Annotated in this window: 52 protein-coding genes (1 of these 52 running past the window's edge); 23 read left to right on the top strand and 29 right to left on the bottom strand. The window is 69.2% G+C overall.

Features of this window, described 5'->3' with window-relative positions; translation table 11 throughout:
- Positions 1-301: 301 nt before the first annotated feature.
- Entirely contained in the window at positions 302-1489 is a 1188-nt protein-coding gene (locus KOI35_RS28055) for an MFS transporter (RefSeq protein ID WP_246613907.1), read from the bottom strand.
- 84 nt (positions 1490-1573) lie between these two features.
- On the opposite strand from KOI35_RS28055, the gene KOI35_RS28060 reads away from it, so the two are divergent.
- Complete coding sequence (locus KOI35_RS28060) at positions 1574-3472, top strand: NHL repeat-containing protein (protein WP_215791646.1); 1899 nt, start codon at positions 1574-1576, stop codon at positions 3470-3472.
- Here the strand turns inward: KOI35_RS28060 and KOI35_RS28065 are convergent.
- Complete coding sequence (locus tag KOI35_RS28065) at positions 3462-4133, bottom strand: TetR/AcrR family transcriptional regulator (RefSeq protein ID WP_308121177.1); 672 nt, start codon at positions 4131-4133, stop codon at positions 3462-3464. The genes KOI35_RS28060 and KOI35_RS28065 overlap by 11 nt on opposite strands.
- Before the next feature lie 77 nt (positions 4134-4210).
- On the opposite strand from KOI35_RS28065, the gene KOI35_RS28070 reads away from it, so the two are divergent.
- Positions 4211-5632, top strand: a complete 1422-nt coding sequence (locus KOI35_RS28070) for an MFS transporter (RefSeq protein WP_215791648.1) — start codon at positions 4211-4213, stop codon at positions 5630-5632.
- Between the two features lie 50 nt (positions 5633-5682).
- On the opposite strand, the gene KOI35_RS28075 is transcribed toward KOI35_RS28070, so the two are convergent.
- Both KOI35_RS28075 and KOI35_RS28080 read right to left on the bottom strand, forming a co-directional pair.
- Positions 5683-5889 carry a DUF397 domain-containing protein gene (locus tag KOI35_RS28075; protein ID WP_215791649.1) on the bottom strand — a complete coding sequence of 69 codons (207 nt, stop codon included), beginning with the start codon at positions 5887-5889 and terminating at the stop codon, positions 5683-5685.
- Positions 5886-6725, bottom strand: coding sequence for a helix-turn-helix domain-containing protein (locus tag KOI35_RS28080; protein WP_215792009.1), 840 nt, complete (start codon positions 6723-6725; stop codon positions 5886-5888). Before KOI35_RS28080 ends, KOI35_RS28075 begins: the two co-directional genes overlap by 4 nt.
- A 269-nt stretch (positions 6726-6994) precedes the next feature.
- On the opposite strand from KOI35_RS28080, the gene KOI35_RS28085 reads away from it, so the two are divergent.
- Positions 6995-7225 carry a hypothetical protein gene (locus KOI35_RS28085; protein WP_215791650.1) on the top strand — a complete coding sequence of 77 codons (231 nt, stop codon included), beginning with the start codon at positions 6995-6997 and terminating at the stop codon, positions 7223-7225.
- A 16-nt stretch (positions 7226-7241) separates the two neighbouring features.
- The gene (locus KOI35_RS28090; RefSeq protein ID WP_308121179.1) at positions 7242-7547 is read left to right on the top strand and encodes an Rdx family protein; all 306 of its coding nucleotides are present in this window, start codon (positions 7242-7244) and stop codon (positions 7545-7547) included.
- A gap of 20 nt (positions 7548-7567) precedes the next feature.
- On the opposite strand, the gene KOI35_RS28095 is transcribed toward KOI35_RS28090, so the two are convergent.
- From KOI35_RS28095 to KOI35_RS28140, 10 genes are all read right to left on the bottom strand, one after another.
- Positions 7568-8305, bottom strand: coding sequence for a DinB family protein (locus KOI35_RS28095; protein WP_246613909.1), 738 nt, complete (start codon positions 8303-8305; stop codon positions 7568-7570).
- Positions 8306-8333: 28 nt separating this feature from the next.
- Complete coding sequence (locus tag KOI35_RS28100) at positions 8334-9140, bottom strand: ABC transporter ATP-binding protein (RefSeq protein ID WP_438870626.1); 807 nt, start codon at positions 9138-9140, stop codon at positions 8334-8336.
- Between the two features lies 1 nt (position 9141).
- Positions 9142-10173 carry a FecCD family ABC transporter permease gene (locus KOI35_RS28105; RefSeq protein ID WP_215791652.1) on the bottom strand — a complete coding sequence of 344 codons (1032 nt, stop codon included), beginning with the start codon at positions 10171-10173 and terminating at the stop codon, positions 9142-9144.
- The gene (locus KOI35_RS28110) at positions 10170-11189 is read right to left on the bottom strand and encodes a FecCD family ABC transporter permease (protein ID WP_308121180.1); all 1020 of its coding nucleotides are present in this window, start codon (positions 11187-11189) and stop codon (positions 10170-10172) included. Before KOI35_RS28110 ends, KOI35_RS28105 begins: the two co-directional genes overlap by 4 nt.
- Positions 11190-11195: 6 nt before the next feature.
- Positions 11196-12206, bottom strand: coding sequence for an iron-siderophore ABC transporter substrate-binding protein (locus KOI35_RS28115; protein WP_215791653.1), 1011 nt, complete (start codon positions 12204-12206; stop codon positions 11196-11198).
- Positions 12207-12289: 83 nt separating this feature from the next.
- The gene (locus tag KOI35_RS28120) at positions 12290-14416 is read right to left on the bottom strand and encodes an FtsX-like permease family protein (RefSeq protein ID WP_215791654.1); all 2127 of its coding nucleotides are present in this window, start codon (positions 14414-14416) and stop codon (positions 12290-12292) included.
- A complete protein-coding gene (locus KOI35_RS28125; protein ID WP_215792013.1) occupies positions 14413-15129 on the bottom strand; it encodes an ABC transporter ATP-binding protein in 717 nt (238 codons plus the stop codon). The genes KOI35_RS28120 and KOI35_RS28125 overlap by 4 nt, the downstream gene beginning before the upstream one ends.
- 107 nt (positions 15130-15236) lie before the next feature.
- Positions 15237-15881: a response regulator transcription factor gene (locus KOI35_RS28130; protein WP_215791655.1), complete on the bottom strand. Its 645-nt coding sequence runs from the start codon at positions 15879-15881 to the stop codon at positions 15237-15239.
- Positions 15869-17053 carry a sensor histidine kinase gene (locus KOI35_RS28135; protein WP_215791656.1) on the bottom strand — a complete coding sequence of 395 codons (1185 nt, stop codon included), beginning with the start codon at positions 17051-17053 and terminating at the stop codon, positions 15869-15871. Before KOI35_RS28135 ends, KOI35_RS28130 begins: the two co-directional genes overlap by 13 nt.
- Positions 17054-17058: 5 nt before the next feature.
- Complete coding sequence (locus KOI35_RS28140; protein ID WP_215791657.1) at positions 17059-18336, bottom strand: DedA family protein; 1278 nt, start codon at positions 18334-18336, stop codon at positions 17059-17061.
- Between the two features lie 139 nt (positions 18337-18475).
- Between KOI35_RS28140 and KOI35_RS28145 the strand changes: the two genes are divergently transcribed.
- Positions 18476-19078 carry a copper resistance CopC family protein gene (locus KOI35_RS28145; protein WP_215791658.1) on the top strand — a complete coding sequence of 201 codons (603 nt, stop codon included), beginning with the start codon at positions 18476-18478 and terminating at the stop codon, positions 19076-19078.
- 25 nt (positions 19079-19103) lie between these two features.
- The gene (locus KOI35_RS28150) at positions 19104-20237 is read left to right on the top strand and encodes a Gfo/Idh/MocA family protein (RefSeq protein ID WP_215791659.1); all 1134 of its coding nucleotides are present in this window, start codon (positions 19104-19106) and stop codon (positions 20235-20237) included.
- Here the strand turns inward: KOI35_RS28150 and KOI35_RS28155 are convergent.
- On the bottom strand, positions 20221-21345 hold the full coding sequence (locus KOI35_RS28155) for a 3-oxoacyl-[acyl-carrier-protein] synthase III C-terminal domain-containing protein (protein WP_215791660.1): 1125 nt from the start codon (positions 21343-21345) through the stop codon (positions 20221-20223). The genes KOI35_RS28150 and KOI35_RS28155 overlap by 17 nt on opposite strands.
- Before the next feature lie 69 nt (positions 21346-21414).
- On the opposite strand from KOI35_RS28155, the gene KOI35_RS49045 reads away from it, so the two are divergent.
- Complete coding sequence (locus KOI35_RS49045; protein WP_215791661.1) at positions 21415-22728, top strand: helix-turn-helix transcriptional regulator; 1314 nt, start codon at positions 21415-21417, stop codon at positions 22726-22728.
- Here KOI35_RS49045 and KOI35_RS28165 read toward each other — a convergent pair.
- Both KOI35_RS28165 and KOI35_RS28170 read right to left on the bottom strand, forming a co-directional pair.
- Entirely contained in the window at positions 22725-23492 is a 768-nt protein-coding gene (locus tag KOI35_RS28165) for a hypothetical protein (protein ID WP_215791662.1), read from the bottom strand. The two genes, KOI35_RS49045 and KOI35_RS28165, sit on opposite strands and share 4 nt — an antisense overlap.
- A 152-nt stretch (positions 23493-23644) precedes the next feature.
- Positions 23645-24091: an SRPBCC family protein gene (locus KOI35_RS28170; protein WP_215791663.1), complete on the bottom strand. Its 447-nt coding sequence runs from the start codon at positions 24089-24091 to the stop codon at positions 23645-23647.
- Positions 24092-24355: 264 nt separating this feature from the next.
- On the opposite strand from KOI35_RS28170, the gene KOI35_RS28175 reads away from it, so the two are divergent.
- Positions 24356-25138 (top strand): polysaccharide lyase family 7 protein, encoded by a 783-nt coding sequence (locus KOI35_RS28175; RefSeq protein ID WP_215791664.1) that lies wholly within the window; start codon positions 24356-24358, stop codon positions 25136-25138.
- On the opposite strand, the gene KOI35_RS28180 is transcribed toward KOI35_RS28175, so the two are convergent.
- Positions 25070-25714 carry a uridine kinase family protein gene (locus tag KOI35_RS28180; protein ID WP_215791665.1) on the bottom strand — a complete coding sequence of 215 codons (645 nt, stop codon included), beginning with the start codon at positions 25712-25714 and terminating at the stop codon, positions 25070-25072. The genes KOI35_RS28175 and KOI35_RS28180 overlap by 69 nt on opposite strands.
- Positions 25715-25803: 89 nt before the next feature.
- Between KOI35_RS28180 and KOI35_RS28185 the strand changes: the two genes are divergently transcribed.
- From KOI35_RS28185 to KOI35_RS28195, 3 genes are all read left to right on the top strand, one after another.
- Positions 25804-26391: a hypothetical protein gene (locus KOI35_RS28185; protein WP_215791666.1), complete on the top strand. Its 588-nt coding sequence runs from the start codon at positions 25804-25806 to the stop codon at positions 26389-26391.
- A gap of 388 nt (positions 26392-26779) precedes the next feature.
- Positions 26780-27013, top strand: coding sequence for a hypothetical protein (locus KOI35_RS28190; protein ID WP_215791667.1), 234 nt, complete (start codon positions 26780-26782; stop codon positions 27011-27013).
- A 2-nt stretch (positions 27014-27015) separates the two neighbouring features.
- Positions 27016-27375 carry a hypothetical protein gene (locus KOI35_RS28195; RefSeq protein ID WP_215791668.1) on the top strand — a complete coding sequence of 120 codons (360 nt, stop codon included), beginning with the start codon at positions 27016-27018 and terminating at the stop codon, positions 27373-27375.
- A gap of 340 nt (positions 27376-27715) precedes the next feature.
- Here KOI35_RS28195 and KOI35_RS28200 read toward each other — a convergent pair whose 3' ends face one another.
- From KOI35_RS28200 to KOI35_RS28210, 3 genes are read right to left on the bottom strand one after another with little or no spacing between them, the layout of a single operon-like run.
- Positions 27716-28876 carry an ABC transporter permease gene (locus KOI35_RS28200; RefSeq protein WP_308121181.1) on the bottom strand — a complete coding sequence of 387 codons (1161 nt, stop codon included), beginning with the start codon at positions 28874-28876 and terminating at the stop codon, positions 27716-27718.
- Positions 28873-29505 (bottom strand): ABC transporter ATP-binding protein, encoded by a 633-nt coding sequence (locus KOI35_RS28205; RefSeq protein ID WP_215792014.1) that lies wholly within the window; start codon positions 29503-29505, stop codon positions 28873-28875. The genes KOI35_RS28200 and KOI35_RS28205 overlap by 4 nt, the downstream gene beginning before the upstream one ends.
- A 26-nt stretch (positions 29506-29531) precedes the next feature.
- Positions 29532-30557, bottom strand: a complete 1026-nt coding sequence (locus KOI35_RS28210) for a peptidoglycan-binding protein (RefSeq protein ID WP_215791669.1) — start codon at positions 30555-30557, stop codon at positions 29532-29534.
- A 91-nt stretch (positions 30558-30648) separates the two neighbouring features.
- On the opposite strand from KOI35_RS28210, the gene KOI35_RS28215 reads away from it, so the two are divergent.
- Positions 30649-31323 (top strand): response regulator transcription factor, encoded by a 675-nt coding sequence (locus tag KOI35_RS28215; protein WP_215792016.1) that lies wholly within the window; start codon positions 30649-30651, stop codon positions 31321-31323.
- Entirely contained in the window at positions 31320-33086 is a 1767-nt protein-coding gene (locus KOI35_RS28220; RefSeq protein ID WP_215791670.1) for a sensor histidine kinase, read from the top strand. The genes KOI35_RS28215 and KOI35_RS28220 overlap by 4 nt, the downstream gene beginning before the upstream one ends.
- On the opposite strand, the gene KOI35_RS28225 is transcribed toward KOI35_RS28220, so the two are convergent.
- The 3 genes from KOI35_RS28225 to KOI35_RS28235 are packed head-to-tail and all read right to left on the bottom strand — an operon-like array spanning position 33064 to position 34985.
- Positions 33064-33978 carry a Kelch repeat-containing protein gene (locus tag KOI35_RS28225; RefSeq protein ID WP_215791671.1) on the bottom strand — a complete coding sequence of 305 codons (915 nt, stop codon included), beginning with the start codon at positions 33976-33978 and terminating at the stop codon, positions 33064-33066. The genes KOI35_RS28220 and KOI35_RS28225 overlap by 23 nt on opposite strands.
- Before the next feature lie 53 nt (positions 33979-34031).
- Positions 34032-34373 carry a hypothetical protein gene (locus KOI35_RS28230; RefSeq protein WP_215791672.1) on the bottom strand — a complete coding sequence of 114 codons (342 nt, stop codon included), beginning with the start codon at positions 34371-34373 and terminating at the stop codon, positions 34032-34034.
- Between the two features lie 21 nt (positions 34374-34394).
- A complete protein-coding gene (locus tag KOI35_RS28235) occupies positions 34395-34985 on the bottom strand; it encodes a TetR/AcrR family transcriptional regulator (protein ID WP_308121182.1) in 591 nt (196 codons plus the stop codon).
- 61 nt (positions 34986-35046) lie between these two features.
- Between KOI35_RS28235 and KOI35_RS28240 the strand changes: the two genes are divergently transcribed.
- The 5 genes from KOI35_RS28240 to KOI35_RS28260 all read left to right on the top strand — a co-directional run bounded on the left by KOI35_RS28240 (position 35047) and on the right by KOI35_RS28260 (position 45730).
- A complete protein-coding gene (locus tag KOI35_RS28240) occupies positions 35047-36756 on the top strand; it encodes an ABC transporter ATP-binding protein (protein WP_215791674.1) in 1710 nt (569 codons plus the stop codon).
- Between the two features lie 70 nt (positions 36757-36826).
- Positions 36827-39583, top strand: a complete 2757-nt coding sequence (locus KOI35_RS28245) for an ABC transporter permease family protein (protein WP_215791675.1) — start codon at positions 36827-36829, stop codon at positions 39581-39583.
- Entirely contained in the window at positions 39573-40382 is an 810-nt protein-coding gene (locus tag KOI35_RS28250) for an ABC transporter ATP-binding protein (RefSeq protein WP_215791676.1), read from the top strand. Before KOI35_RS28245 ends, KOI35_RS28250 begins: the two co-directional genes overlap by 11 nt.
- Before the next feature lie 168 nt (positions 40383-40550).
- Entirely contained in the window at positions 40551-43889 is a 3339-nt protein-coding gene (locus tag KOI35_RS28255) for a DEAD/DEAH box helicase (protein ID WP_215791677.1), read from the top strand.
- Positions 43886-45730 carry an AAA family ATPase gene (locus KOI35_RS28260; RefSeq protein ID WP_215791678.1) on the top strand — a complete coding sequence of 615 codons (1845 nt, stop codon included), beginning with the start codon at positions 43886-43888 and terminating at the stop codon, positions 45728-45730. Before KOI35_RS28255 ends, KOI35_RS28260 begins: the two co-directional genes overlap by 4 nt.
- On the opposite strand, the gene KOI35_RS28265 is transcribed toward KOI35_RS28260, so the two are convergent.
- Positions 45723-46322 (bottom strand): mycothiol-dependent nitroreductase Rv2466c family protein, encoded by a 600-nt coding sequence (locus KOI35_RS28265; RefSeq protein WP_215791679.1) that lies wholly within the window; start codon positions 46320-46322, stop codon positions 45723-45725. The genes KOI35_RS28260 and KOI35_RS28265 overlap by 8 nt on opposite strands.
- A gap of 15 nt (positions 46323-46337) precedes the next feature.
- Positions 46338-47942, bottom strand: coding sequence for a glycosyl hydrolase family 18 protein (locus tag KOI35_RS28270; protein WP_215791680.1), 1605 nt, complete (start codon positions 47940-47942; stop codon positions 46338-46340).
- Positions 47943-48262: 320 nt separating this feature from the next.
- On the opposite strand from KOI35_RS28270, the gene KOI35_RS28275 reads away from it, so the two are divergent.
- The gene (locus tag KOI35_RS28275) at positions 48263-51139 is read left to right on the top strand and encodes a glycosyltransferase family 2 protein (protein WP_308121183.1); all 2877 of its coding nucleotides are present in this window, start codon (positions 48263-48265) and stop codon (positions 51137-51139) included.
- Here the strand turns inward: KOI35_RS28275 and KOI35_RS28280 are convergent.
- Positions 51082-51387 carry a CYTH domain-containing protein gene (locus KOI35_RS28280; RefSeq protein WP_215791682.1) on the bottom strand — a complete coding sequence of 102 codons (306 nt, stop codon included), beginning with the start codon at positions 51385-51387 and terminating at the stop codon, positions 51082-51084. The genes KOI35_RS28275 and KOI35_RS28280 overlap by 58 nt on opposite strands.
- 58 nt (positions 51388-51445) lie before the next feature.
- On the opposite strand from KOI35_RS28280, the gene KOI35_RS28285 reads away from it, so the two are divergent.
- The 4 genes from KOI35_RS28285 (at position 51446) to KOI35_RS28300 (ending at position 55528) form a co-directional block, all read left to right on the top strand.
- Positions 51446-51907, top strand: a complete 462-nt coding sequence (locus KOI35_RS28285; protein WP_215791683.1) for a SitI3 family protein — start codon at positions 51446-51448, stop codon at positions 51905-51907.
- A gap of 110 nt (positions 51908-52017) precedes the next feature.
- Positions 52018-52344, top strand: a complete 327-nt coding sequence (locus tag KOI35_RS28290; protein WP_215791684.1) for a hypothetical protein — start codon at positions 52018-52020, stop codon at positions 52342-52344.
- Positions 52345-52422: 78 nt separating this feature from the next.
- Positions 52423-55131: an ATP-binding protein gene (locus KOI35_RS28295; RefSeq protein ID WP_246613942.1), complete on the top strand. Its 2709-nt coding sequence runs from the start codon at positions 52423-52425 to the stop codon at positions 55129-55131.
- A gap of 37 nt (positions 55132-55168) precedes the next feature.
- Positions 55169-55528: a nucleotide pyrophosphohydrolase gene (locus tag KOI35_RS28300; RefSeq protein ID WP_308121217.1), complete on the top strand. Its 360-nt coding sequence runs from the start codon at positions 55169-55171 to the stop codon at positions 55526-55528.
- A 147-nt stretch (positions 55529-55675) separates the two neighbouring features.
- On the opposite strand, the gene KOI35_RS28305 is transcribed toward KOI35_RS28300, so the two are convergent.
- Positions 55676-55921: a hypothetical protein gene (locus tag KOI35_RS28305; protein WP_215791686.1), complete on the bottom strand. Its 246-nt coding sequence runs from the start codon at positions 55919-55921 to the stop codon at positions 55676-55678.
- An 827-nt stretch (positions 55922-56748) separates the two neighbouring features.
- Positions 56749-57005, bottom strand: the 3' portion of a protein-coding gene (locus KOI35_RS28310; RefSeq protein ID WP_215791687.1) for a hypothetical protein. The gene runs 199 nt beyond the window's last position; only the last 257 of its 456 coding nucleotides appear in the window; the start codon falls outside the window, past its right edge; its stop codon occupies positions 56749-56751.

Below are 57005 nucleotides of genomic sequence, written 5' to 3' on the forward strand. Positions count from 1 at the left end.
CGGGCTGAGCCGGCAGCAAAGGTGCCAGCGCAGCCCACTCATCATTGCTCAGATCACCACGTGCCATACCGATTCAACGACCGTCATCCATGATCGCCACTCATGATCCGCGAGACAGAACCTAGGCCCGGCCCCGCTGGCATGATTCGTCCAGCGAGGGGGCGACTGTGGGCCGAGCCAGATCTCGACGACGCCGACGTTTTCGTCGAGGTGAAGACGGCCCGTTTCCTCGGTGCACTGGGCCTGCCGCCGATCGTGGACCTCCCGCGCTAGCCGGCTCCGGCGACCAGCGGGACGAGGCCTAGGCGGCCGGGGCGGAAGCGGGACGGGAGCGGGAAGCGGTGGAGAGGCGAGGCTCGGCCAGGACTGCGGCGACGGCCAGGACGGTCAACGCCGCCCCCGCCAACGCCGGGGCTCGGGCGCCCGCGCCGGCCAGTAAGGCGCTGCCCAGCAGCGCGCCGCCGGTGATGCCGACGTTGAAAGCCGTGGACGTGCCCGCGGAGGCCATGTCGGTGCTGCCGGGGGCTACCTCGAGGACTCGGGCGCCGAGGATGGCCGCCATGCTGGACAGGGCGAAGCCGGCCACCGCCGTAGTGACCACGGCCGTGATCTGCTCGGTGCCGAAGGCGAACTGGGCGCCCAGCGCCACGACCTGCAGCGCCGTGGCGGCGAGCAGGCTCTGCCAGCCCCACCGGCCGACGACCAGGCCGGCCACCACCACGCCGGCCAACCCGGCCAGCCCGCGCAGCAGCAGGATCGGCCCGAGCGCGGACGGATCGAACCCGCTGACCCGGGTGAGGAACGGGTCGATGTAGGTGAACGCGGCGAACGCCCCGGCGACGGCGAGCGCGCTGGCCACCACCAGCATGCGATAGCGACCCGCGTCGGGCGCCGTGCCACGGTCGGCGTCGCTCTCGCCGCGCGGCGTCTCGGGCACCAGCAGCATCACGACGAGCAGGACGGCCACACCGAGCAGGGCCAGCGCCAGGAACGGCACCCGCCAGTTGGACTGCTGGCCCACCCAGGTGCCGAGAGGGACCCCGACCAGCGGCGCGGTCGAGCTGCCGGCGAACACCATGGACAGAGCCCGGCCGCGCAGATGTCGCGGGAACAGCCCGGCCGCGGCCGGCGTGACCACGGCCCAGAACACCGACTGGCTCACCGCGATGGCGATGCGCGCGGCCAGCAGCGACGGATAGCCGGCGGCCAGGGCGGACAGCGCGGTCGACACGACGAAGACGGCGAGCAGCACGACCAGCAGGCGGCGGCGCGGCCACGACGCGGTCAGCCGGGTCAGCGGCAAGGTCGCCACCACGACCACGAAGCCGTACGCCGTCACCAGCAGGCCGACCGAGGACTCGCTGACACCGAGATCGCCGGCCATCGAGGCGAGCAGACCGATCGGCAGCGTCTCGACCGTGACGAAGAGGAAGGCGCCGAGCGACAGCGCCGCCAAGGCGACCGATGCACGCACGCGACTCAATTCCATGGGTACGACGCTATCGATGAGGTACGACAGAAATCCCCGTTCGTATGATCAGCATCGAGTGTGATCGCCCTTACGATGCCCGTCGTGTCGAATAGGTTCGTTCGCGCCACGCTGTCGGCCGCCCTCGTCGCGGGGTCGACCGCGTTCGCCCTGAGCGCCGCCGCACCGGCCCACGCCGTCGACCTCTCGATCGCCCTGCCACTCACATCGTTCGGCGACATCGTCGTCAACGACAGCGACCAGCGCATCTACGTCAGCGACCCGACGGCCGGCAAGCTCTACACCCTCGATTTCGCCGGCGTCGTCAAGAACACCAGCACGAACCTCCCCGGCATCAACGCGCTGCTCGTCAACGACGATCTCGTCTACGCCGCCGTGCCGGACAAGAAGTCGGTCGACGTCTTCAATGCGCTCGGCAACCGGATCAACAGCTTCACCGCCACGGCCGACGTCCGCCCCACCTCGGTGGCCGTGGCGGGCGGCCGGGTCTGGTTCGGCGAGGCGGACGGCGGGATCGGCCGGGTCGACCCCAACAGCGAAGACGCCGACGACCTGATCCCCGACGTCGTCACCGTCGGCGCGGCCCCGCTGCTCACCGGCGCGGGAACCCTGCTGGCGGCCTCCGCGGCGGGCTCGGTCACCGTCGTCGACGCCGCGACCACCACCCCGGTTCCGGTCGCGGCGGCCGAGGTCGGCCCGGGCACGGTGCAGGATCTGGCGTTCACCGGAAGCGGCGGCAACCTGCTGGCCGCGGGCACCGGGGGCCTGGCCCGAGCGGTCAAGCCACAGGATCTCAGCACGATCCGGGACTACACCGCTGCGGCTGAGAACAATGCGGTTTCCGTACGTACGGACGGGGTCCTCGCTGTTGGATCGGACCGCTCCGTCGCCGTCTTCTCGGCCGGAGCGAGCGCCGCGACCAAGCAGTTCACCCTCAAGGGCACAGGCGCTCTGCAGCCGGGCGGCCTGGCGTGGCAGTCCGGCGGTCCTCGCCTCTTCGGCGTCTCCCACAATGACGACGGCTACGCCCTGCAGATCTTCGGTGACCCCTCCTCGCTCGTCACCGGCATCACGCTGACCGCCCCGGCCAAGCTCGAACTCGGCGGGACAGCCACGATCGCCGGCACGTTCGCCTCGCCCATTCCCGAGGGCCAGCAGCTGGTCATCACCCGCAAGGACGCCACCGGCAGCCGGCGCGTCGGCCCGACCACCGTGCCGGTCGGCGGCAAGTTCTCGATCGCCGACAAGCCCACCCGCAGCGGATCAGTCACCTACACCGTCACGTTCGCCGGCGGCAACGACTTCGCCCCGGCCTCGGCCACCAGGACGTTCGCGGTCGGCACCACCCGCGCGACGACCCTCACCCTCGACCGCAACGGCAGTTCTTTCCCGTACGGGTCCACAGTCACCCTGACCGCAAAGCTCGGGTCCACCTACACCAACAAGGTGGTGGAGATCTGGGCCGACCCGTTCGGTGGTGACCAGGCGAATCGGCTGGTCCGTAAGGCGACGGTGAACAGCAAGGGCCTGATGACGGCGTCCTTCAAGGTCACCCGGAACACCACGTTCTCGGCGATCTTCCGGGGTGACACGTTCACCACCGCCCGTACGGTGAAGTCGACTGTCTCGACGAAGGCCAGCGTCTCGACCACCATCGGCAAGCACTACAAGATCGCCAAGATCGGGTCGGTGTCGTACTACCACGTGCGGCGCACGGTACATCCGGAGTTCACCACCCGGATCCCGAGCTATCCGGGCCGGCTGGCCTATCTCACGCTCGAGGTCTACAACGGCCGGGAGTGGAAGCTGTGGCAGGCCGGCTACTTCGCGCTGACCAGCGGCCGGGTGGTCACCAAGCTGCAGGGCACGCACACGGCCGGCGTGAAATACCGGATCCGGGCGGCCTACCAGTACGGCAAGTCGGGCGACACGCTCAACGCCAGCAACTGGGGCACCTACCAGCACTTCACCTTCACGAAGTAGCCGCCCGGCTCCGGGCCATCGACTCGACCCCGTTCATCAGCAGCTCGACCCCGAACGCGTAGTAGCGCTCGAGGTCGGGCTCCTGCGCGTACGCGGCCCCGATCTGCACCGTCATCGGGAACTGGCTGACCGGCAGGCACTCGAGCTCGATCCGCTTCTGGCGCCGCCACTCGGCGATCTCGCCCTCGCCCATCTGGCTGGGTGACTCGAGCTGGGCGTGGACCAGGCCGATCACGCCGTGCAGCAGATAGCTGCCGACCCAGTAGCCCTCGAGCGGGCTGAATCCGGCCTGGCTGAGCAGGACCAGTGCGTCTTCCGTGGCGCGGGCGAAGCTGCTGGCGCGCGCTTTGTCCGACTGGTGGAGCAGGTCGGGCAGGATCGGATGCCGCCGCATGACGTCGACCAGCGTCACGACCATCGCGCGCAGCTGCACCTGCCACGAATCGGTGGCGTCGCGATCGGCCCGCACCTCGGTCAGCGCGTGGTCGACCACGCCCATGAACAGCTCTTCCTTGTTCTTGAAGTGCCAGTACAGCGCCATCGGGGTGACCCCGAGCTCGGTCGCGAGCCGCCGGATCGTCACCGCCTCGAGGCCGTGCTCGTCACCCAGGCGCAACGCCGTCTCGGCCACCGTCGCCTTGCTCAGTCTTTCCGCCGCCACTTGACAACCATACAACGTACAGGTCTCATGTACGAGGTACATGTACGTTGTACAAGGACGTTGTATAGGAGTTCTCGATGGGTCAAAACCGCAGGTGGTGGGCGCTCGTAGCGGTAGCGCTGGGCACGTTCATGACCTACCTCGACAACAACGTGGTCAACGTGGCCCTCCCCTCGATCCAGCGCGATCTGCAGCTGAGCATCGAGGGCCTGGAGTGGATCGCCAGCTCGTACATCCTGGTGTTCGCGGGCCTGCTGCTGGCCGGCGGCCGCATCGCCGACGTGCTCGGCCAGCGCGGCGCCTTCTTCGGTGGGCTCGCCGTCTTCACCCTGGCCTCGGTGGCGGCCGGCCTGGCCCAGAACCAGGAGATGCTGATCGGCGCCCGAGCCGTCCAGGGTGTGGGCGCGGCCCTGCTCACTCCCGCGTCGCTGGCCCTGCTGACGACGCTGTTCCCGGTCGCCCGCGAACGCGCCACCGCCATCGGCATCTGGGGCGGAGTCGGCGCTCTGGCGCTGGCCTTCGGTCCGCTGACCGGCGGCTGGCTCAGCGAACACGCCTCGTGGGGCTGGATCTTCCTGATCAACGCGCCGATCGGCGTCGCCACCGCGGTCATCGGGGCGCTGAGCATCCCGGCCAGCGCGCGCGGCACCAGCCGGGGCCTCGACCTGCCCGGTCTCGCCGCGTCGTCGATCGCGCTCTTCGCGCTGACCTACTCGCTGATCGAGGGCGAATCACAGGGCTGGACGAGCGGCAGCATCCTGGCCGGTTTCGCCGTCGCGGCGGCCGGGGCGATCGCCTTCGTGCTGATCGAGCGCCGGTCGGCCAACCCGATGATGGACCTGGGCTTCTTCCGGATGCGCGTCTTCAGCGGCGGCCTGCTGGCGATGGGCCTGTGGGCGTTCGGCGTGTTCGGCATCTACTTCTACACGGCCATCTACATGCAGAACGTGCTGGGCTTCACCCCGACCGGGGCGGGCGCCGCGTTCGTGCCGATGGCCCTGGTGATGGCCGTGATGGCGACCCTCGCACCGCGTCTCGAGGCCCGTTTCGGAGCCGGCCGTACGGTGGCGGCCGCGCTCGCACTGATGGCGGTGTCGGTCGCAGGCATCTCGTCGTTCGGCGAGGGAACGACCTATCTGGACCTGCTGCCCTGGTTCCTGGTGTACGGCGTCGGCGGCGGCCTGCTCGTACCACTGAACAACGTGGTGGTCGGAGCCCTGCCGGCCGAGCGCGCCGGGATCGCCTCGGGCATGCTCAACGTCTCGCGCGAGGTGTTCGGCCTGCTCGGCATCACCATCCTGGGTGCGATCCTGACCAACCGCTCCAACGCGGCCACCGGCTCCGAACTGCACAAATACCTGGAGGGCTACCAGTTCTCGCTGGTCGTGGCGGCCATCCTGGTCGGCGTCGGCGTGCCGGTCAGCTTGTGGGCGTTGCGCTCGGTGCGCCCAGCCGAGCCCGCCACCCAGGACGAGAAGCCCGTCCTCGAGCCGGCCTGATCACCGACCGGCCGGAGCTCGACCCGCTGTCCGGGTCGGGCTCCGCTGTTTCAGAGGTCGAACTCGCCGGCCTTGACCGCTTCGACGAAGGCGGTCCACTCGGCGGGCGTAAAGGTCAGCGTGCCGCCGTCCCGGTCCTTAGTGTCACGGACGGGCACGACGCCGGGCAAATTGGTGGCGACTTCGACGCAGTTACCGCCGTTGCCGCCGGATCGAGTGCTCTTGCGCCAGATGGCGCCGTCAAGGTCGCGAGTCATCGTGACCACTCCTCCACTCTCTGTTCGATGAGCCGCCTGGACTCGGCCTCATCGAGAGCAACCCTATCGGCCAGGTCGAGCCATATAGCCTCGTAGGCCGCCACCTCGGACGCCTTGTCCAAGTAGAGCGCACCGGTGGGTAGTTCGACGTAGACCGTGGTCGGTTCCGGATCTCGAGCCGGACTCTCCCGGGGGAAATCCAGGATCACGAACGGTCCGGCATAGGCCTTGTGCGACCCCGCCGACAGGGGCGCAATCCGAATCGCAACGTTGGGCCGCTCGGCCAGCGTCAGCAGCGCCGTCAACTGATCCACCATCGTCACCCGGTCGAATCCGCGAAGGAGCGCGGCCTCGGAAAGAATGACGTCCAGCATGGGCGACCTCGGCGCTGACCGGGTCAGGATTCGCTGCCGCTGCATCCTGACTCTCGATTGCTGTTCGATCTGATCGCCGGTGGGGGTCGTGACACTCTGCCCGAGAATCGCCCGAGCATAGGGCAAGGATTGCAGAAGTCCCGGAATGATTTCCGCCTCGTATTGCCGCACTCGATGAGCCGCGGCCTCCATTCCGAGGAATAGCTGGAACCACTCCGGGATCTCCGAGTAGGCGTGCCACCAGCCGCGACTCCTCGTCTCGCGGGACAACGCCTTCAGCGATTCCGTCAGTTCAGCATCCGCGCCGTAGATCCGGCACATCACGTCGACATCGTTCGGGTGGATCGGCACCTGGCCGGTCTCATAACGCCACAGGCGAGGCTTGCTCCATTCCAGAGCCGCAATCGCCTGCACCACGGTCAAGGGAACAGCCTCACGCAGCTCCCGAAGTTTCCGGCCCAGCTGCCTCCTGGGCACAGTGGATCCGCCGTTGTCGGCATTCACCGCGTAACCCCCTTTCGGCCCGCCGCGTAACCACGTGGCGCCTCGGCGCGTAACCCATGTCGGCCGAACGTATCTAGTTGACCCCGTTCTACCGCGCAACCGTTGCGCTGGGAAGGCGCCCGCAGCAGCATTCGTCGTAGCGGGCTGTCCGCTTCCCGATACTCCGCGTCCCGTCAGGTCGCCTGGATCGACCGGGCGGGGCGCGGGTCATCCGTCAGGAGCCACCGATGGCGATCATCGAGAGCACCGAACTCCCGGCCGGCGTGACCCTCGTGCGTAGCGCGCTCGGCGGATACGCCGTGTACGTGCGGGGCGACTTCGCCGGGTGGATCCACCAGAACGGGCCGGAGCGATGGAACACCTACCGGCGGGCCGAGCCGCCGCGGCCGGGTGAGTTTCTTGGAGTGTTCCGCCGGGCCGATGCCGTCGAGCGGATCGCCCGGGCTACCGCCGGCTGAGGAATACGATCTAGGCGTGACGCGAACGCCGCGGTTGGAGATTGAGTACTGCACGCAGTGCCGGTGGCTGCTGCGGGCCGCGTGGACGGCTCAGGAACTGCTCACCACGTTTCAGAAAGAGCTCGGCGAAGTGGCTCTCGCCCCGGGCACGGGTGGGGTGTTCGAGATCAGGCTCGACGGCGAGTTGCTCTGGTCGCGCAAGGAGCAGGGTGGCTTTCCCGAGCTGCCGGAACTGAAGCGCCTGGTCCGCGACCGCATCGCGCCCGGCCGCTCGCTGGGCCACACCGACCGGGCCGGCTCAGCAAGCGAACAGAGCGAATAGCGCCATCCGATCGCGCCGGCTCAGCGAGCGAAGAGAACAGCCAGGTCGCGCTCGGCGAACAACCTGTGGTTCCATTCCTCGTTCAGGACGATCGACAGGCATCTCCGTACGGGGAAAGCCTTCGCCGGCGGCCACCCCGGCCCCTCGACCGGCGTGGTGTCAGCGGCCAGCGACTCGTCGGTCAGCGAGTCGACGACCTGACGCACCGTGGCCATCCGGCCGTGACGCAGCGCGAGCACCTCGTCGAGTGATGGCCGAGCGTTACGGTCGCGCGGTACTCCGGGGGTGTCCGGCATCCCGTCCCAGGGCAGGCTCAGCGCGTCCCACGGGGACGGGTCGCCCAGGATCGCCCGCCGCACCCAGCAGTCGGTCACGAACACCATGTGCCGCAGCGTCTCGATGAACGACCACTCGTCGGCGACCGATTCGTGCAGCTGGGCGGGCGGCAGTGCGCGGGCCCGGTCAACCGTGGAGGACCAGAGCCGCTCGACGATGTCACACGCCTCGCGGAAGCCGGCCGGATCGGATGGGCGCATCTTGACCCGGTCGGGGTCGCGGCGGTCGAGCTCGGCCTCGATCAACGGCGCCACGTCGACGCCGTTGATCACCACGTTCCGCAGGTCGCCGCTGATGTCGGCGTCCCACAGCTCGACACCGCGCATCGTCACCCGGCCCAGCGAGGTGTCGCGGAACACCGAGCCCTCGAGGTCGACGTAGCTGAACCGCGAGTCCCGCATGTCCTGCTGATCGAAGTCCATGCGGGCACACTAGTCCCGGTTGCGGACATCAGTCGTCCGGTACACCGACCCGGTGGCGGCCGATCGGGACGATCATCGGGGTGTTCGAGATCGGGTCGTTGACGAGTTGGCAGCGCATGCCGAAGACGTCCTCGATGACCTCGGCCGAGAGCACGTCGTTGGGGTTCCCGGCCGTCACCACCGAACCGTCCTTCATCACGACCAGGTGATCGGCGTACCGGAAAGCCAGATTCAGCTCGTGCAGCACGATCACCACGGTCGTGCCCTCGGCCTCGTTGAGGTCGGTCAGCAGGTCGAGCACCTCGACCTGGTGGCTGATGTCCAGATAGGTCGTCGGCTCGTCGAGCAGCAGGATCCCGGTGCGCTGGGCCAGCGCCATCGCGATCCACACCCGTTGCCGCTGACCACCGGACAGTTCGTCCACCGGCCGGGCCGCGAAGTCGATCGTGCCGGTGGCGGTCAGCGCCGCGGTCACGGCGTCGTCGTCATCGCCGCTCCACCGCCGGAACCAGCCCTGGTGCACGTGCCGGCCCCGGCTGACCAGATCGCTGACCGTGATGCCGTCGGGGGCGATCGGGCCCTGCGGCAGGATGCCGAGTTCGAGCGCGACCTCGCGGCTGGGCGTCGAGTGGATCGACTTGCCGTCCAGCAGCACCGCCCCGCTCGAGGCGGGCAGGAGCCGGGCCAGGCCGCGCAGGAAGGTCGACTTCCCGCAGCCGTTGGGGCCCACGATGATGGTGACCTTGCCGGTCGGCAGGTGCATGTTCAGGTCACGGACGATGGTCCGCTCGCCGTATCCCAGCGAAAGCCGGTCGGCCTCCAGATTCAGGGGCACGTCATCCTCCTCGGCCGGAGCGGTTGGCCGTGGCGAGCAGCCACAGCAGGTAGGGGGCACCGATGACGCCGGTGACGACGCCGACCGGGAACTGACGGGAACCGAGCAGGTGCGAACCGATGAAGTCGGACACGAGCACCAGCATCGAGCCGACCAGGGCGGCCTGGATCAGCACGGGACGTCCGCCGCCGACCAGCCGGGCGGCGATCGGGCCGGACATGAAGGCGACGAAGGCGATCGGACCGGCCGCGGCGGTGGCCATACCGGTCAGGCACACGGCCACGATGAGCAGCGCGAACCGGCTGCGTTGCACGTGGACGCCGAACGCCGTGGCCAGGTCGTCGCCGAGCTGCATGCCGGTCAGCGTGCGGCCCAGGATCATGGCCAGCGGCACCAGGATCAGCACGGCGACGGCCAGCGGGATGATCTGGTCCCACGTGCGGCCGTTGACGCTGCCGGTCAGCCAGATCATCGCCTCGGCCGCGATCTTGACGTCGGACCGGGTCAGGATGAACGAGGTGATGCTGGTCAGCACCGTGCCGATGCCGATGCCGACCAGGATGAAGCGGTAGCCGCCGACGCCCTTGCGCCACGAGAGCGCATAGATCGTGAGGGCGGTCAGCACCGCGCCGATCAGGCCGGCCGCCGAGACGATGCCGCCGTCGAGACCCAGCACCATCGACGTCAGGATCCCGGCGGTGGTCGCGCCCTGGCTCACGCCGATCACGTCGGGGCTGGCCAGCGGGTTGCGCAGCAGCTGCTGGAAGATCGCCCCGGCCAGGCCGAAGGCGAGTCCGGCCAGCGCCGCGACCGAGGCCCGGGGCAGGCGCAGGTCGTGCATGACGTAGTCGACGCCGGCCGGGGTGGGCAGCCCGAACAGCGACCGGACCACGTCGGGCAGCGAGATCTGGAAGTCGCCGTAGGACAGGGTGAGGGCGAACAGCGCGATCACCACGACGAACAGGACCACTGCGACCGTACGGGCCCGGGCTGTCTCGCGGCGCCGGGTCGTGGTGACCACTCCCGCGCTCACAGCTCGGCCAGTTTCTCGCGACGGGCCATGGCCACGAAGATCGGCGCACCGATGATCGCGGTGACGATGCCGACCTGGACCTCGCCCGGGCGGGCGACGATCCGGCCGATCACGTCGGCGACGAGCAGCAGCAGTGGTGCCAGCAGCATCGAGTAGGGCAGCAACCAGCGGTGGTCGGGGCCGGTGATGGCCCGGGCGATGTGCGGGATGACCAGGCCGATGAAGACCAGCGGACCGGCCATCGAGGTGGCCGCGCCGCAGAGCAGCACCACCGCGCCGGCCGCGATCAAGCGGGCCACGATCACGTTCTGCCCGAACGAGGTGGCCACGTCGTCGCCGAGGGCGAGCGCGTTGAGGGCCCGCGCCGAGTAGAAGGCGAGCGCCGCCCCGGCGACCAGGAACGGCAGGCCCTGGAGGGCGATGTCGATGCCCCGGCCGGCCAGCGAGCCGACCTGCCAGAAGCGGAACTGGTCGTACGCGTCGACGTCGACGATCAGCACGGCGGTGGTGAACGAGATCAGGGCAGCCGTGACCGCTGCGCCCGCCAGGGCGAGCTTGACCGGTGTGGCACCACCGCGGCCGATCGAGCCGATCGTGTAGACGAGAACCGAGGTGACGGCGGCGCCGAGGAAGCCGAACCAGACGTAGCCGGTCAGGCTGGTGATGCCGAAGAAGCTGATCGCGATCACGATGAACAGCCCGGCGCCGGCGTTGACGCCGAGGATGCCCGGGTCGGCCAGCGGATTGCGGGTGACGCCCTGGATCACGGCGCCGGCCAGGCCGAACGCGGCCCCGGCGAGCAGGCCGACGATCGTACGGGGAAGGCGGGACTCGGTGACGATCAGCGAGTCGGTCGAATTCGGATCCGGGTTCGCCAGGGCGTGCAGCACGGTTCCGAACGAGATGTCGCGGGCCCCGATGGCGAGGCTCAGCAGCGCAGCTCCGGCGAGGGCCGCCGCGATCACCACCAGTCCGGTGGCGAGCACAGCGGCCCTGCGGTGACGGACGTCCGACACCGGTCGTCAGCCGACGGCGGTGGCCAGCAGCGGGGTGACCTTGTCCACGGCGAAGGACAGGCCGGCGACGGACGAGCTCGAGAACGCGTTCGAGATGTCCTTGTCGTCCATGTAGGCCACGTGCCCGGCCTTGACCGAGGGCACGGCCTGGAAGATCTTGTCGGCCTTAGCCTGGGCCAGCGTCGCCTGGATGAGGAACACCACGGTGACGTCAGCGTCGGCCAGGTCGAGCTGCTCGTTCGAGAGCGGGATGTAGAAGGAGTCCTTCTTCAGCGCCTCGATGGCCGGAGCGTTCTTGAAGCCCAGCTTGGTCAGGAAGTCGACCCGGCCGTCGCCGGTGACGTAGCCGCCCCAGCCGTCGCCGGTCTTGGCGACCGCGGCGACCGTCTTGTCCTTGAAGTTCGGGTTGGCCGCGGCGGCCGCGGTGAACTTCGCGTCCAGGTCGGTCTTCAGCTTGGCCGCCTCGGTCGTCTTGCCGAGCGCCTTGCCGATCATGTCGAGCTGGTCCTCCCACGACGTCAGGTACATCTCGCTGCCCTTGGGCGGCTCGATGACCGGGACGCCGAGGGCGGCAAGCTGGTCGTGGCGGGCCTTCTCGGCGCTCGACCGGGTGTCCAGGATCAGGTCGGGCTTGAGGGCCGCCACCTTCTCCATGTCGATCTCCAGCGTCCCCAGGATCTCCGGCTTCGTCGTGTACTTGCCGGCGTTCCACGGGCCCTGGCCGTCGCCGCCGAAGGCCAGCCAGTCGGCCGCCCCGACGGGCTGCACGCCGAGCGACAGCGCGACGTCGGCGTCGCTCCAACCCAGAGCGACGACGCGCTCGGGCTGCTTGCTGACCGTCACGTCACCGAAGGCGGTGGCGATGGTGACCGGGAAGGCCGAGCCGGCGGCCGACGACGAATCGGGGGCGGCGCCGCTGTCCTCCGTGCCGGTCGTCGAGCAGCCCGACAGGGCGACCACGGCGCTCAGGATAGCGACCGGCAGCAGCCGGCCGGCGCGGGAAAACGGAAGTCGCATGAAGGCTCCATGATCTTAAAAGGTGAGCCTAACCTAACGACCAACACCATATCCGCAAGTCAGAGCTGTGCAGGTCACAATTCCTACTCCTTCGTGCCCGCCGCCCGGACCGGAGGCACCCGCAGCAGGCGACCGACCGGCAAGATGGTCGTGACCAGGGCCAGCACGGTCGCTCCACCTAGCACGATCACCCCGCCCAGCGGCGGGACGTAGGGCAGGAACGTGCCGGTCAGCGCGTGCACGACGGCCACCAGCGTCAGCCCGGCGATCGCGGCGCCGAGGGTCAGGGCCACCCCGAGCAGACCGACCTGTTCGGCGTTGACCATCCGCCGCACCTGACGCCGGGTGACCCCGGCCAGCCGCAGCAGGGCCAGCTCGCGGCCGCGGGCCAGGGCCGCCATCACCATCGTGTTGCCGGCGGCCAGGGCGGCGTAGGCCACCATCACGGTGATCAGCAGCTTGTTGAGCCAGGCGGTGACGGCCAGGTCCCGGCTCAGCTGTCCAGTGAGTTCCTTGGCCGTACGGACCTGGCCGAACCCGGACAGGTCGGCCGAGCCGCGCACCAGGATCTCGTCGTACGGGCCGCCCTTCGAGGCCATCACGACGTCGCCGAAGCCCAGCCCCCGGTCGTAGATCGCGACCACCTCCGGCTGCACGGGGGTGCCGTCGGCCAGCCACATGTCGGCTTTGTCGCCCAGCTTCCACCCCGAGGACGACGCTTGCAGGGACGACACCGCGATGCCACCGTCGGCCAGACCGTCCAGCCTCCCCGAGACAACGCCCAGGTCCATCGTGGACGCGAGTTGGGCGGGCTCGACGGCACGGGCCACGACCGGCTCGGCGCCGTCAAAGATCCGGACGATCACCGACGTACGGCGGACGCCCGTCACCGCCTCGACCCCCGGGGTACGCCGCACCTCGTCGGCTTGCCCTCGGAAACCCACGAGAACCTGGTCGGCCAGCATGCCGTCGCGGCTCTGGGTGACGGTCTGGCGCACCAGATTGTCCTGCAGGAACCACACCGAACCGCCGAACCCGACCGACAACACGAGCGCGGTCAGCACCGCCGACATCCCCCGCGCGTTGGCCCGCAGGTTGGCCACCGCGAGTTCCCCCGAGAAACCCCATCCCGTACGAAGAACAGGCGCCACGATCCGCGCCGCGAACCCGTTGATCCACGGCGCCAGCAACGCCACCGCCAGCACGAACAGGTAGAGCATGCCGATCGCCCCGGCCAGCGCCGCGGTGCCCGACAGTGCCGCCGCGAAGAACAGCGACCCACCCGCCCCGGCCAGCATGACCAGTCCGAAGGCGAGCCGGACCCGTCCGCCGCGGGCCGGTTCGACCGCGATCTCGCCCAGCGCCTCGGCCGGCCGGATCCGGGCCACCCGGCGCGCGGCGATCCGGGCCGCCAGCACGGCGATCAGCATCGTGATGATCGTGGCGAAGACGGCGGCGATCACCGGGTTCACGATCGGGAAGCCGGCCGGGAGGAAGCCGCGGGCCACCAGCTCGTCGTGCGTCCAGGCGGTCGACCACATCCCGGCCGGGATGCCGATCGCGGCCGAGGCCAGTCCCACGATCGCCGCTTCGGCCACGACCAGGCTGCGCACCTGACGCGGGGTGGCGGCCACCGCGCGCAGCAGGGCCAGGTCGCGGCGGCGGTGCCGGACGGACAGGCCGACCGTGCCGGCCACCACGAAGACGATCAGCATGATCACGTAGCCACCGAACGCGCCGCCCGCCTCGAGCAGCAGCGACCGGGCCTCGGTCGAGGCGGACGATGCGGCCCAGCCCCGGTCCTTCCCCGTGTACGCCTCGACGCCCGCCGCGCGCGCAAGATTTTCGACGGCCGCCACGGACGCCGGCGACCCGCGAAGCGCGATGGCCTGCGGTGTCTCCTCCAGGACGACGACGCCCGGCAGAGCGCGGATCTTCTCGGCCAGCCCGGCGGGCACCTTGCCCTCGGGCAACGGGACCGACGACGTGGTGACCGAACCGTCGAACTCCTTGGTGGACACCGTGAGGGTCCGGTGAGCGACGACCACGTCGGCCGCCGCGAACGGGCCGGGCCCGGGCTGGAACCGCAGCCCCGACTCGACGAACACGGACAGGGTCATCAGGATCATCACGCCGCCGGCCAGGGCGACCAGGGTGGCGACGGAGGTGCCGGGGCGCTGCCGCAGCAGTCGCAGAGCCAGCTTGATCATCGGGTGGCCAGCATTTCGGCGATCTTGTCCGCGCCGACCTGGGGCAGGTCCCGGACGATCCGGCCGTCGGCCAGCACGAGCACGCGGTCGGCGTAGGAGGCGGCGACCGGGTCGTGGGTCACCATCACCACCGTCTGCCCGAACTCGTCGACCATCGACCGCAGCAGGCTCAGCACCTCACCCGCGGTCACGGTGTCGAGCGCGCCGGTCGGTTCGTCGGCGAACACCACGTCGGGGCGTACGGCCAAAGCTCTGGCTATTGCCACCCGTTGCTGCTGGCCGCCGGACAACTGGGCCGGGCGGTGGGACAGCCGGGCGGTCAGGCCGACGCGTTCGATCACGCCGGCCAGCCAGCGCGGGTCGGGCCGCTCACCGGAGAGGCGCGCGGGCAGCAGGATGTTCTCCTCGACGGTGAGCGCGCCGATCAGGTTGAACGCCTGGAACACGAAGCCGATCCGGTCCCGCCGCAGCTCGGTCAGCCTGGTCTCGGAGAGCTTCGAGATCTCGGTGTCGCCGATCCAGACCCGCCCGCCGGTGGGACGGTCGAGGCCGGCCGCGGTCTGCAGCAGGGTGCTCTTGCCGGAGCCGGACGGGCCCATCACCGCGGTGAACGTGCCGCGGGCGAACGCGGCGTCCACCCCGGCCAGGGCCGCGACTGTCTGCCCGTCGGTGGCGTACGTCCGGGTGAGTCCTTCGACCCGGACCGCGACCATGTCGTTCATGACTGCGCCTCTCGTGTGTCTTGGCTGACACGAGAAACGCTATTTTTTACAGTGGTCAAGATCGATGCAGTGGGCACGCCTCTTGGCGGTACAGCAGGCTATACCTCGAGGTAGCGCAGCACGGCGGTCACGCGACGGTCGGCCCGGTCGTCGGGCGCGAGGTCGAGCTTGGCGAAGATGCTGCGGATGTGTTTGTGCACCGCCCCCTCGGTCACCACCAGCTTTTCGGCGATGGCCGCGTTGCCCAGCCCCTCGGCCATGAGCGCCAGCACGTCCCGTTCGCGCGGGCTGAGCCGTTCGAGAGCGCTGTCCGAGCGGTTGCGGGTCAGCAGCAGCCCGACCACCTCGGGGTCGATCGCCGTGCCACCCTCGGCCACCCGGTGCAGCGCCTCCAGGAACTGCTCGACCCGGCCCACCCGCTCCTTCAGCAGATAGCCGAGCCCGGCCGCGCCCCCGGCCAGCAGATCATTGGCAAAGGCCTTTTCCACGTACGCCGACAGGACCAGAACGGCCAGCCCCGGCAACCGTTTCCGCGCCTCGACCGCGGCCACGATGCCCTCGTCGGTGTGCGTCGGCGGCATCCGCACGTCGACGATCGCCACCTCGGGCCGGTGCTCGTCGACGGCGGCCAGGAACGTGCCCGGCCCGTCGGCGGTCGCGACCACGTCGAGGCCCTCGGCCCGCAGCAGCAGCGCCAGCCCCTCCCGCAGCAGCGCGTCGTCCTCGGCGATCACGATCCGCACGGCAGCTCCACTCGCAACGTCGTCGGCCCACCGGCCGGGCTGTTCAGGACCAGGTTCCCGTCGTACGCCTCCACGCGCCGCCGGATCCCGCTCAGCCCCGATCCGCCGCTCTCGTCGGCGCCGCCGTGGCCGTTGTCGGTGATCTCGAGCCGCAGGTGCCGGTCCGTCTTGGTCACCGTCACCGCGGCCCGCGTCGCCCCGCTGTGCTTGGTGACGTTGGTGAGCGCCTCGGCCACCACGAAGTAGGCGGTCGCCTCGACCGAGGCCGCGCACCGCCCCGGCAGGTCGACCTCGAGCCGGGTCGGCACACCGCAGTCCGCGGCCAGCCCGGCGAGCGCGCCGTCGAGCCCACGCCCGTCGAGCACCGGCGGGAGGATGCCACGCACGACCGTCCGCAGCTCGGCCAGCGCCTGCTCGGCCGCGTCCTGGGCCCGGTCGAGCATCTCCCCCGCCGCGGCCGGATCGCGAGCCACCGCCCGGCGGGCCGCACCGAGCAGCACACTGACCGCGACCAGCCGGTTCTGCGCGCCGTCGTGCAGCGAACGCTCGATCCGGCGTAGCTCGACGGCGTGCGCGTCCAGGGCGGCGGCCCGGGTCGCGGTCAGCTCGGCGATCCGCAACGCCTGGTCGGTGCCGGGCGGCGGGGACAGCAGCGTGCGCCCGAACCAGGCCTGGGCCCGGGCCATCGGCGCCACTAAAAAGAACGTGGCAACTATCCAGCCGAGCCCGTAGAGGGCGACCAGCAGCGCGTCGGTCCGGCTGTTGACGCTCCAGAAAACCAGACCCGGTGCCGCGTCGGGGCCGACCAGATGCCACCACAACGGGTAGGTCAGATCCTGCAAGGCGGAGAGCGGGATGGTCAGGCCGAACGCGCCCAGTGCGAACCCGACGGTCGCGTGCTCGACGACCCAGAGCAGCTCGCGCCGGTCCAGCCGCTCGGAGACCGGACCCAGAATCTCGGAGCCGTGCCGGGACAGGCGGGCCCGCTCACGGTCGGCTACGGCGCGGACGGTGCTGCGGGCGTACGGGAAAAGCAGGAAACCCAGACCGACGGGCATCAGCGCGACCACGATGACCAGCCAGAACAGCGCACCGAGGGCGAGAAACGAGGTGCCGAGGCCACCGGCGAGCCGCTTCAGAGCCTCGACGGTCGCGTGCAGGCGGCGCCGCATGCCGGTCAGACTAGTACCCGGGCCGGCGCGGGGGTGCGTGCCGCCCAGATCGCCGCATTCAGCACAGCCCAGGCCACGCCGAGCAGCAATGCCGCGATCGTCTCGCTCAGATTGCTCCAGCCCAGATAGACCCACGAGCCCGCGCACATGATCACCGCGGCCGCGGCCAGGACGCCCACGGTCACCCGCTGTGGCCAGGTCAGGCGCCGGGTCAACAGCCACACCAGCAGCCCGGCCACCGCGGCCAACTGGGCCGTTTGCACCGAGGCCAGATCGGCCAGCGCGGGCGCGGCCTCGGCCAAGGGCAGCGGACCGTCGTATTCGGCGGCAGACGGGAAGAACACGCCGGGCGGCCCCTCCCACGACGGCGGCGCGACCACGGCCAGCACCAGCGCGAGCACGAGCGTGGGGGTCAAGGGCGCCACGCTGTCGAGCAGCCCGGTGCGACGCCACCAGGCATGACCCAGCACGACCACAGCGGTCACGCCCAGCACGACCTCGGGGCTGACCGAGGTGGCCAGGTCGAGGGCGAAGCGGTAGCCGTCGGAGGTCCATTGACCGCGGGCCCAGCCGGCGACCGCCTCGTCGGCCGCGGACAGGCCGCTCAGCTTGACGATCAGCGGGATCGCGACGATCAGCACGACCGCCACCAGCACCAACGCGCCCAGGCTGAGCACGAACCGGGTGCCGGGCAGGCCCCACGGACGCCGGCCGCCCAGCCACCGACCGACCAGCACCAGCGCGACCAGCAGGACGGTGAGCACGGCCAGGGCGCCGCCGGCCCGGCCCGCGCGGGCGGCCAGCACGTCATAGGAGGCGCCGGCCAGATAGCTGCCGACAACCAGCCACAACGACCAGCCGACCGCGGCCGGGGTGTGCCCGATCGCGAACCGGCGGTACGGCACGCCGTTCATGCCGGCCAAGCGCGGCACGAGCGTCCGGGCGCCGGCCACCCACTGTCCGAAGAAGACGGCCCGGCCGCCGTGCCGCTCGAAGATCCGCTCGGCCCGCTGCCAGTGCCGGTCCTTGACCCAGCGGGTGGGCCGGGGCCCGCGCCGCCGCCCGGCGAAGTAGCCGCCGGTGCCGCCGAGCAGCGCCGCCGCCACCCCGACGAGCGCGGCCGGGACGATGCCCACCACCCCCTCGTTGGCGAGCAGACCCAGCGCGACCAGCGCAGTCGCCGACGGCAGCACGAGCCCGGCCAGGAACGCGCCCTCGGCCGCGACCAGCGCCGCCACCACCGCGAGGGCCAGGCCGGCGGGCAGGCTGTCGAGGAAGGGCACGTCCGCAGACTAGGAACGCGTACACCCGAGGCGGATCGGTGGAAATCCCCTAAGCTCGGCCGGGAACTTTTGCACGCCGACGAGCGACTGACTCGACCACGACTCTCGAACCGGCCCCGACCCCGAAGGACCCTCGACCATGAGCAAGCCCCTGACCCGCCTCCTCGTGGCGCTGGCCGCCCTGCTCGCGGTGCTGCTGCCGGGTGCGCCGGCGTTCGCCCACAACGCGCTGGCCGAGGCGACTCCGGCCAAGGGCGCGACGGTGAAGAAGGCGCCGACCAGCGTGAAGCTGCGGTTCCTGCAGAAGCTGAACCCGGACTACACGACGATCACGGTCAGCGGTTCTTCCGGCAAGGTCGACGCCTCCGATCCCGAGGTGGACGGCAAGACCGGTTCGGTCACGTTCGACGCGCTGCCCAACGGGGCTTACACGGTCGCCTACCGGGTGGTCTCCGAAGACGGGCACACCGTGCAGGGCTCCTACAAGTTCACCGTCGCCGATCCGGCCGCTTCTTCTTCGGAAAGCACTGAACCCACTCCCGCGCCGGACGAGTCGCTGGTCGCGGTCGACCCGCCGGCTACCAGCGCTACCGCGTCGGCCCCGGCCGCCGACCTGGCCTCCTCGTCCGGAGACGACGGCGGCTCGGGCAACTCCGCTCTGTGGATCACGCTGGCCGTCATCGTCGTGGGCCTGTTGGGCCTCGGCGGTTTCCTCTTCGCGCGTCACCGTCGGGCCGGATAAGCGGTTACGCGGTTACGCTCCATCGATGGAGGCATTGGGCGTCGCGGTTGTCGGTTTCGGCTGGATGGGTCGGGTGCACGCGCAGGCCTACGCCCGGGTTCCCCACCATTTTCCCGACATTCTTCCCGTACGCCTCGTGTCCGTCGCCGACGACGTCCCCGGCCGAGCCGAAGCGGCCGCCCAGCGGTACGGATTCGGCGAGTCGACGCCCGACTGGCGTTCGCTGGTCGGCGACCCCCGGGTCGGCGCCGTCAGCATCACCGCCCCCAACTTCCTGCACCGCGAGATGGGCAGCGCCTTCGCCGCGGCCGGTCAGCACATCTGGATCGAGAAGCCGGTCGGCCTGACCGCCGACGACGCCCGCGCGATCGTCGGTGATGTGCAGGTCGCGGTCGGGTTCAACTATCGCAACGCGCCCGCCGTGGAAAAGGCCCGCGAGCTGATCGCGGCGGGCGGGATCGGCTCCGTCACGCACGCCCGGTTCCGCTTCCTGAGCGACTACGCGGCCCACCCCGACGGCGCGTTGAGCTGGCGCTTCGAACGGGCCCGGGGCGGCAACGGCGTGCTCGGCGATCTCGGCGCCCACGGCGTCGACCTGATCCGCTACCTGCTCGGCGAGATCGACTCCCTGGTCGCCGACACCGCCACCTTCATCCCGGAGAGACCGCGCCCGACCGCCGCCACGGCCGGGCACGAACGGGGCAGCGGCGAGCCGGGTCCCGTCGAAAATGACGATTACTTCGGCAGCCTGCTGCGGATGGCCTCGGGTGCTCGGGTGATGCTCGACTGCAGCCGCGTCGCCGTGGGCGAGCAGAACAGCTACGGGTTCGAGATCCACGGCACCCGGGGCGCGCTCTTCTGGGATTTTCGACGGATGGGCGAACTGGGTGTGAGCACCGGCTCGTCTTATCAGGACGAACCGGTGCGCACCCTCTTCGCCGGCCCCCTCGACGGAGACTTCGGGGCGTTCCAGCCGGGGGCCGGAATTCCCATGGGTTACGACGACCTCAAGGTCATCGAGGCCGCACGCTTCTTGCGGTCGGTGAGCGAGCTGACGCCGTACGGCGCAAATCTGGTCGACGCCATCCGCGCGGCCTCGGTGTTGGATGCGATGGAGCAGTCGGTGGTCACCGGGGGCTGGGTCACGCCGAGCCGGTAGCCGGTTCGACCACCTTTCCGACCCGCAGCGGCATCACGAAGGCGCCGCGCTCCGGCCCCGAACCGACCACCGACACGCAGACCAGATCGTCGTTGGCGATCGCCCCGGCGAAGAGGTCGTCGTGCAGCATCTTGGCCGTGCTCGCGCTGACCAGGTTGCCGAAGGCGCGCGCATTGGTCGGCGCCTTGCCCGGGGGCAGGTCGGCCAGCTTGGCGAACGTCTGCACCAGGGCCGGGCTGGCCTGGTGGGTGTAGATCCGGCGGACCTTGTCGACGTAGCCGGGCAGGGCCGCGTCGAGCGCCGCGTGGTTGAGCATCATCCCGTGCGTGTAGTAGCGCTTGACCTGCGGACCGTTCATCCCGTAGCAGGCGAGTTCGGCCGCGTCCGGGGTCCCGTACGGGTGGGACGAGCCCCCGCCGAAGTGGTGGATCAGCGGATCGGTGAAGCCGGGCTCCTCGCCGAACGACTGCGAGTCACGCGAGTAGAGCACAAAACCGTCGTCGTTCGTCCGGGAAAGGACCAGCGCCGCAGCGCCGTCCGAGAAGATGCCGGCCGACGCCCACAGGCTCTTGCCGAGCGGGTGCTTGTCGTTCTGCAGATAGATCGGGTTGACGCCGCCGCGCAGGTCACCGGTGATCCGGCTGGGCGCGTTGTAGGTGATCACGAGCGCGTTCCGCGAGCTCATCCGGGCCGCCAGAGCCGCCGCCCGGGCCAGCCCGGCACACCCGGCCCCGATCTGGATCGGCACCACCTCGTCCGGCAGTTGCAGCTCGCGGGCCAGCCGGAACGCGTCCTGGTCGAGCATGACCTCGTACGGCGAGCAGGTGACCACGATCAGCGCGTCGATGTCGCGCGGTTCGAGGTCGGCCGACAGCAGCGCGTCCCGCCCGATCTGAGCGATCCGTCCCAGGTCGGCGAAGGTCCACGGGTCCCAGCTCTTGCCCTCGATGCCGAGGATCCGCTCGACCAGTTCGCCGGTCATCACGCCGCCGCTGCGCGCCGGGATGCGCGCCGCTTCGGCCCATTCGTCTATGGAAATCACGCGCCCGATGAGCGTTCCGAGCCCCGTGATCGCATAGGGCAACGGGCGGGCACTGTCGACAGTCATGAGTTCGGAGTCTGGCGAGCACCGGTCGGCCGATACACCAGGGAGATCCCCAGTTCTTACCCTTTGGGGGTGTCAAGCGATCTTGAGGCGGACCGGCTGGCCGCCTCCGGCGATCCCCGCCAGGTGTTCCAGGCTTTTCTCGTGCTGACCCGCAACAACGGCGCCGCCGACCTGCGGCCGCTGGTGGAAAGGATGTCCGGCTTCGCCGAGCAGGAGCCTTTTCTGCATGAGGTTGTCACCGGTGTCACGCTGTCCCGGATCGGCTCGCCCGACGCGGCCGCGCACCTGGAACGGGCGCTTGAGTTGTTCGACACACTCGGCCTGCACGAAGACCCGCTGTATCTGGAGTGTGCGATCTTCGTGACGCTCACGCTGATCCGGCCGCACGAGGTGCGCGAGAAGTTCCTGCGCCACGTCGTGCCGCTGGACGACCCGGTGAGCCACGCCCGTCTGCTGGCCATGATCGGCCTGGCCGACGCGTGGGGCGGCAATCTCGTACGCGGGCAGGCCGTGATGACCGAGGCCCGCGAACTCGCCGCCCGGGCCGGCCGCCGCGACGTGCAGGCCGAGGTGACGTCGTGGCTGATCAAATGCGAGGCGCTGCGCGGTGACCTGGAGTCGTCGTCCCGGCACCTGGCCGAGGCCCGCGAACTGGCCGGCCGCAACGGCTCGGAGTGGGTGGCCGGGCACATCCTCGAGGGTTCGGCGGCGCTGCACTTCGCGCTGGGCGACACCGAGGCGTGGGCGGCGATGCTCGAACTGCTGGTCGCGAACGGGCGGGGCGTCGACTCCGGGCTCGTCTTCGAGTTCCGCTGGGAGCTGGCGACGCATCACGCGCTGGCCGGGGACGTTTCGCGGGCGGCGGGACTGCTCGACGGCGTACCGGAAGCGCCTGTGCATCTGCCTGGTGGCCCGGCCATGGCGGCCTGGCGGGCGTGGATCCTCAACCCGCTGGACGAGGCTTCGTCGTCGGCGTTCGAGGCGGCGCTGCCGTTGCTGACCCGGCCGCCCGAGCGTCTGCCGCGGGCGCGGATGTCCTGGTTGCTGGGCGTGGCGCATGCGCGGGCGGGCCGGCGGGCCAACGCCGTACGGCTGATGGAAGGGTCTTGTGCCGGCTACGCGGCGATCGGCGCGGCCGGCATGGTTTCCCTGGTCATGGCCGATTTGCGGGCGCTGTCCGTTTCGGATGGCCGCCCGCCGGGTCTGACTGGCGCGGAACGGCGGGTCGCGGTTGCCGTGGCCGACGGGCTCAGCAACAAGGAGGCGGCCGAGCAGCTGTTCGTCTCGGTCAAGACGGTCGAGTTCCACCTGGGGAACATCTTCCGCAAACTGGACGTCCGCAACCGGACCGAACTGGCCGGACGCCGCTCGACCTTCGACTAGAGGTTCCCCCGGAACCACTCCACAGCCAGCCGGTCGACCTCACGGGCGTGCGGGGTCTGCGGCGCGGCCTCGGTCCCCGGTTCCTCGGCCAGGGCATGACCCATTTCCCGTACGACGTGATGGTCGACAGTCGCACCCCGCCGGCCAAGCTCGGCGACTGCCTTCTCCACCGGCTCGATGATCGCGTCGGCCATATCGTCGGCGCCGGTGATATAGCGGATCGCCGTCCGTTCGAGCTCCCCGGCCCGGGCCACGAAGTCCATCCGCTCGGCGACCTCGTCCGCCGCTTCCTCCCACTGGTAAGGCGTGCCGAAGCTGGCCGAGATCCCGTCGATCGCCGCCCGCAGCTGCACCAGCGGGTTGACCAGCACGGCCGCCTTGACGTCGTGGGTAGACGCCACGAGCTGGGCCGCCGCGCCGCCGAGCGAGCCACCGAGCACACCGAGCGGCACCCCGTCCGCGATGCCCAGCCGCGAGCGGATTTCCCCGTACGCCTCGGGGAACTCCGCAAGCGCACCGAACGCGATCGGCTCGTACACCTTGAGCACGGCGTCCTCGGCCAGCAACGGCCACAGGTCCTGCCCCCGAGCGCCGCTCATCGGCAGGCCGAGATAGATCCGCCAGGCGTCCAGCCCATCGAGAGGCAGCGCGGCCGCAAGTGCAACCTCGGTGCGCGGCGAGTCCAACAGGTGGTAGCCGATCACCACTGGCGCATCGGGCCGGGCACCGCCGACGGGTTCCTTCACCACGTACGGGACATCCATGCCTCCAGGGGTATCACGAACACATGGCGGAGACCCTCATGACCGGCGGACGCGTGTCGCGTGGCCTTCGTTTCACCCGCGACGTCGCCGGCCGGGCTGCTTCCCACGGCCGGAGAACTACCTGGTAGGCGGCACCGCAGCCGGCGCTCCGCTCACCGGCTGAAGCGGCGGGCCAGTTCGGCCAGGCGGGACTTCTGCACCGAGCTCGCCTGCTTGACCACGAACCCCCGCAGCAGCGCCGGCGACCGAGTCTCGATCGTCTCGGTCAGGGTCGTCGTCCCGTCGGCGGTCGGGGCCAGGTCGACAACCGACTTCAACCGGACCGCACCCGGGCTGACGACGTCGCTGACCACCCGCGCGTCCGGAACCTCGCCGGTGAGCGTCACCCGAATCATGTTGTCCCAGTGGAACGGACCCAGCTTGAACCGCTCGACCGCCACGTACGCGGTGCTCCGGCCGTCGTCGGCGGCTCGCACGTCGCGCACGCCCACGATGAGCGGCGACAGTCCGATGTAACTCTGCGGATCGAGCAGATGGGCATAGATCACCGCAGGCTCAGCGGCGATGCGGACGGTGTCGCTGAACCGGTCGATCGACATAGCCCAAGATCGTAGGTCCCGCACAAATCACAACCCGCCCACCCAGGGGGCCACCACCTCGGGCATTGTCGTGGATCTGGGCGCCGCCCCGCTCCGGGCCTGTGGACAACTCGCGTCTGTGGACGAGCGGCTCCATACGCGTACGGGATAATTTAAGACTGCTTAAAGATCTGACCAGGGGTTTCGGTTGACAAGGGATCGATAGGTAGCTTTATTGTTAACCGTCTTGCCTATCCCCCTCAAACGGCAAACGAGGTATCCCCCATGCGTAAGCGCACCCTGCTCGCTGCCGCACTGTCCACTGTGGTTGTCGGCGGGCTCGGCCTGCTCGGCGTCACCAACGCCAACGCGGCCGCCCTCAACCCGGCCGTCGCCCCGGGCGGCAACTTCAACCTGTCGGTCTGGTCGCTGCAACTGCCGATCGGGTCGCCCGGCAGCCCCGAGACCATCTCGCCGGCCCGCCTCAAAGGCGCCAACGGTTACACGAACCCGTCCTACTTCTGGACCGACAAGAACGACGGCTCGATGACGTTCTGGGCTCCGGAGAAGGGCGTGACCACACCCAACTCCAACTACGCCCGTTCCGAACTGCGCGAGATGAACGCCAACGGCTCGGCCGCCGACTGGCCGCTCGCCGGCAACCACACGCTCAGCGCCGAGCTGCGCGTCGTGTCGGTGACCAAGAATGTCGCCGTCGGGCAGGTCAAGCTGGGCAGCGGCGGCACCTCGACCAAGCCGCTGCTCGAGCTCTACTACCGGGCCAACGGCGACATCTACCTCGGCCAGCAGCGCAGCCCCACCGACGGTCAGACCCTGCACAAGCTGGGCAACGTGCCGCTCGGCCAGAGGTGGACGTACGTCTTCAACGTGTCGGGCAACCGGGCCAGCCTGACCATCAACGGCAGCACCACGAACTACACGATCCCGTCGAGCTTCAACCCGTACAAGCAGTACTTCAAGGCCGGTTCCTACAACCAGTCATCCTCGGAGAGCACCACCAACGGGGCCAAGGTGAAGTTCTACAGCCTCACCATCCGGCACGGGTGACCGAACGACGAAGTCGGCGCGCCGCCAGGGCCGATCGTCGAGGAAGAACAGCACCTCCTCGGCCATCCACTCGTCCCACTCGCGCAGCGCGCCGGCCTCGTCGAGATCGGGCCGCTGGGCCATGTCCCGCCGCAGCCCGCGCGCCTTGGCCTCGTCGAAATCGGACTGCACCCACACAGCCGTGTCGATCAGCCCGGCCAGCTCACGCCGCGACGCACCACACCCTTCGACAATGAGGAGGGACGCGTCCGCGGGCACCTCGACGTAGCCGGTGCGTCCGCGCGGCGCCCAGGCCGGCGGCTGATAGCGAACGTCCTGCCCGGCCCGCCACGGCCGCAGAACGCCGCCGGCCATCAGGTCGTCCCACCCGAACCGCGAGTGCCACCAGGCAATGTCGTCGGTGTGCACGACCACGCTGCCCGGATGCTCGCGACTGATCCGTTCGGCCAGCGTCGTCTTGCCGCTGCCTCCACGCCCGTCCACCGCGACAACGCGCCCCCGAAGCCGCCGCGCGAACTCCTCGAACGGCTCAGCCCGCCACGTCCCGCCTTCCGGCTCGCCCGGTCCGAGTTTCATTCCCTGGTTCTACCCGAACCTGACAGCTTCCTGACTTCCGCCCGCCAGGCTGACCGCTCGGCGAGGAGTAAGAGACAGGGAGCAGTTTCATGCGGAGAAGTTCTGCGCTGGTGGTGGCTGCGGTTGCCATGACGGTGCTGTCGGCGTGCGGTTCGAGCGGTTCGAGCAGCTCGAAAGAGAGCCAGACCGACGCCCAGGTGGCCACGCTGCAGAGCGCAGCACCCGAGAAGTCGGTGGCGTCCAAGGCGCCGCAACGACCGCGGGAACGCATCGACGGAACTGCGGAGGACTTCGAGGCGCTCCTGGCGCCGTTCAACAAGTGCCTCAAGGAGCACGGCGTCAAGTCGGTTGAGGCCAAGCGGGCCGCCGACACCAGCCAGGCCGGAGCCGCGCCGGTCGCCGGCACGGAGGCCTACAAGCTGGACGAGGCCTATCGGGTCTGCGAGGAGCAGTACTACCCGCTGCCGCCGTGGGAGAAGGACCCGGCCAACCCCGAGGCGCGCGACTTCGCCGTAGCCGTAGTGAAGTGCTTGAAGGGCAAGGGCATCGAGTACGTCGAGGTCTCCGACGACGGCATCAGCATCGCCCTGGGCGGCGACCAGAACGATCAGCGCTCGATCACCCGGGGCATGGACCTGGCTCCCGTATGCGAGCGCGAGGTCGCCGCAAAAAAGTAGGGGTATTAACCGCAATCAAACCCGCAGGCTGGACCGAGGCAGGTCCGCCAAAGGACGACGGCGGACGACTTTGGGTCAGTCCCGTCAGTAGCCGCAAAGACCATCGTCACGGCGAGGGGCGGCACGTTTCCACAGCCCGTCCAACTCGTCCCGCCGCTCCGAAAAATTGGGCCGCCGTCGCACCATGGTTCGTCGAAACTTTGCGCCGGCTCCTCGGCCGCCAACTCGGAGCGGCTCATGGGCTGCACCTTCGTCGTGGCGCAGCCCAGCGACGGCCCAATTCGTCGGCCTTGAACACTCAAGGTCGACGAGTTTGTGCGTTCCTACACCCTCAGGCTTTCCGCAAGGTAACTTGTTGACAGAGGTGCGACAAGGTAACTTGGCATCCGTGGAGCCTGTCATCGCCGAGAGCGCTCGTAAGCACGATGTCTCTGATGAAGACATACTGCATGCCTTCCGCAACTCGATCAGATGGTTCGACGTTGGGGAAGGCATGATGATGCTTGTCGGCGCCGATCGCGCGACGCGGCTCCTTGAGGTCGGAGTGGTCCGCGCGGACGACGGAACCACCGTCATCCTTCACGCGATGCCCGCTCGGCCCAAGTTTCTGAGGGGGATGTGACTATGCCGCGCAGTGTCGAGGAAATCCTGCAGCACGCGGACGAGCTGGCCCGAAAGTTCGAGGAGGCGGAGCCGGCCGACAGCGACGGGCCAAGGGCAGAAGCTCTTGCGGCGATTCACCGCGCATACCTTTCCTATACACAGGCGCTCGCCGTTCTGGCCGAGGCCATTCGAGCGGCCCGGATCATCGGAGTTTCCTGGAAGGCGATCGGCACGCTCGTCGGAACGAGTGGCGAGGCTGCTCGACAGCGCTACGGCGGTGGTGGCCAGCCCTTTCAGGCACTTCCCCGACAGCGAGGACGAGGCGACGTAGCCGAGTCCTCCAACCACGAGACCAAGGCTGGGCAGCCCTCTCAGAAGTAGCTTCATGATCAGCGGCCCAGTGGACCTCGTACTGCCGTGACCTCAGCATGATGATCTTGGCCGTGAACCTCCGAGCTTTCTGACTCGACCGGAAACTCGTGCCGTGGCTTACCGGCAAACGGCGCCCGGCAGCAGCACGTTTAGCTAGGCGCCCTGCGGTATGGGTGCAGGGTGATCGCATTCATACCGCAATGCGAGCGCGACGAGCGCACCTTGACCTTGAGTACGCCATTGTTTCTGCGGAGTTCTGCGCAGCACTCGGCGACGACGCGATCGACGCCACCGGCCCAGGCGGCTATGGCATTTTGTGAGGCCTGCTCTGTCCGCATGCAGGTGCGGCCTAGACGGTGGCCAGGGCTTGGGTCGGGGTCAGGCGGGCCGCTCGGAAGCTCGGGTAGAGACCGGCCAGCACTCCGATCACGACCGCCCCGCCGGCGCCGGTCAGGGCGGCCGACGTGGGGATGACCAGCGGCCACTGCTGCCACCACGCGTAGCCGATCGTGGCGGCGAGGCCGATACCAGAGCCCAGCACCCCGCCAAAGGCGGCGAGCACCACCGACTCAGTGAGGAACTGCAAGCGGATCTGCCCCCGCGTAGCCCCCAGCGCACGCCGCAACCCGATCTCGGAACGACGTTCCAGCACGGCCACGACCATCGTGTTGGCCACCCCGATGCCGCCCACCACCAGCGCCACCGCCGCCAGCGCCAGAAACAGGACCGAGAAACTGCTTTCGGTGGCGCGCTTGGCGGCCAGAGCGTCGGACGGCCGAGTCACGTTGACCTGGCCGGGGCGTTCGGGGTTGATGGTGGCGGCCAGGACACCCCGCACCGCTTCGAGCTGGGCTTCCGCCGCCTGCACGTAGAGGACCGTGGGGTGGCCGTCAAAGCCCAGTTGAGTCCGGGCCGCGTCCCAGCCGACCAGCACCGAGCGGTCCACGTCGGGGGCCAACGGCGTGGTGGCCAGGATGCCGACCACGGTGAAACGGCGATCCGCGAGGACGATCTGCGGGCCCGGTGAGGAGATCCCGAGCCGGGCGGCGGCGACCGAGCCCAGCACCGCGGCGGGAAAGTGTGCCGTGGCGGGGGTCAACCATGTGCCCGATGCAACGTGCGCGTTGATGGTCGGGAGCAGGTCCAGTCGTGCGGCGAGAACGGTCAGACCCGAGTTGTTTTCGGAGGGCATGCGATCGTTCCGCCGTACGAGGGAATGGGTGTTGCCAACCGCCGACGCCGCCGTGACCGGGCCTATGCGGCGGACCATCTCGACCGCCGACGGGGGTAGCAGAACCGGCGGTTCGCCGTCCAGCGCCGAGGCCTGCAACGTGTTCGTGCCGAGGGCGCTCAACTCGTCGAGCAGGGCGGCCTGACTGGACGCCGGGATGCCGGTCACCACGATCATCGTGGCGATGCCGATCGCGATCCCCAGAGCGGACAGCGCCGCCCGGGCGGGACGGGTCCGCAGTCCGAGAAAGCCCAGGTCCAGCACGTCGAGTGGGCTCACGAGGAAACCACCAGACCGTCGCGGATCTCGATCCGGCGGGGCATGGATGCCGCTATGTCGCGGTCGTGGGTGATCACCACGATGGTCGTGCCCTCGTCGTTGAGGCGCCGGAGAAGAGCCAGCACAGCCTGGCCGTTGGCGGTGTCCAGGGCGCCCGTCGGCTCGTCGGCCAGCACCAGCGACGGGCCGTTGACCAGGGCGCGGGCGATCGCGACGCGCTGCCGTTCGCCGCCGGACAGCTGCTGCGGGCGATGGCCGGCGCGATGCTCGAGGCCGACCCGGGTCAGGGCCTCCAGAGCGAGCCTTCGACGGTGGCGGCGCGGCGTGCCGGCGTACAGCAAACCGGTTGTCACGTTGTCGATCGCGGTGAGGCCGTCGGTGAGGTGGAACTGCTGGAAGACGAACCCGATCTCGCGCGCCCGCAGGCGGGAGAGTTGCCGGTCGCGCAGGGTGGCGACGTCCTGGCCCGAGATCAGCACCGTGCCCGAGGTCGGGCGGTCGAGCGTGCCGATGATGTTGAGCAGCGTCGACTTGCCCGATCCGGAGGGGCCGACGACCGCGACCAGCTCGCCCGCGTCGATGTCGAGGGTGACGCCGGCCAGCGCGGTCACACCACCCGGATAGACCATGCTCGCGTCGCGCAGGGACAGCACGCTCACGACGCGACCACCACGTCGGCCCCCTCAGCCAGGCCGTCGCCGGTGATCTCGACCCAGCCGTCGGCGAACATGCCGGTCTTGACCGCGATCAACCCCTCCGGCCCCTGCACCGCATACCCGCCCTCGGTCAGTGCCACGAGCGCTTCGATCGGCACGGCGAGGACCCCTTTTCTCGTACGCCCGGGAAAGCTCACCTCGAGATCGGCCGCATCGAGCTTGCTCACCATCGCGGGATCGTCGACGGTGATGGTGACGGTCAGCTTGGGCGGGCTCTGGTCGGCCGACTCGAGGACACGTCCGACCGAGACGACCCGAGCCTTCGCCGTACGCTCGTCGGGCAGCCCCACGGTGACCCGATCGCCGCGCTTGACCGATGCCGACTCCATCCCGACCGTGATGACCTTGCGGGTGGACGTGATCGTCATGAGTTCGGCGTTGGCCGGGGAACCGGGCTGGACGGAGATCGACGCGACGCGTACGGCTGCGGACTGCACCTCCAGATCACCGACCGCGATCGTCCCGGTCACCGGCAACTCGACGTCCTTCTGCCAGCGTTTGATCGCCTCGACCAGCTTCGGAGTGAGTTCGCCGATCTCGCGGCGCTTCTGCGGCCCGGTCGAGTAGCCGAGGGCGCGCAGGTTGTCGACGACGATCCGCACGTCCCGGCCGGTCATGCCGGGGGTCGCGATCGGCCGGTAGAGCGGCAGCCCACCGTAGAAGAGCGTGACCGGTTTGTCGTCGGCCCGGAACACCTGATCTCCGCGCCGGATCGTCGTCCCCACCGGCGGCAGCCAGGTCACGATCGCCTCGGAGTGCCCGGCCAGCGGTCGCGCCGACCCGAACCCGAGGGTGCCGGTCAGCTTCTCGACCGTGGAGAGGGTCCGGCGCTCGATCTGGGCCGTCGCCGGCTTCTCGGTGGGTTCGGGCGCCGGTTCGGGGCGCTGGTGCCGGGTGGCCACCACCGTCGCACCGGCCGCGAGACCGGCGACGACGAGGCCGGTGATCAGCCATCGTTTCCGCATCCGGACGAGCGTGGCCGGAAGCTGTTAGGAAACCGTCAGATCTCGCGGAAAGTAGTGAGCGGAGGTGCGTGACGGCCTTACCATCGCCGCCATGTGTGCTCAGGTGCTGGTCGCGGAAGACGACCCCCGCCAGGCCGAGGTGGTGCGCCGCTACCTGACTGCGGAGGGTCACGAGGCGGTGGTGGTGCACGACGGCCGTACGGCGCTGGAAAGTGCCCGCCGGCTGCGGCCCGACCTGCTGGTTCTCGACGTGATGATGCCGGGAATGGACGGGTTGCAGGTCTGCCGGACGTTGCGCCAGGAATCGGACGTTCTCGTGCTCATGCTGACCGCGCGGGTGACCGAGGACGATCTGCTGCTCGGGCTCGAGCTGGGGGCCGACGACTACCTGACCAAGCCGTACAGTCCACGGGAGTTGATGGCCCGGGTCCGGACCCTGCTGCGACGCCGGCCAGTGAGCCGCCCGACTCGACAAATCGGACGAATCGCCGTGGACGCCGAACGTCACCGGGCCTTCGTCGACGGCAACGAGGTCGAGTGCACCCGGGGTGAGTTCGCGATCCTGTCCGCAATGGCCGAGCAGCCCGACCGCGTCTTCACCCGGGCCCAACTGCTGCACCACACCCGCGGCATCGACCGCAGTTCGACCGAGCGCACGATCGACGTGCACGTGATGAACCTGCGCCGCAAGATCGAGGCCGACCCGCGACGACCATCGCTGCTGGTGACGGTGCACGGCGTGGGCTACAAACTGGCGTCGTCGTGAGCGGCGGCCGCGTCCCGCTGCGGCACAGCCTGGTCACCCGGCTGCTGGCCACCTCGGTGCTGATCGCGATCGCGGCCATCGCGTCGACGGCCTGGCTGGCCACCCGCACGGTGACCAAGGCGATCAGCCAGGAGCAGGGCCGGGCCCTGGCCGACGACAAGGGTGTCTACGACATGCTGATCACCTACGCGGCCACCCATCCGGACTGGTCGGGCGCCCCGGCCCTGATCGAGGCGCGCGCGGCCAAGCTGGGCCGCCGGATCACCCTGATGACCGAGGACCGCGCCGTCATCGTCGACTCCGGTGTCGGTCCGTCGCTGAGTTCGGCCCGGCCCTCGGCGGTGGTCGACCCGCTCGAGCGTGACCTGAGCCTGACCGGAGGCGGCAGCCGGATCGACTCCCGGGTGTCGGGGCCGTTCCTGGTGCCGCCGGCCGAACGCCCGGCCCTGCGCAAGACGGCCGAGGACGAGCTGATCTGCCTGCGCCGCAGCGGCCTCGAGGGCAAGATCAGCACGACCGCGAGCGGCCGGCCGGTGATCACCGTGACCACGCCCGGCGGCAGCAACCCGGACTGCTCGGTGCTGGAAACCACGGTCAGCCCCTCCGAGAGCAAGGCTCTGCGCACGCTGGAACAGATGGTCGGCCGCTGCCTCAAGCTCGACAAGGACTCGTACTTCCTGCGGCTGGGCCCGGACTTCACGGTCGCCGGCGCGAAGTTCCCGATGGACGTCGTTCCCCGTCCGGCCGCGGCCGCCGCGCAGAAACTCACGACCACCGACACCGCCCGGGTCAACGGCTGTGTCGAGAAGTCACGGCGGACACTTCTTCGCCCGTACGTTCCCCCGCCCGCCCTGCTTTTCGTCACCGACCCGAAGGCCGACCCCGACCCGTTCACGCTCTCGCCCGCGAACACCGCCCGCATCGCCTGGGTGACCGGCGCCGTGCTGCTGGCCACCATCCTGGTCACGGTGCTGGTCGGCCGTCGCCTGGTCCGCCCGTTGCGGGTGCTCACCGAATCGGCCGACCGCCACGTGCCGGCCCCGGTGTCCACCAAGGACGAGATCGGCCGCCTGGCCCGCGCCCTGAACGACTCGACCGAACGCCGCGACCGGGCCGAAGCCCAGCGCCGGGCCATGGTCAGCGACGTCGCGCACGAGCTGCGGACCCCGCTGACCAACATCCGTAGCTGGCTCGAGGCGGCCCAGGACGATCTCGCTCCGACCGACGCGCAGCTGGTCGGGTTGCTGCACGAGGAAGCGGTCCAGCTGCAGCACATCATCGACGACCTGAGCGACCTGTCGGCGGCCGACGCGGGCACGCTGCGGCTGAATCTCGCTCCGGTGCAGCTGCGTGAGGTGCTGACCCAGGTGGCGCTCGGTCAGGCGGGCACCGTGACCATGAACGTCGACGTCGAGGGTGATCCGGTGGTGACGGCCGACCCCGTACGGCTGCGGCAACTGGTCGGCAACCTGGTCTCGAACGCGATCCGCCACACCCCGGCCGGTGGATCGGTCACGGTGGGGGCGCGCGAGGGCGAGATCACCGTACGGGACACCGGGGTCGGTATTTCGCCCGAGCACCTGCCGCGCATCTTCGACCGTTTCTGGCGGGCCGACGAGTCGCGCAGCCGCGCCACCGGGGGCAGCGGCCTGGGCCTGGCCATCGCACGCAAACTGGCCGAGGCCCACGACGCCACCATCTCCGTCGAGAGCACCCTGGGCGTGGGCACCGTGTTCACGATCAGATTCCGTTCAGCGCCGTGACCGCGTTGGTCGGCGTCCCGCCGGTGACCCCGCCCGCGATGGCCAGCAGCGTGCCGTCACTCTCGGTCGCCGCGGCCAGGCTGCACCGACCGACGGGCAGTAACGCGGGGAGCAGACGCCAGCGGTTCGTGGCCGGGTCGAACACCTCGGTCGTACGGCGGAACTGCTTCAACTCGCCCGCCACGAACTCGCATCCACCGACCACGGCGATCCGGCCGCGACTGATCAACGTAGCTCCAGGAACCGCGCGGGACTGGTTCATCGCCGCCACCGTCGTCCACCTGTCGCGGCGCGGATCGTAACGCTCGACCGCCGTGGTCTCACCGCCGATCGCGTACAGGTAGTCACCGGCCGCCACCAGGCGGAGCCGGTCGCGTGCGGCCGAGAGCGGTGCGATCGACGACCAGCGGTGTCGGCGCGGGTCGTAGGCGATGGCCGTGGCTGTGACGGCCTCACCGTCGGCCGTGGCGATGTCACCGCCCACCACGTAGAGCACTCCGCGCAACGTCGCGGCACCCGCCTGGGCCCGCCCGACCGGGAGCGCCGGCCCGTTCGACCATTTGTTGGTACGCGGGTTGTAACGCTCCACGACGTCGACCGGCGGGTCGGCCTCGCCGTAACCGCCGGTCACCCACACCTCGCCACCGAGCGTGGCCGCGGCGGCGTTGGCGCGCGCCGTCGGCATCGGGGCCACGACCCGCCAGTTCCCTGAGCTGCTCCGGACTTCGGTCGACGCCACCAGCCCGTCCAGGCCGAAGCCACCGGCCTCGACGAGGATCCCGTCCACGGTCGCGGCCACACCACCGATCCGGGCGTCGTGCAACGGCGGGCGATCCACCCAGGTGGCCGGGGCGGGAACGACGAGCAGGGCAGCGATCATCAACGTACGCATGAGAGCCTCCTCCCCTGGCTTATCGCCGCCGTTTCAAGAGCACAAGGGCACGTTCAGCCGGAAACCGCGACACCCTGTTCAATCACCCGTGACCTGCGGGTTGCCAGCCCGTCACCGCGTACCGGAAGGTCGGACCCATGGATCTCACCGGCCGAGCACTCCTCGCCCTGAACGCCTTGGCGGGCCTCGTGGCGTTCGCCGGCGGCGTCGCGACCATGGCCACCGCCCCCGACGATCAGCTCGTCGTCGAGGCTTGGCGCACCTTCGGCTTCCTCGTTTTCACCGGTTTGTGGGCGATGCTCGCCGTCAGCCCACGCGGCTACCGCGGCGTGTGGGAGCTCGTCCTCTTCCACAAGATCGCCCTGACCGTCGTCGCGCTGACCGTCTCCGACCATGAGACGGCCATGATCGACGGGCTACTGACTTTGACCACCCTTATTGCGTACGGGTTGTGCCGCGGCTGGCTGTCGTGGCGTCAGCGAGTTGGAGAGCGTACGGATGAGCAGGTCCAGAACGTCGTGGCGTGACGAGTCGGGGCGTTCGCCCAGGTAGGACCACGCCGCGTACATCTGCGACCACAACACGCTGAGGATCCACTCGGACGGCAGACCGCCGTCGATCGAGCCGTCCCGGTGACCGCGTTCGATCACGTCGCCGAGCAGCCGTTCGTCCTGGGACTCCCAGCATTCACCGCCCTGCTCGCTGAAGATCAGGGACAGCAGCGGGCCGAGGTCGAAGTACTCCCGGCAGAGCCGCATCAGCGCCTCGCCCCCGGTGCCGCGGTCGAGTTCGGCCAGCCGCGCCGCCCGCACCAGACGTTGACCACCCTCGATCGCCACGGCCGCCAGCAGATCGGCCCGTTCGGCGAAGTATCGGTGCAGCGTCGTCCGTCCGACCTGCGCCGCGGCCGCGATGTCGCCGAGCGAGCACCCCGGGTTCTCGGCGAGCAGGTCGATCGCGGCGTCGAGGATCGCCTGCCGCGTGCGGTTCTTGGTGCCGGAGGTCACGGCCATACTGTACGGGAATTGTCATTGCCTGCAATGGAACAGTTGTGTTCCACTACGAATCATGCAGATTCTGCTGCGTCTCCTCCGCCCGCACTGGAAGGTCCTGCTCCTCGGACTGGTCCTGGGCTTGATCTCCAACGCCGCCAACCTCGCCGCTCCGCTCGCCACCAAGCGCATCATCGACACGCTCGGCACCGGCGACGCCCTGGCCGGCCCGATCACGCTGCTGCTGGTGCTGGTCGTGATCGGCGCGGTCATCGGCCTCTGGCAGTGGATTCTGATGGGCACGCTGGCCGAGCAGGTCGTCCTCGACGCCCGGCTGTCGGTGATCCAGCGCTACTTCCGGGCCCGGCTCGCCGAGCTGACCGGCCGCCCGACCGGCGAGCTGGTCACCCGTGTCACCGCCGACCCCGGCCTGCTGCATCAGGCCTCGTCGAGCATCGTCGGCCTGGTCAACGCGTCGCTCGCCTTCATCGCGACGCTGGTGCTGATGGGCACGCTCGACCTGGTCCTGCTGTTGTGCACGCTCGCCGCGGTCGTCATCGTGGGCGCGGTCATGGCCGTCCTGCTGCCCACGATCAGCAAAGCGCAGAAGGCCGCTCAGGATGCGGTGGGCGATCTCGGAGGCGAGCTCGAGGGAACGCTTCGGGCGATGCGTACGGTAAAAGCCAGTCGCGCCGAGGAACGCCAGGGCGGCCGCATCGAGGCCGACGCCCGCCGGGCCGCCGCCTTCAACATCCGCGCCGCCCGCCGCGCCGCCTGGGTCTGGACCACCTCGTGGAGCGGGGTATCCCTGGCCATCATCGCCGTCCTGGGCGTCGGCGCGTGGCGGGCCGACGCCGGATTGCTCGAGGTCAGCAGCCTGATCGCCTTCCTCCTGTACGCCTTCCAGCTGATGGGCCCGATCGGGGAACTCACCCAGAACGTCACCGCCCTCCAGTCCGGCATCGCCGCGGCCCGGCGGATCAGCGAGGTCTACGCGATGACCTCCGAAACCTCCACACCCACGCCCGGCTCTCCGTTGGAAGGCGCCCCTGTCCTGGCAGTCCGCGAAGTGACCCTCCGCTACTCCTCGGAAGGCCCGGCCGCACTCGACAACGTGACCCTGACGATCCCGTCCCGCGGCCACACCGCCGTCGTCGGCCCGTCCGGAGCAGGCAAGACGTCCCTGTTCTCGCTGCTGTTGCGCTTCCTCGACCCCGACACGGGCGAGATCCTCCTACACGGCCGCCCCTACCGTTCGCTGACGCACAGCGAGATCAGGGCCGAGCTCGCGTACGTGGAACAGGAGGCCCCGGTAGTCCCCGGCACCATCCGCGAGAACATCCTGTTCAGCCACCCGTCCGCGTCGTCCGAGGAGCTTTCCGCCGTCATCGGGCGAGTCCACCTCTCCGACAAGATCGCGTCACTGCCCCTGGGCGTCGACACCCCGATCTCCGGAGCCGAGCTGTCCGGTGGCGAACGTCAGCGAATCGCCCTGGCGCGAGCGCTGGTCCGCACGCCGGCCGTCCTGCTCCTGGACGAGGCAACAGCCCAGATGGACGCCCTGACAGAGGCCGCAGTCCAGGATTCCGTACGCGATAGAGCCGCCACAGGCGCAGTGGTCACCATCGCGCACCGCTTGTCCACAGTGATAGAGGCCGACCGCATCATCGTCCTCGACCGAGGCCGCGTCCGAGCCATCGGAACCCACGAGTCCCTCTTGCAGTCCGACGACCTCTACCGAGGCCTGGTCGAGGCCTTGCGCATCGCCGTCCCGGTCGCACCCTGATCCGGGGTCGTGGGAGCGTGCCCACCTGCGATACCTTCACCGCGGAGGCCGGACGGCCTGAAGGAGGCCCATGGCGCCCGGTGGCCGGCTCGTCGTCGAGGCGCTTGTCGGCGGGCTGCGGCAACGAGCGTGGACGCTCCTGACGCTGAGCGCGTTCCTGGTGCTGGCAGCGGCCGGCGCGGCCGGCCCGATGTTTGCCGAGGCCTCCGACAACGCCGCCTTCCAGGCTCGCCGCGATCAGATTCCGGCCACCGCCCGCCAGAACGACGCGGCCGTGGTGCGCCTGTCGGCCAACGTCGGCCCCAGCGTCCAGGACCAGCAACGTGTCATCGACGACCTACGCCAGGTCGACGGTCTGACCGAGCCCGACCTGACCGGCGGCTCGGTCGGCGCCGAACTGGCCAAGCCCAGGTTCTGGGGCTCCACGGCCGCCTTCAAAGACAAGAAGGAACGCGGCCGCCTGTTCGCCGTCGGTGAGCCGGCCCAGCAACTGGTGGCCGTCGGTAATCCCACCGGCAACGACGGTGTGTGGATACCCGAGCCGATGGCCACCGAACTCGGCGTCCGCCCCGGCGACCAGATCACCGTCGCCGTCGTGGTCGGCAACCGCGGCACACCCAGGAAAGCGACGGCCAACGTCGACGGCGTCTACCGCGTCGACCACGGCGGACGCCTCCCCGCCGACCCGGCCGGCCGCACGAAATGGGCGCTGCGCACCGGCGATACGCCCGGCGACACCGAATATCACACGCTCCCGGCCTACCTCCTGATCGGCGACGTCGCCACGATCGAGCGTCTCGCCGCGACCGTGGATGATCAGATCTTGTGGGCGGTCGAGGCCGCTCTCCGACCGGGCACGACGCTGAGCGAGTCACGCCGTACGGCCGACGGTGTCGACAAACTACGGCGCTATTACGCGTCCTCACTCGCGGTCGACGGCGACGATCCGCTGGCCCTCGACTTCGCCAGCGGCATCGGCCGGATCGTCGCGACGGCCCAGGCCACGACCGAGACCGTACGGCAGCGAACCCGCCCCGTGGAATGGGCCGCGATCGCTGTCGGGCTCGCATCGGTGCTGGCCGTAGCCCTGTTGTCGGCGCGGCGCCGCGAGCAGGAACTGCGCCACACCGCGGCCGTCGGCATGTCCCCGGTCACGGTCGGCGGGCTGTGGCTGCTCGAAAATCTGCTACCCGCCGTGGTCGGCGCCGGCCTCGGCTGGCTCGTCGCGTGGCAGCTCGTCGCGCGGCTCGGTCCGCCCGGCGCGATCGTCGAGTCACTCGGCCCGGCCGCCGTGACCGCGGTGAGCGCGGCCGGCACCGGCGTGATCATCGTGGCGCTCGTCGGGGCGGCCGCGGCGGCTCGGCGCGTACGGCCGGCGCCTCCCGCCACACCCGGGAGAGCTGTCCCGTACGGGCTGATTCTGATCATTGTGGCCCTGGTCGCCGCGGCCGGGCTGTCGACCGCCGAGGGTGCCCGCGGGGTGGATCTGCTCGTGCCGTTGCTGGTGCTCGTGGCGGTCGGCGTCGTCGCGGGCCGGCTGCCCGGGCTGCTCAGCGGCGGCGGCCGGATGCCGTCGTCACCCGCCCGGGCCGTCGTGTGGCTGGCTCGCCGACGGCTCGGCTCGGGCGGCACCGAGCGCCGCCTGGCCGTACTCGTGGTGACCGCCGGGCTCGGCATGTTGCTCTTCGCATTGTCGGCTCTTCACTCCACGGAGGTGTCGTCCGACGACCGGATCGCGGTGGCCGCGGGCGCCGAGGGCGTGGCCACCGTCCCCGGTTCGTGGGCCTTCGACGATCAGGCACCGTCGGCGCCGCCCGAAGATCCGTCCAAGCCGCGGCCGGAGGGGCCGGTTCCCGGCGTACGGGTGCCGCCTCTGCCTGGGGGAAACACGATGGTGTGGCGGGCCGACGTGCGGACGCCGCTGGACGATGCGCAGAAGGATCTGCTGGTCATCGATCCGGCGCGGTTCCGTGAGGTGGCGTTGTGGGGCAGTGGTCCCGATCTCGCCGCCGCGCGTGCCGCCGTGTCCACTTTGGCCGAGCGCCCGACCGAGGCGGACGGCACCCCGCGCGCGATCGTCGTCGCCGACCCGTCCGCCGACGACGTACCGATCGTCCGCGTGACCGTAGGTTACGGCGCCGAGAACCTCTCGGTAGCGGAACGTGTCAACGCTTTCCCCGGCATGCGAGGGCGTTCCGCGTACGTCGTCGCCGCCGACCCGATGCTCGGCCGCCTCGGCGTCGACGACCCCCGGCTACGCCCCCGCACCGAACTGGGCACGAACATGCTGTTCATCCAGACGTTCCTGTGGAGCGCGGGCGGCGAACCCGGTGTCCTGGCCGTCACCGACCCGCGCGGCGTCCAACTCGAGCGCATCAACACCGCCGCCGCCCTGCGCGAGGACGCCGCCTACATCGCCACGAGCCGGGCCCGCGGCTATCAACTGGCCATCGCCGGTTACCTGGCGTTGCTGGCCGTCCTGACCCTGTGTATCTATGCGCAACGCACCGCCGTCGTGCGCCGCCCTACCGACCTGATGCTGGCCCGGATCGGCCTGGGCCGGGCCCGGGTCCGCCGCGCCCGCACACTCGAGTTCGTCCTGCTGGCCGGCACCGCGTTCGCGTTCGCCGTAGCCGGGGTGGCCGCGCTGATCCCGCTCGCCGGCCGCCTGCTCGACGACCAGCCCGGCCTGCTGCCCCGGCTGGCTTTCGAACTGTCCCCCACCGGCATCGGGATCACCGCCGGGGCTGCGCTCGTGGCCACCGTCCTGGCAGTGTTGGCAACCGAGAGAACCGGCGTCGAGGAGGCGGCCTATCGTGACAACTGACCTGCTCACCGGCCGTGAGTTGCTTCAGCTGTACGCCGCCCGCACCGGCCCGACCCAGGCCCTGCGCGGCGTCGACGTCTCGGTCGTGTCCGGCCGGATCAGCGCGATCACCGGCCCGTCCGGCAGCGGCAAGTCGACATTGCTGGCCGTGCTGGCCTTACGCGAACGCCCCGCCGGCGGCGAACTGCGCCACCGGGGCCGCCTGGTGTCGTCGCTGTCCCGCCGCGAGCTGCAACGCCTGCGCCGCCGCGACATCGGCTGGGTCGCGCAACGCCCCACGCACAGCCTGTTCCCCCAGCTGGACGCGCGCGCCCAGCTCACGCAGATGGCCCAATTGCGCCGCGTACGCGTCGACGCCGACGCCGCCCTTGCCGAGGTCGCCCTGACGTCCCGCGCCACATCCCGCCCCGCCACCATGTCCGGCGGCGAGCAGCAGCGCCTGGCCGTGGCCGCCGCCGGCGTAGGCCCACCCGCCCTCTTGATCGCCGACGAGCCGACCGCCGAGCTGGACGACGAGTCAGCCGCCCTGGTGCTGCGCCTGCTGCGGGCCCGGGCCGACGCCGGCAGCGCCGTGGTCCTGGCCACCCACGACGCCCGCGCAATAGCCGCCGCCGACACGGTGCTGCGCCTGCGACACGGCGTCCTGTCCGGCGAACACGCCGCCGGCCAGGACCGCACAGTCAGCATCGACGGCCTGGGCCGCCTGCAACTCCCCGAGGAGGCTCTGCCCCTGTTCCCCACCGGCCGAGCCGTAGTAACCGTCGTCAACAACCACGTCGAACTGCATCCGCCTGCTTAAGTACAGCGGGCCGGCGACGACACGCCGACGTTCGTCCAGTTCTAAGCACCGGCATGAAGGAGCGTGTCGCGGCGCGGCGGCGGTTACGTTTTGTGACCCTGGAATTGCTCAAGATTTCGGCAGGGTGGCCGAAGAAGAGCAGACCCGGCCACAAGGAGAACTGCCGCAGTGACCTCGACCTCATTGCCCGAGGACGTGACGTTCGGTTACTTCCCCGACTATGAGCAGTACGCCGTCGCGCTTGGCCGGGGCCGTTTCGCTCGTGCCCTCGTACTGGAAACCGCAGTCAGGACGCTCGCCGACCACGTGACGGAATGCCGGGTGCTCTGGAATCCGGAGGTCGAACTTCCCGAGGGCGTCTACTGGTTCCAGGGCGTCGACGACGGACCCTTGATCTTGCAGGTCGGGGCGGGCGCGCTGCCGGGCGGCGCGATGGTGGAGTCGCCGTACGGGCTCGACGAGGACCATCCTCTGCTGGCCGCCTGGGGCTGGGCCGAGGAACTGTGGCCCGAGGCCGAACGTGTGCCCGCCGCTCTCTTCGCCGTCGACGAGGCCGCGCTCACCCAGGCCGGCGGGACAGACGTGGTGGTCCGCGACCGCAAGTTTCTCCGCGGACACTGGTCGTACACCGTGATGGTCGACGGCAAACAGCAGGACATCGTCGAGTCGCGCCTGCGCCCGCGTCCGGACATCGGGGGGCCGGCCGCGTGGGTCACCCGTGAGCCGACACCTGCGGGCCGATTCGGTGCCACCCTCACGCGGGCCAAGCTGCTGGGCAAGTTTGCCAACACGCTCTTCTCGTTCCGCGCCACCCGGACCACGTTCCGGCCCTACCAGTTCAAGCCGGTGCTTAAGCTGCTGCAGACCGGCAAGGCCCGGCTGCTCATCGCCGACGAGGTCGGTCTAGGCAAGACCATCGAGGCCGGCCTGATCTGGACCGAGCTCGAATCCCGCAGCGAGGCCGACCGGCTGCTGATCGTGTGTCCCTCGAGCCTGCTCGGCAAGTGGAAGCAGGAGATGCGGGACCGCTTCGAGCTCGACCTCACCGAGCTCGACGGTGCCGGACTCAAGACGTTCCTCGAGCGGCACCAACAGAATCGGCTACCGCCACGGCAGGCGTACATCTGCGGTCTGGAACGCCTGCGCACCTGGGACGGGCTGGAGGACCTGCGGGCCGTACCGCCGGAATTCGACCTGGTGATCGTCGACGAGGCGCACTCGATGCGTAACCAAGACACCAAGAGCTACGCGCTCGGCACCGAGTTGTCGGACTGGGCGGCCAGCCTGGTCTTCCTCACCGCGACGCCGATCAACCTGCACGAACAGGATCTGGTCAACCTGCTCGAGCTGCTGGTCCCCGAGGACTACGGCAGCGCCCAGGACCTGCAGATCCGGCTCGAACCCAACCGGATCATCAACGCCGTCTCGGCCCGCCTGGTCGACAAAGAGGTCCGCGGCCCTGAACTGGTCGCCGAGCTCGACAAGCTCCGGACGACGTCGCTAGGCCACTCGATCATGCGGCGACCCGACTACCGCCTGCTCACCAACCTGCTGGCTCAGGACCGGCTGACGCCGAGCGACATCGTCGACGCGAAGCGCTACCTGGCCGGGCTGAACACGCTCTCCGCCGTCATCACCCGGACGAAGAAGGTCGAGGTCGACGACCGCAAGGCCAAGCGGAGTGAGCAACGCCAGGAAATCGAGTGGACCGAGGCGGAGTCCGAGTTCTACAAGCAGTATCGCCAGTGGTGCACGGCCCGGGCCAAGGCGATGAACAGCAACCTGTACTTCGCGATGCAGATGCCGTTGCGCCTGGCGAGTGCGTGCCTCCCCATGGCCCGCCAGGCCGTCCTCGACCCGGAGACTTTCCACGCCGACTCGGACGCCGTGTCTCGCCTCCCGCCGCACGCCGAACTCATCGCGGCCGCCCAGCACCTCCCGGAAGATGTCGACACCAAGTTCGACGCCCTTCACATGCTGGTGCTGCTGCCGCTGAAGATGCAGGACCGGCAGGCGCTGCTCTTCACCCACTCCCGCCCGACGCTGTCCTATCTCGCCGACCGGCTGAGCAAGCATTTCCGGCTTGCCGTCATGCACGGCGGTGTCAGCCGGGACGCGCGCCGCCAGATCATGGCCGACTTCCGGGCCGGCGCTTACGACTTCGTCCTGGCCAACCGGGTCGCCAGCGAAGGTCTGGACTTCGAGTTCTGTTCCGCGGTCATCAACTACGACCTGCCGTGGAACCCGATGGAGATCGAGCAGCGCATCGGCCGCATCGACCGGATCGGCCAAGTGGAGGAGACGATCCAGGTCGTCAACTTCGTCAACGACGAGACCATCGACGAACGCATTCTCGTCCGGCTCCTCGACCGCATCGACATCTTCGAGTCGTCCATCGGTGCGCTGGAGCCGATCATCTCGGCGCAGGCGCCCGCGGTCCTGCAAGCCGGCTTCGACTTCACGCTCACCGAGCAGGAGCGGGAGCAGAAGGTGCACGAGGCGTTGCTCGCCATCGAAGAGCAGCGCGCCGGCCTGCGGGACGTCTCCGATGCTTCGGCCGCGCTGATGGCCAGCAACGACGTCGACGTTGCCGGCCTCGAGGACGACCTGATGCGGACCGGCCGCTACATCGGTCAGCGTGAGCTCGCACTGCTGCTCGACGACTGGGCCCGCACCGACGGCGCACCCGGCGTGAAGATCGCGCCGGACGGCCTCACACTGGAGCTTCGCGGCAATGCCGCCATGGCCACCCGGGTGAACGAGCTCGCGAAGCGCTCGGCGGGCGAAACGCAGTCGATCGCCGCGAACCTCCGCCACGAAATGCCGATCTCGCTGGTTCTGGATCAGGAGCACGCCCGTACGCATGTCGGCACGTTGCTCGCAGCGACGAGCCCGCTCGCCATGGCGGCCGCGGCCGTTCCCGATCATCGGCAGGCGCGCTTCGCTTCGCTCCGCATCACCGCCGATCCTTCGACCACCGCACCCGGCACCTACGTGGTCGTCCTGGCCAAGGCGATGACCGCATCCCGGCGTGGTGACGAGATCTGGGGCTCGGCCGTCACCGTGGCCGGCCGCGACGCCGGCACCGGTCCGGCCGACGCGCTGCTGGCCGCCCTGGCCGAGGGGAAGCTGGCCGACGCGCCGCTGCCCGCCATCGACCGTCTGCCCCAGCGGGCCAAGCGCGCGTTGGACAGCCTGCACCTGCGTCATCAGGACGAGCAGGACCGCCGGGACCACGAATTCGAGGCGCTGCAAGAGGCCCGGATCGTCACGGTCACCGCTCAGCACGAGCGGAAGCTGGCCACGATCCGCAAGCGCATCGAGACCGCGCTGTCTCGCGGACGTCTGCAGAGCTCGGTCGCCGGCTTCCGGGGCCAGGAACGCCGGGCCGAGCAGAAGTTCGCCGCCCTGATGGAGAGCATCCGCACCGCGGGTCAGCCCGAGATCCGGCTGGAGCCGCTCGCGGCCTGCGTCGTCCAGATCGTCGACCGGACGGAGACGAAGTGACCCTGAACCAGAAGTCTCTCGATCTCGAGGATGAGCGGACCACGCAGAAGCGCTACCGCAGCAAGGTACGGCCCAAGTCGGTGGGGACGCGCGGCCCGGCGGTCTCCTACGGCGCGCTTCTCGGGCGGATCGCCCTGCGCGGGCCTAACGAGCTGCTCGGCGGTCACGGTGACTTCTACATCGGAGAGTCCTACGCCAACCTCGACGGCGTCCGCGTCTTCAGCTGGGCCGCACCGGTCGCCTGCACGTTCTTCCGCGGGTCACAGCATCACGAGCTGTGCCACGAAGTCGCCCTCATCCGCGCGTTCGAGCATCAGGGCGAGAACCTCGTCGACTTCCACGACGAGCCGATGTCGGACCAGGTGCCCGCCGAACCCTTCCGGAAACGAACGCTCAGAGTCCCCGCCGCGCCCCGCCGACCAGCCAAGCTGCGCCCGCCCGCGCCACCGATGCCCCGGCAACCGGCCCCGCCCGTGGCTGAGACCATCACCACCACGACCGTACGCGCGGAGGCCATGCTCCGGGCCCAGCTCGCCGCACCCCGCACCAGGAGCCTCGCCCCGGTCCTGGCGACGCTCCAGCCGGACCAGTACGACCTGGTCACCGTGCCTGCCATGGACAGCATGATCATCGAGGGGCAGCCCGGCACCGGCAAGACGATCGTCGCCTCACACCGTGCGGCCTACCTCGTCAGCCGCGACACGCCCCCGGAGAACACCCTCGACGGCAGCGTCCTCGTGGTGGGACCGACCGCCGCCTACTCGCACCACGTACGGGACGTCATCAACCGGCTCACCGGCGGCTCAGATCGGGTCCGGGTGCTGTCGCTGCCCGAGCTGATGATGACGATCCTCGACATGGAGAAGCCCCCCGCCGGCGAGATCTCGCGAACCTCGCAGGACGTCGACGAGAACCTGGCCCGGTTCGTCCGAGCCGCCATCCCCCACGTACGGAAAAAGGTCTTGCACCCCGGCTGTATCGACGTCTACAACCACCTGCGCCGCAACGGCACCGGGGATCACCCGGTCACCCGCGACCCGAAGTGGATGGGCTACCTCTACGGCCTTCCCACAGCCAGCGACGCGCTCGCCCAGCGGGCCCACACCCCACTGATGGCCACCATTCAGTGGGAGATCCAGAAGCCGCCCACCCTCACTGGCGTCGAACACATCATCGTCGACGAGGCCCAGGACGTGACGGCACTCGAATGGCACCTGCTGGCCTCGATCAACGAGGCGGACGCCTGGACAGTCATCGGAGACCTCAATCAGCGCCGGTCCGACCACACCAAGGCCACGTGGCAGGAGGTCGTGGGCCTGCTCGACATCCCCGTCGGCGATCCCCCGATCCGCCGGCTCGAACGTGGCTACCGCTCGACCCGGCCGATCCTCGAATACGCCAACCGGCTGCTGCCGGCCGCGGACCGGTCAGTCCTGGCGTTCCAGCAGGACGGACCCCAGCCGGTCGTCGAGAAGTGCTCGCGGACGACCCTCGACACCGCCCTGGTCAGCCAGGTCAAACGCCTGAACGCGGCCTACCCGAAGGGCACCGTGGCCGTCATCACCGCCGACCCCGAGGCCGCGGAGACCAGGCTGCGCCGAGCCGGTTGGGCCCGGGTCCGTGCCGGCGTGTGGGAACGCACACAACGCGAGGTGACGGTCACACACCCCGACGGCGCGCGGGGTCTGGAGTTCGACGGCGTGGTCGTGGTCGAGCCCGCCGACTTCCCGCAGAACCTCGGCCGGCAGGGCCCGCTCTACACCGCGCTGACCAGGCCGAACCGCGAGCTGGTGGTCCTACACACCAAGCCGCTGCCGGACAAGCTCCGCGTCGTCAGCTGAAGTTCAGGTCTCCCGTACGCGTCCTCTTCAGCTCGAAGAAGTCGGGGAACCCGGCCAGCGCCACCGCCCCGTCGAAGACCTTCGCGGCCTGCTCGCCGCGCGGGATGCTGTTCATCACCGGGCCGAAGAACGCCACCCCGTCGATGTGAATGGTCGGCGTGCCGACGTCGTCGCCGACCGGGTCCATGCCCTCGTGGTGGCTCTTGCGCAGCGCCTCGTCGAATTCGTCGGATGACGCGGCGGACGCCAATGAAGCCGGCAGCCCGACCTCGGCGAGTGCCTCCCGGATGACGACCTCGAAGTCCTTGTTTCCCTGGTTGTGGATGCGGGTGCCGAGCGCCGTGTAAAGGTCCCGCAACACCTCGTCGCCGTGTTGCTGGGCCGCCGCGGTCACGACGCGGACCGTGCCCAGCGAACGGTTGACCAGATCGCGGTACCAGTCGTCGAGATCGCGGTTCTCGTTCAGCACGTACAGGCTCATCACCCGGAAACGCAGGTCGAGTTCGCGCAGCTTTTCGACCTCGAGGATCCAGCGGGAACTGATCCAGGCGAACGGGCAGGCCGGATCGAAGTAGAAATCAACCTTGGTCACCCGTCCACCGTACGTCTAGTTCGTTTTCGGCTCGCCGGGGATGGTGAAGAGCGGCTTCCACGGATCGTCGGCATCAATGGGGAACTCGGTCGAGGGCGCCTCGTCGGTCGTGTTCCACTTCGCCTCGTACGGCAAACCCTCGTAAAGCACCCGCGTCCCGCGCTGATAGGTCCGTCCGGGCTGCCACACCTTGCTGACGCCGGTAATGACCGGGACCGGCCGGGGCGCCTTTTCCACCGGACTGACCGGGCCGATCACCGACCACGCCGTCTGCGTTCCGGCGGCCGGCGCCGCGGACGGATCGACCCCCGAGTTCGCCCATTTCGCCTCGTAGACCACGCCGTGCCAGACCACCTTGTAGCCGGCTACATACATCGCGGACATGCGCCAGACCGGGTACGGGCTGGTGTCGGGGTCGTCGTCCGTCGCCGCACGGTTCGGGATCTCCACCGAGTCGCGGTCGTCACTGCCGGGGGCCTTGCCGGGCAGACCCGCGAAGACCTTGGAGAACGCCAGCGCCTCCTGGTCGACGCCACTGCACGTGTTGGAGTGCACGACGACGTTGGCGAACGTGCCGCGACACTGTGCGTCACGGTTGAGTGACCACATCGAGACGCGGCCGAGGCCGTTGTCGACCGCGAACCGGGCCAGGCCCTCGGCGTCGTCCAGAGTGAAGCGTTCGGTGTCGATGTCGTTCTGGCCGATCATCGGGGTGGCGCCGATCCGCGACCACACCTGCGGCGACGTCAGTTTGGTGCCGAGCCGCAGGTAGAGGTCGGTGAGCTGCTTGTGGGTGCCGCTGAGCGCGCTCAGGCTCAGCGCCAGCATGTCGGGCCGCGCGTCGCCGTTGTTGTAGTCCATCGTCATGACGTTGACGCCGCGCAGGTCGACGCCGCCTTCGAGCATGCCGCGCACGACCCCGACGCCGTCGTCGGTGAGTCCGGCCGGGCTGACCGGCAGGGTCAACCAGACGGTGAGCTTTTTGCCCGCCTTAACCCTTTCCTTCTGTACGGTCGCCACGGCCGTGACCCGCCGTTCCAGCGAGGCGCGATCGGCCACCGCGGTGCCCTCGATGTCCAGGTCGAGCGTCTTCACGTCATATCGGGTGATCAGCTGCCGGTACGCGTCGGTGAGCTGCTGCTGATTCGTGCAGGCGACGGCGAGCTCGCTGTTGTTCAGCCCGCCCAGGCTCAGCGTGATGTCGCCGCCGGCCTTGCGCAGCTGGTCGATGCGCCGGTCGAGTTCGAGCTGCTTGCCCGCGCCGTCCAGCGTGTACGCGCCACCCCAGCTGGGCCGGCACGCGCTCTTGGGGTCGGCCACGACGAAGCCGAGCGCGACGTCGTTGGCCGGGTTGGCCGTCGGGTCCTGGAACTGGAACGTCGGGGTGAGCGTGACGTCCACGTACGGGACGGCCCAGCTCTTCGCGGTCGGCCCGGCGGTGTCCCGCAGGTAGCGGAACCCGTAGAAACCGCCCGCGCCGATCAGGCCGAGCACGAGCACCAGCGCGGTGAGCCTCGACCACGACAGCCGGGAGCGCGGCTGCTCCGGTTCCTGCCAGTCCGGGTCGGCGAGCGGATCGTAATCCGGCCGCACGGCTACGGGGGTGGCACGGTCCGACATGAAGGCCCTTTCGATTGTGAAGTCGCCACACGTTGGCGTACCGGGACGGCAATAGCGATCGGGCGAACGGACGACCGCATCCAATCTGGATTCCGGAGCGTCAGACGGCGTTGTGGCGTTGACAATTCCGCCGGGTACCGCCGCGCGGTGCTGACGCAAATCCGTACCGAAGGGCTCATAAACGCATGCCTCGCACACCGGCCGACCAGCGCAAGCCGGAAGTCCAGCGCCAATGGGGAGCCGACCGGAGGACCGAACCTCACCCGATCGTTCCGCCCGCGGCCTCCGAAGGCAGGATCACTCGGGGCCGGCTCGCCATCGTGGTGACCATCACGGTGTGGGCGTGCTACATCACATACACGATCATCCAGCAATTCATCGCCGGGCACGCGTACACCGTGAAGCTCGCGATCGAGGCGATTGTGTACATGTTGGTCGTCACCGGTTTGGCCGCGTCCGCAATCGCCTATCTGATCACCCGAATCGGATATTTCTATCGGGCGCGTGGTCACCAGCGAACGCCGCGAATCATGCTCGACGAGTTCATCGGCGGGAAGCTTCCATCGATGACCGTTCTCGTCCCTTCGTATCAGGAGGACGAACGGACCAACCGGACCACATTGCTGTCGGCGGCCCTGCAGGAATACCCCGGCCTGCGCGTGACCCTGCTGATCGACGACCCGCGCGCACCCAAGACCCGCGCCGCCCGCGACATGCTGCTCGCCGCCCGCGCGCTACCCGGCCAGATCGAGGCTGAGCTGCGCGTTCCCTACTCCCGGGCGTCGAACGCGTACGCGTACTTCGACGAGCAGGTCCGCATGCGCGGCGGCTACCTGGTCGTGATCGAGGACATGCGCCGGCTCGCCGACGAATACCGCTACGCCTCCGACTGGCTCTACGACCTGGGCGCCCGGCAAAACATTGTCGACCACACCGACACGTTCTTCGTCGAGCACATTCTGCAGCCGCTTGCCGTCGAGCTGGGCCAGATCTCGGGCGCTCTGAATCGCGGCGCCGACGAACAGGTCGCGCTGCCGATCGCGCGGATGAACCAGCTCTACCGCCGCCTCCTGGCCATTTTCGACGCGCAGGTGACCAGCTTCGAGCGCAAGAAGTACGTGTCCTTGTCGCACGAGCCCAACAAGGCCATGAACCTGAACAGCTACATCGGCCTGATGGGCGGCGCCTACCAAGAGGTGAATACGCCACTGGGCACCGCTCTGGTGACGGCCGGCCCCAATCGCGCCGACCTGGTGGTCCCCAATCCGGACTATGTGCTGACCCTCGATGCGGACAGCGTTCTTCTTCCCGAGTACGCACTCCGCCTGGTCCACCTGCTCGAACAGGGCGCCTATGCCCAGCACGCCGTCGCGCAGACGCCATATTCGGCGTACCCCGGTTCGGCGACCCGGATCGAGCGCATTTCCGGCGCCACCACGGACATTCAATACATCGTCCACCAGGGCATGACGCATTACGGTGCGACATTCTGGGTCGGCGCCAACGCCGTACTGCGCAAGCGGGCCCTGGACGACATCGTCGAGGTCTCCTACGAGGGCGATTGGGAGATCAAGCGCTACATCCAGGACCGTACGGTCATCGAGGACACCGAGTCGACAATCGACCTCGGCGTCCACGGGTGGTCGCTGCACAACTACCCCGAGCGCCTGGCCTACAGCGCCACCCCGCCCGACTTCGGTTCGCTGTGCATTCAGCGGCAGCGCTGGGCCAACGGCGGCCTGCTGATCCTGTCGCGCCTGAAGGACCAGTTCCGCGCGAAGTCGAAGCGCGAGGACAAGAACCGCTTCGGCGAGTACTTCCTGCGCGTCAACTACATGGCCTCCATCTTCTGGAGCTCCATCTGCCTGATCGTGATGCTGGCCTACCCCTTCAACAACGAGCTGCTCAACCCGATCCTGCTGCTCGTCTCGGTGCCGTACTTCTTCATGATGGCGGCCGACCTGAAGCACCTCGGTTACAAGCGCTCCGACATGCTCCGGATCTACGGTTTCAACCTGATCCTGTTGCCGGTCAACCTGTCCGGCAGCATCGCCTCGCTGCTGCAACTGTTGACCGGAGAAAAGAGCGCCTTCAAACGTACGCCGAAGGTCCGCAACCGCACGACGGCCGCCAGCAGCTTCCTGTTGCTGCCACTGGCGTTGATCGCCCTGTGCATCTACACGATCTGGGTCGACATCGAACACCAGCTCTGGAACAACTTGGTCTTCGCGGTGCTCAACCTGACCCTTTCCCTGTACGCGATGGTGGCGTTCGTCGGCCTCGGCAACACGGTCGTCGACCTTTTCACCCACGTACGGAATTGGCTGATCCGCCCGGTCGTGCCAAAGCGTTCCCGTCGATCCCTGTCCCGCTCGTCGTCGAAGAAGGCAACTCCGGCTCCGGCCACCGGCGACTGGGCCCAGGTGCTGCATTACCGCCACGAACACGGCGCAACCGCGGGCCAGACCACCGTACGGCTGCAGCGCACCGACACGGGTTGGAAGCCCGCCGCCGGCTCGTCTTCGTCGTCGCAGGCCCAGGCGTTCGAGGAGTTCAGCTTCTTCACCGTCTTCCAGCCCGTCTACAACATGATCAACGGCCACGTGGTCGGCTACGAGGCGTTGACCCGCTTCGCCGACGGCAGCAACCCCCGCCAGGCCATCGAGGCCGCTTCGTCTCGGGTCGCGCTGGACGCCGCCCTGGTCCAGGCCGCCATCACCTCGTCGGCGTCGCTCCCCAACGGCACGTGGCTCTCCGTCAACGTCACCGCCGACCTGCTGCGCCGCCCGCAGGAGTTGGCCCCGCTGCTGGCCCAGTCAAGGCGCCCGGTAGTCCTGGAAACCGGCGACACCGACGCCGCCGAGGTGGCCCGCCTAACGGCCGGCGCCCGGGTGGCAGTAGACGACCTGGGTCCCGGCTACGAGACGTTGGCCCTGATCGAAGCGGTGCGGCCCACTTTCCTCAAGCTGGGCATGGAGTCGGTGGCAGGCGTCGAGTCTTCGTCGGCCCGGCAGGCCGCCATCCGAGCACTGGTCCAGTTCGCCGAGCAGCACAATTGCACGGTAATCGCCGAGGGCATCGAAACCGTCGCCCAGCGGGACGCGCTGGTCGCTTGCGGCGTGCCTTTCGGCCAGGGCTTCTACCTAGGCAAGCCAGTCCCGGTAGAGCGAGTGCTGGCCGGCGTCGGCGGCTGGTAGCTGAGGTTCTCCTCGACAAGGATGTCCCGGCCCAGCACGGCCAGATACACCTCGTCGACGCTTCCGTAGGTGGCGTGGTCGAGGTCGAGCCCGAGGGCGTCGGCGGTAGTCCGTACGGCGTCCTCGCTCGGTCCCTCGATCTCGAGATACGTGGCCAGATCGGGCCAACTGTCGAGGTCGAGGGTGACGTCGCCGAGCTTCCATTCCTCGCGATAGTTCTCCTGATAGCGCAAGGCCTGAAAGCCCATCGCTTCCAGCAGCGTGGCGCCCGGCAACACCGCCCCCAGTCCTTGACGACAATGAGGCGTGGCCCTCGAATACGACTGGTCCGGCGACACGGACATCGACATGCCGGCGTTGCGCGCGTTCATCGCCACCGCCACCGGCGGCTCACAACACCCGGACGGCACGGTCTTCCTCGACGGCATGTACATCACGGCTCGGACTGTGTCTGACGACGACAGCAACCCGGCCATGAAGCTGTTCGGCTTCGACGAGCGATTCACGAGCACCTTCCGCTTCGCGAACACCGCTGACGACGCGACCACGGACCACAACATCGCCCTGATGGCTCACGTCCTGATCACGTTCGCCCAATCCCGCAAGGGCCGCGGCATCCTCCTGCACAACGGCGAGAAAGCGGTGCTCCAGTACGGCGAGCACGGCATCGTGTTCGACTCCGAGTGGGAGGACTGGACCAGCAACGGCAAGGTCGCTCCGCTGCTCACCTCGTTCCTCGGCTGTGCCCTCCCGCAGCCACTGCTCTGAACCCGGCGGACCGTACGTGTTCGTCGATACGTGTGTGCACGGATGTGGCGTTCCGGTCTGAGCTGCCAACCTGATCCGGCCCTTGTTTCTCGACGGAAAAGGACGACTCCATGCGCCGACTTGGCATCCTCGCTGCCACGGCTTTTCTGGCCGTAGCCGGAACAGCCACCGCCGCCAACGCAGCAGTATCCGCGCCCTCCGTCAACCTCGACTGTGAATCTGGCCTGAACCGCTACCTGTGCTCCACCGTCCTTTCCGGCGGTGCCCCCACGTCGATTCGCTGGTCGGTCAACGGCATCCCCATGCCCGCTTGGGACGGACGCCGCGCCACCACCGGCCCCTGCACCGCGTCCACCGTCGTCTCCGTCACCGTCTCGAATTCGGCCGGATCTGACTCGGCCTCGTGGCGCGGCTGCCGCAGCGGCCCCTGGCTGTGACCTGACGCCGGTCCGCCCCTCGCCCCGGGTTGCAACAATGGCCCGAAAGATCCTCTGGCGAGGGGTTACCGGGTGTCGATGCTGGTTGGTCGGGAATCAGAATGGCGAGCGGCCCAGGCCGCCTGGGAATCGCTCACCGACGGCAGCCAAGTCCTCGAGGTGGTCGGCGAGCCCGGCATCGGCAAAACCCGCCTGCTGGCCGAGATCGCCCGGCAAACCCGCGATTCCCTTTTCCGTACGCTCACCGGCCGCGCCACGGAATTCGAGTCGGAGCTGCCGTTCGCCGTGATAATCGAGGCGCTGGATCACCACGTACGGAAAAACGCCTCTCTGTTGCAGTCGCGGCTGACCACAGAGGACATCGGTCGGCTGGGTTCGATCCTCGACGGACTGCCGGACGGTTCCGAGGTGTACGCGGGCGAGCGCTATCGCACGTTGCGGGCGATCCGGCAGCTCCTGGAAATCCTCGCCGAACCGAGCGGCCTCGTGCTGATCCTCGACGACGTGCATTGGTGTGACGCGGCGACGATCGACCTCATCGACTATTTGATTCGGCAGCCGCCGGACGCTCCGGTGCTTCTCGTTCTCGCTTATCGGCCGGCCCAGGCACCGGCACGGCTGGCGTCGAGTGGCCGGCGACTGACCTTGGGTCCGCTGTCCGAGGCCGACGTCGAGCACCTGCTGGGCACCGGCCCCGCCGAAGCAGCCCGGCTCACCCGTCTCAGCGGCGGGAACCCGCTCTATCTGGACGCGTTGCGCCGCTACGAGACGACGAGCGCGGGCACCGTACGGACTCTGGATGACCTTGATCCGGCCATCGCGGCCCTGCCCGCGGAGGTGAGAGTCGCGTTCAGCGCCGAACTCTCCGCCCTCGACCCGGACAGCCGACTGCTCGCGTCGGCGGCCGCAGTCGGCGGTGACGAATGCGAGCCGGCCCTGCTCGCCGTGATCGCCGAACTCCGCGACGCCACCGTCCTGCGCTGTCTCGACGACCTGGTCGCCCGTGACCTCATGCAGGCGGTGCCGGGCACGGGGCGTTTCCGGTTCCGCCATCCCCTCGTACGGCATGTGGTCTACGCCTCGGCCGCAGCCGGATGGCGGCTTGCCGCCCACGCCCGCGCCGCCGCCTACCTGGAAGGGGTCGGCGCTCCACCCCGAGCGCGCGCTCACCACGTCGCCCGCTCGGCCACCCTCGGCGACGCCCGAGCCGCAACGGTCCTGGTCGACGCTGCGCAGGCGGTCGGGCCGCAAGCTCCCGCCACCGCCGCGTACTGGGCTCAGGCCGCCCTCTGCCTCCTGCCCGGCGACACCGCCGAGGCGGGCCTGCCCAGCCGCGCCGACCTGTCGATCTTCCTCGCCGAGCGCCAGGCCGCCAGCGGTTTCCTCACCGAAGCTCGCAAGACCATGGGCACCGTCCTGGACGTGCTGCTCGCCCCCGGCGATCCCGCCCGCCCCGCCGCGGTCGGCTACACCGGCCTGCTGCTGCGCTTGATCGGCCAGCACGAGGAGGCCGAAGCCCTGCTGGCCGCCGAACCCCCCGACCCCGACGTCCTATTACAGCTGGCCACGTACGCGTTGATCCGAGGCCACCTGTACGAGGCCGACGAACGCCTGCACCGAGCCTCCGAACTCGCCGCTCCCGGCAGTGCCGTGGCCGCCATCGCCCAGGGAATCCGCTCGATGACGGGCGTCGAGCCACCGCTCAAATCCACCGCCGCCCTGCTCGACACCCTCTCCGACGACGACATCGCCGCCCGCCTCGACGTCTGCGCGTGGATGTGCTGGAGCAGCCTCGACGCCGAGGGCACCAGCGACTCACTGCGCCGGCTGCGGCGCTGTCGGCAGATCGCGGTGCGGTTCGGGCACAGCTTCGTGCTGCCTTACCTGCTGGCCATGCAGGCCCTGATGCAAGCACGTCTGGGCCGCATCACCGACGCCATGCGCGACGCCGACGAGGCCGTGGGCATAGCCCGAATGCTCGCCGCCGACGAACCGCTCTCGCTAGCCCTGCTCACCAAGTGCTGGCTGCTCAAATGCGCGACCGACCACGCCGGCGCCATCGACGCGGGCGAGCAGGCCGTAGCCGCCGCCACGGCCGGCCGGGGTTGGCTCTCCACCGCTCAGGCGATGCTGGCTTTCGCCCGCTTGGCGTCCGGCGACCACGAACGCGGCGCAGCCGACCTGATAGCTGCCGGCGGTGGGCCGTCGTTGACGCGGCTCTATCCCCACAACCGTACGGTGGCCTGCATTTCCCTGAGCGCCCTCGCGACCGACCCGGCGTCGGCGCGCCACTGGGCCGACCTGGCCGAAACCGTGGGCGCCTCCAACGGCGGGGCGGCGTTGCTGGCGCGAGCTTTGGCCGAGGGAATTGCTGATCCCGTACGCGGTGGGGCGCTGGCCGAAGCAGCCGCCGCTTTACTGACCGAGGTCGAACAGCTGGTGATGGCCGCACGTGCCTGGCTGGCAGCAGTCACAATGCACCAGCGTTCCGGCGATTTCGGGGCGGCGCGCACCGCCCTAACCCGAGCCGAACAACTCAACGGCCGAATGGACTGCGCCGAAATCTCGGCCGGCATCCAGCAGCTGACACACCGCCTGCTGCCCCCGGTCGGCCTGACACCTCGGGAGAGCGAGATCGCGGCCCTGATCGCCGACGGCCGCTCCAACACCGAGATAGCCGCAAAACTCCACTTGAGCATCCGTACGGTAGAAACCCACGCGTCTCGCATCTACACAAAGCTGGGCGTCCCGACCCGAGCCGCCGCCGTCAGCCGCTTAGCCTCCTGACCCGCACAACACCACCGAGGTAGAACCTTTGTCTTCCATCGAAGATCTGACGGCGCAGGTGCGAGCGTTCGCCGAGGAACGCAACTGGGAACAGTTCCACACGCCGAAGAACCTGAGCATGGCGCTCGCCGGCGAGGTCGGCGAACTGCTGGCCGAGCTGCAGTGGCTCACGCCAGAACAGTCAGCGGCCGTCATGTCAGACGAGAACCTCGGCCCACGAGTCCGCGCCGAAATAGGCGACGTAACCATCTACCTCGTACGTCTGGCTGACGTACTCGGCATCGACCTAGTCCAAGCCGGCATGGACAAACTGAACGAGGCCGCACGCCGCTACACGGTCGAGGCTTCCCACAGCTCAGCAGCGAAGATCGGCAGCGACAACCCGCAAGCGTCATAGCCGCATGCTTCATCGCGACGAGTACGACCCGTAACGACCAGCCAAGATCGGTACGCCGCCCGGGTGTGCTCGGACAACCGCCGGTTCGCCAGCCACACCTCGGTGACCTGCTCGGCCGCCCTGACCGTGCGCGAACGCTAATGTCTATCACCCGGCCGCCGTGCGGTAGTGACCAGCCGACACCGTGCTCCGGACCTGAGAGGTCAGGTGGTAGCCGTCGTGTCGTGGGCAGAAGTACACGGCTCGCGGAAAGTACGGGTTGTGCCGCTCACGCCGAAGCTGGATGTACCGCAGCTCCCGTACGGCGAGTTTCTGACTGGCGTAGCACCGCTTGCGGTCGCAGCCACGAGCGTGGCAGCGACCGGCCACGGCGACCGGCGTAACTGTCCCCATTCGCGCTCACCTTTCGAGATGACTTCATCCGTGATCCGGTTCTGTCATCACCGTAGGGCGCACAAACTCTTGTATTTGAATAGATAGCTATCGCCCGCGTTTGAACTCAGACAGGCTAGAAATCGCGGGCAATTGGCACCTGACACTGCTTAGAAGTCTGGTTTCGGCAACGGGCACGGCGTCGCAAACAGGATTAAAATTTTCGGTCGTGATCCACCTCACTGTCGACCGTTACACGCGGCGCTGAGCACTGGGGAGTCCTTCAGCCGCGCTGTCGGAATTGCCTGGCCGGTAGCCGTTTAATCAACCGCGCACATTCGGTTGAGACGCCGTAACTCACAACTCGAGGTGGATCGCCTCTCTTGGTCGCTTCGCCTGGAGTCGGGCAGCGCGACACGAGCTGGTGCCGGCGCTGCCCACAGCTAGCCGGGGAACGACTGCTGAGGTCAGCCATGCCTGCGCTAGCTCGTCATGCCCATCTCCTGAGGTGCGGACCCGTAGCTTCAGAGCCTCCGCGGTCGGGATGCCCTCATTCGACCCGACCAGGTCGACGGCGCGTCAGTGCAACAACCTGGGTGGGCGTCCATCGTCAATTTGCAACGGCTTCGCTGAGTTCCTCGCTTGGGGCTCGACCCGAACGCATTCGCGTACTCGAGTTTGAAAGTTGAACATCAATGACTCCGACTCTCGCTGAAGGTGGTTGTAGTCGCGGTTATTCGCGCCTTGAGAGCACCGCTCGCGGCGTCCACTTGAATGTTCTGTACGGCAGTGTCGGCGCAGCGCAAGCCGTACCAGCGGCTTCGATGTTCGCGGGGCTGAACTCGCAGTCAGGAGCGGGCGAGCTCTACCGACAGCACTCGGCGCAGAACAACAACGACCTCGCCCGATGCGAATCGCTCACCCGCCTGCCGCTCCAGACGGGTCACCACCGAAAACATCTCGTCCTGGCCAGCCACCCTCAGATGCGCCACCATCCAGGCGCCCAAATCGTCCAGAGCGTCCGGCATGACGAAGGCTTCTGGCGGCGGAGACAACGGTGCGGCCTCGGCGTCGAGCCTCGGCAGCGGTGTGCCGGCTGACGCGT

The sequence above is a fragment of the Paractinoplanes bogorensis genome, from assembly GCF_018829635.1.
GTDB lineage: Bacteria > Actinomycetota > Actinomycetes > Mycobacteriales > Micromonosporaceae > Actinoplanes > Actinoplanes bogorensis.

Excerpts from the sequence above, each read along its gene's own strand:
- KOI35_RS28055 (WP_246613907.1), bottom strand. The coding sequence starts at position 1,489 with ATGGAATTGAGTCGCGTGCGTGCATCGGTCGCCTTGGCGGCGCTGTCG.
- KOI35_RS28070 (WP_215791648.1), top strand. The coding sequence starts at position 4,211 with ATGGGTCAAAACCGCAGGTGGTGGGCGCTCGTAGCGGTAGCGCTGGGC.
- KOI35_RS28075 (WP_215791649.1), bottom strand. The coding sequence starts at position 5,889 with ATGACTCGCGACCTTGACGGCGCCATCTGGCGCAAGAGCACTCGATCC.
- KOI35_RS28085 (WP_215791650.1), top strand. The coding sequence starts at position 6,995 with ATGGCGATCATCGAGAGCACCGAACTCCCGGCCGGCGTGACCCTCGTG.
- KOI35_RS28095 (WP_246613909.1), bottom strand. The coding sequence starts at position 8,305 with ATGGACTTCGATCAGCAGGACATGCGGGACTCGCGGTTCAGCTACGTC.
- KOI35_RS28115 (WP_215791653.1), bottom strand. The coding sequence starts at position 12,206 with ATGCGACTTCCGTTTTCCCGCGCCGGCCGGCTGCTGCCGGTCGCTATC.
- KOI35_RS28120 (WP_215791654.1), bottom strand. The coding sequence starts at position 14,416 with ATGATCAAGCTGGCTCTGCGACTGCTGCGGCAGCGCCCCGGCACCTCC.
- KOI35_RS28125 (WP_215792013.1), bottom strand. The coding sequence starts at position 15,129 with ATGGTCGCGGTCCGGGTCGAAGGACTCACCCGGACGTACGCCACCGAC.
- KOI35_RS28135 (WP_215791656.1), bottom strand. The coding sequence starts at position 17,053 with ATGCGGCGCCGCCTGCACGCGACCGTCGAGGCTCTGAAGCGGCTCGCC.
- KOI35_RS28145 (WP_215791658.1), top strand. The coding sequence starts at position 18,476 with ATGAGCAAGCCCCTGACCCGCCTCCTCGTGGCGCTGGCCGCCCTGCTC.
- KOI35_RS28150 (WP_215791659.1), top strand. The coding sequence starts at position 19,104 with ATGGAGGCATTGGGCGTCGCGGTTGTCGGTTTCGGCTGGATGGGTCGG.
- KOI35_RS28155 (WP_215791660.1), bottom strand. The coding sequence starts at position 21,345 with ATGACTGTCGACAGTGCCCGCCCGTTGCCCTATGCGATCACGGGGCTC.
- KOI35_RS28165 (WP_215791662.1), bottom strand. The coding sequence starts at position 23,492 with ATGGATGTCCCGTACGTGGTGAAGGAACCCGTCGGCGGTGCCCGGCCC.
- KOI35_RS28170 (WP_215791663.1), bottom strand. The coding sequence starts at position 24,091 with ATGTCGATCGACCGGTTCAGCGACACCGTCCGCATCGCCGCTGAGCCT.
- KOI35_RS28175 (WP_215791664.1), top strand. The coding sequence starts at position 24,356 with ATGCGTAAGCGCACCCTGCTCGCTGCCGCACTGTCCACTGTGGTTGTC.
- KOI35_RS28180 (WP_215791665.1), bottom strand. The coding sequence starts at position 25,714 with ATGAAACTCGGACCGGGCGAGCCGGAAGGCGGGACGTGGCGGGCTGAG.
- KOI35_RS28185 (WP_215791666.1), top strand. The coding sequence starts at position 25,804 with ATGCGGAGAAGTTCTGCGCTGGTGGTGGCTGCGGTTGCCATGACGGTG.
- KOI35_RS28195 (WP_215791668.1), top strand. The coding sequence starts at position 27,016 with ATGCCGCGCAGTGTCGAGGAAATCCTGCAGCACGCGGACGAGCTGGCC.
- KOI35_RS28205 (WP_215792014.1), bottom strand. The coding sequence starts at position 29,505 with ATGGTCTATCCGGGTGGTGTGACCGCGCTGGCCGGCGTCACCCTCGAC.
- KOI35_RS28210 (WP_215791669.1), bottom strand. The coding sequence starts at position 30,557 with ATGCGGAAACGATGGCTGATCACCGGCCTCGTCGTCGCCGGTCTCGCG.
- KOI35_RS28215 (WP_215792016.1), top strand. The coding sequence starts at position 30,649 with ATGTGTGCTCAGGTGCTGGTCGCGGAAGACGACCCCCGCCAGGCCGAG.
- KOI35_RS28225 (WP_215791671.1), bottom strand. The coding sequence starts at position 33,978 with ATGCGTACGTTGATGATCGCTGCCCTGCTCGTCGTTCCCGCCCCGGCC.
- KOI35_RS28230 (WP_215791672.1), bottom strand. The coding sequence starts at position 34,373 with ATGGTCGGAGACGGTCAGCGCGACGACGGTCAGGGCGATCTTGTGGAA.
- KOI35_RS28240 (WP_215791674.1), top strand. The coding sequence starts at position 35,047 with ATGCAGATTCTGCTGCGTCTCCTCCGCCCGCACTGGAAGGTCCTGCTC.
- KOI35_RS28245 (WP_215791675.1), top strand. The coding sequence starts at position 36,827 with ATGGCGCCCGGTGGCCGGCTCGTCGTCGAGGCGCTTGTCGGCGGGCTG.
- KOI35_RS28270 (WP_215791680.1), bottom strand. The coding sequence starts at position 47,942 with ATGTCGGACCGTGCCACCCCCGTAGCCGTGCGGCCGGATTACGATCCG.
- KOI35_RS28280 (WP_215791682.1), bottom strand. The coding sequence starts at position 51,387 with ATGGGCTTTCAGGCCTTGCGCTATCAGGAGAACTATCGCGAGGAATGG.
- KOI35_RS28290 (WP_215791684.1), top strand. The coding sequence starts at position 52,018 with ATGCGCCGACTTGGCATCCTCGCTGCCACGGCTTTTCTGGCCGTAGCC.
- KOI35_RS28295 (WP_246613942.1), top strand. The coding sequence starts at position 52,423 with ATGCTGGTTGGTCGGGAATCAGAATGGCGAGCGGCCCAGGCCGCCTGG.
- KOI35_RS28305 (WP_215791686.1), bottom strand. The coding sequence starts at position 55,921 with ATGGGGACAGTTACGCCGGTCGCCGTGGCCGGTCGCTGCCACGCTCGT.